Source organism: Leifsonia sp. TF02-11, from assembly GCF_017565305.1.
GTDB lineage: Bacteria > Actinomycetota > Actinomycetes > Actinomycetales > Microbacteriaceae > Leifsonia.
Window position 1 is genome coordinate 230687 of sequence record NZ_JAGEKP010000004.1, and the last position, 57671, is coordinate 288357.

At 70.7% G+C, this 57671-nt stretch carries 50 protein-coding genes and 1 tRNA gene (2 of these 51 running past the window's edge); 10 read left to right on the top strand and 41 right to left on the bottom strand.

Annotated features, from left to right (window positions below):
* Both JNB50_RS06915 and polA read right to left on the bottom strand, forming a co-directional pair.
* Positions 1-287, bottom strand: the 5' portion of a protein-coding gene (locus JNB50_RS06915) for a hypothetical protein (protein WP_208039381.1). Its footprint begins 169 nt before the window's first position; the window shows 287 of its 456 coding nt (coding positions 1-287); its start codon is at positions 285-287; its stop codon lies off the left edge, out of view.
* A gap of 32 nt (positions 288-319) precedes the next feature.
* Entirely contained in the window at positions 320-2992 is a 2673-nt protein-coding gene (polA, locus tag JNB50_RS06920; protein WP_208039382.1) for a DNA polymerase I, read from the bottom strand.
* Positions 2993-3070: 78 nt separating this feature from the next.
* On the opposite strand from polA, the gene JNB50_RS06925 reads away from it, so the two are divergent.
* Positions 3071-3475: a hotdog fold thioesterase gene (locus tag JNB50_RS06925; protein ID WP_208039383.1), complete on the top strand. Its 405-nt coding sequence runs from the start codon at positions 3071-3073 to the stop codon at positions 3473-3475.
* An 82-nt stretch (positions 3476-3557) separates the two neighbouring features.
* Here the strand turns inward: JNB50_RS06925 and JNB50_RS06930 are convergent, their stop codons facing one another.
* Entirely contained in the window at positions 3558-4163 is a 606-nt protein-coding gene (locus tag JNB50_RS06930) for an ANTAR domain-containing response regulator (protein WP_179605811.1), read from the bottom strand.
* Between the two features lie 38 nt (positions 4164-4201).
* On the opposite strand from JNB50_RS06930, the gene JNB50_RS06935 reads away from it, so the two are divergent.
* A tRNA-Leu gene (locus JNB50_RS06935) sits at positions 4202-4284 on the top strand.
* A 24-nt stretch (positions 4285-4308) separates the two neighbouring features.
* Here the strand turns inward: JNB50_RS06935 and JNB50_RS06940 are convergent.
* Positions 4309-4809: an FBP domain-containing protein gene (locus JNB50_RS06940; RefSeq protein ID WP_208039384.1), complete on the bottom strand. Its 501-nt coding sequence runs from the start codon at positions 4807-4809 to the stop codon at positions 4309-4311.
* A gap of 72 nt (positions 4810-4881) precedes the next feature.
* On the opposite strand from JNB50_RS06940, the gene JNB50_RS06945 reads away from it, so the two are divergent.
* Positions 4882-5208 (top strand): co-chaperone YbbN, encoded by a 327-nt coding sequence (locus JNB50_RS06945; RefSeq protein WP_208039385.1) that lies wholly within the window; start codon positions 4882-4884, stop codon positions 5206-5208.
* 18 nt (positions 5209-5226) lie between these two features.
* On the opposite strand, the gene JNB50_RS06950 is transcribed toward JNB50_RS06945, so the two are convergent.
* The gene (locus JNB50_RS06950; RefSeq protein ID WP_208039386.1) at positions 5227-6051 is read right to left on the bottom strand and encodes a hydrolase; all 825 of its coding nucleotides are present in this window, start codon (positions 6049-6051) and stop codon (positions 5227-5229) included.
* A 65-nt stretch (positions 6052-6116) separates the two neighbouring features.
* On the opposite strand from JNB50_RS06950, the gene JNB50_RS06955 reads away from it, so the two are divergent.
* The 3 genes from JNB50_RS06955 to JNB50_RS06965 all read left to right on the top strand — a co-directional run bounded on the left by JNB50_RS06955 (position 6117) and on the right by JNB50_RS06965 (position 9061).
* Positions 6117-6917: an alpha/beta hydrolase gene (locus JNB50_RS06955; RefSeq protein ID WP_208039387.1), complete on the top strand. Its 801-nt coding sequence runs from the start codon at positions 6117-6119 to the stop codon at positions 6915-6917.
* A gap of 55 nt (positions 6918-6972) precedes the next feature.
* Positions 6973-7995, top strand: a complete 1023-nt coding sequence (locus tag JNB50_RS06960; RefSeq protein ID WP_208039670.1) for an LLM class flavin-dependent oxidoreductase — start codon at positions 6973-6975, stop codon at positions 7993-7995.
* A 127-nt stretch (positions 7996-8122) separates the two neighbouring features.
* Complete coding sequence (locus JNB50_RS06965) at positions 8123-9061, top strand: hypothetical protein (RefSeq protein ID WP_243768126.1); 939 nt, start codon at positions 8123-8125, stop codon at positions 9059-9061.
* A 7-nt stretch (positions 9062-9068) separates the two neighbouring features.
* Here the strand turns inward: JNB50_RS06965 and JNB50_RS06970 are convergent, their stop codons facing one another.
* A complete protein-coding gene (locus JNB50_RS06970) occupies positions 9069-9533 on the bottom strand; it encodes a VOC family protein (protein ID WP_208039388.1) in 465 nt (154 codons plus the stop codon).
* Between the two features lie 36 nt (positions 9534-9569).
* Here JNB50_RS06970 and JNB50_RS06975 point away from each other — a divergent pair, with 36 nt between their 5' ends.
* Positions 9570-10349, top strand: coding sequence for an SGNH/GDSL hydrolase family protein (locus JNB50_RS06975; protein ID WP_208039389.1), 780 nt, complete (start codon positions 9570-9572; stop codon positions 10347-10349).
* A 12-nt stretch (positions 10350-10361) separates the two neighbouring features.
* Here the strand turns inward: JNB50_RS06975 and JNB50_RS06980 are convergent, their stop codons facing one another.
* On the bottom strand, positions 10362-12794 hold the full coding sequence (locus tag JNB50_RS06980) for a phosphoketolase (protein ID WP_208039390.1): 2433 nt from the start codon (positions 12792-12794) through the stop codon (positions 10362-10364).
* Between the two features lie 115 nt (positions 12795-12909).
* Between JNB50_RS06980 and JNB50_RS06985 the strand changes: the two genes are divergently transcribed.
* Both JNB50_RS06985 and JNB50_RS06990 read left to right on the top strand, forming a co-directional pair.
* Positions 12910-13488 (top strand): GNAT family N-acetyltransferase, encoded by a 579-nt coding sequence (locus JNB50_RS06985; protein WP_208039391.1) that lies wholly within the window; start codon positions 12910-12912, stop codon positions 13486-13488.
* A gap of 52 nt (positions 13489-13540) precedes the next feature.
* Positions 13541-14428 carry a DMT family transporter gene (locus JNB50_RS06990; RefSeq protein WP_208039392.1) on the top strand — a complete coding sequence of 296 codons (888 nt, stop codon included), beginning with the start codon at positions 13541-13543 and terminating at the stop codon, positions 14426-14428.
* 76 nt (positions 14429-14504) lie between these two features.
* On the opposite strand, the gene JNB50_RS06995 is transcribed toward JNB50_RS06990, so the two are convergent.
* The 17 genes from JNB50_RS06995 to JNB50_RS07075 form a co-directional block, all read right to left on the bottom strand.
* Positions 14505-15401, bottom strand: a complete 897-nt coding sequence (locus JNB50_RS06995; protein ID WP_208039393.1) for an ABC transporter permease — start codon at positions 15399-15401, stop codon at positions 14505-14507.
* Positions 15388-16323, bottom strand: a complete 936-nt coding sequence (locus tag JNB50_RS07000; protein ID WP_208039394.1) for an ABC transporter ATP-binding protein — start codon at positions 16321-16323, stop codon at positions 15388-15390. The genes JNB50_RS06995 and JNB50_RS07000 overlap by 14 nt, the downstream gene beginning before the upstream one ends.
* 10 nt (positions 16324-16333) lie before the next feature.
* A complete protein-coding gene (locus tag JNB50_RS07005) occupies positions 16334-17398 on the bottom strand; it encodes a DUF2092 domain-containing protein (protein WP_208039395.1) in 1065 nt (354 codons plus the stop codon).
* Positions 17399-17556: 158 nt separating this feature from the next.
* Complete coding sequence (gene pyk / locus JNB50_RS07010) at positions 17557-18972, bottom strand: pyruvate kinase (RefSeq protein ID WP_208039396.1); 1416 nt, start codon at positions 18970-18972, stop codon at positions 17557-17559.
* A 61-nt stretch (positions 18973-19033) separates the two neighbouring features.
* On the bottom strand, positions 19034-20491 hold the full coding sequence (locus JNB50_RS07015; RefSeq protein ID WP_208039397.1) for a glutamate synthase subunit beta: 1458 nt from the start codon (positions 20489-20491) through the stop codon (positions 19034-19036).
* The gene (gene gltB, locus JNB50_RS07020; protein ID WP_208039398.1) at positions 20484-25079 is read right to left on the bottom strand and encodes a glutamate synthase large subunit; all 4596 of its coding nucleotides are present in this window, start codon (positions 25077-25079) and stop codon (positions 20484-20486) included. Before gltB ends, JNB50_RS07015 begins: the two co-directional genes overlap by 8 nt.
* 209 nt (positions 25080-25288) lie before the next feature.
* Complete coding sequence (gene lgt, locus JNB50_RS07025) at positions 25289-26290, bottom strand: prolipoprotein diacylglyceryl transferase (RefSeq protein ID WP_208039672.1); 1002 nt, start codon at positions 26288-26290, stop codon at positions 25289-25291.
* Positions 26291-26413: 123 nt separating this feature from the next.
* Positions 26414-27211 carry a tryptophan synthase subunit alpha gene (gene trpA / locus JNB50_RS07030; protein WP_208039399.1) on the bottom strand — a complete coding sequence of 266 codons (798 nt, stop codon included), beginning with the start codon at positions 27209-27211 and terminating at the stop codon, positions 26414-26416.
* Positions 27208-28419: a tryptophan synthase subunit beta gene (gene trpB, locus JNB50_RS07035; RefSeq protein ID WP_208039400.1), complete on the bottom strand. Its 1212-nt coding sequence runs from the start codon at positions 28417-28419 to the stop codon at positions 27208-27210. The genes trpA and trpB overlap by 4 nt, the downstream gene beginning before the upstream one ends.
* On the bottom strand, positions 28419-29189 hold the full coding sequence (gene trpC / locus JNB50_RS07040) for an indole-3-glycerol phosphate synthase TrpC (RefSeq protein ID WP_208039401.1): 771 nt from the start codon (positions 29187-29189) through the stop codon (positions 28419-28421). Before trpC ends, trpB begins: the two co-directional genes overlap by 1 nt.
* Before the next feature lie 3 nt (positions 29190-29192).
* The gene (locus JNB50_RS07045) at positions 29193-29423 is read right to left on the bottom strand and encodes a DUF6704 family protein (RefSeq protein ID WP_208039402.1); all 231 of its coding nucleotides are present in this window, start codon (positions 29421-29423) and stop codon (positions 29193-29195) included.
* An 87-nt stretch (positions 29424-29510) separates the two neighbouring features.
* Entirely contained in the window at positions 29511-30248 is a 738-nt protein-coding gene (locus JNB50_RS07050; RefSeq protein ID WP_208039403.1) for a Trp biosynthesis-associated membrane protein, read from the bottom strand.
* On the bottom strand, positions 30238-31779 hold the full coding sequence (locus JNB50_RS07055; RefSeq protein ID WP_208039404.1) for an anthranilate synthase component I: 1542 nt from the start codon (positions 31777-31779) through the stop codon (positions 30238-30240). The genes JNB50_RS07050 and JNB50_RS07055 overlap by 11 nt, the downstream gene beginning before the upstream one ends.
* Positions 31776-32168, bottom strand: a complete 393-nt coding sequence (gene hisI / locus JNB50_RS07060) for a phosphoribosyl-AMP cyclohydrolase (protein ID WP_208039405.1) — start codon at positions 32166-32168, stop codon at positions 31776-31778. The genes JNB50_RS07055 and hisI overlap by 4 nt, the downstream gene beginning before the upstream one ends.
* Positions 32165-32929, bottom strand: coding sequence for an imidazole glycerol phosphate synthase subunit HisF (gene hisF / locus JNB50_RS07065; protein WP_208039406.1), 765 nt, complete (start codon positions 32927-32929; stop codon positions 32165-32167). The genes hisI and hisF overlap by 4 nt, the downstream gene beginning before the upstream one ends.
* Positions 32929-33768, bottom strand: a complete 840-nt coding sequence (hisG, locus tag JNB50_RS07070) for an ATP phosphoribosyltransferase (protein ID WP_208039407.1) — start codon at positions 33766-33768, stop codon at positions 32929-32931. The genes hisF and hisG overlap by 1 nt, the downstream gene beginning before the upstream one ends.
* Before the next feature lie 60 nt (positions 33769-33828).
* The gene (locus JNB50_RS07075; protein WP_208039408.1) at positions 33829-34092 is read right to left on the bottom strand and encodes a phosphoribosyl-ATP diphosphatase; all 264 of its coding nucleotides are present in this window, start codon (positions 34090-34092) and stop codon (positions 33829-33831) included.
* A 129-nt stretch (positions 34093-34221) separates the two neighbouring features.
* Between JNB50_RS07075 and JNB50_RS07080 the strand changes: the two genes are divergently transcribed.
* On the top strand, positions 34222-35427 hold the full coding sequence (locus JNB50_RS07080; RefSeq protein ID WP_208039409.1) for an aromatic acid/H+ symport family MFS transporter: 1206 nt from the start codon (positions 34222-34224) through the stop codon (positions 35425-35427).
* A 30-nt stretch (positions 35428-35457) separates the two neighbouring features.
* On the opposite strand, the gene rpe is transcribed toward JNB50_RS07080, so the two are convergent.
* The 17 genes from rpe to JNB50_RS07165 all read right to left on the bottom strand — a co-directional run.
* Positions 35458-36117 carry a ribulose-phosphate 3-epimerase gene (gene rpe / locus JNB50_RS07085; RefSeq protein WP_208039410.1) on the bottom strand — a complete coding sequence of 220 codons (660 nt, stop codon included), beginning with the start codon at positions 36115-36117 and terminating at the stop codon, positions 35458-35460.
* Between the two features lie 42 nt (positions 36118-36159).
* On the bottom strand, positions 36160-37536 hold the full coding sequence (locus tag JNB50_RS07090) for a transcription antitermination factor NusB (RefSeq protein ID WP_307794634.1): 1377 nt from the start codon (positions 37534-37536) through the stop codon (positions 36160-36162).
* On the bottom strand, positions 37533-38441 hold the full coding sequence (gene fmt, locus JNB50_RS07095; protein WP_208039411.1) for a methionyl-tRNA formyltransferase: 909 nt from the start codon (positions 38439-38441) through the stop codon (positions 37533-37535). Before fmt ends, JNB50_RS07090 begins: the two co-directional genes overlap by 4 nt.
* A gap of 128 nt (positions 38442-38569) precedes the next feature.
* The gene (locus tag JNB50_RS07100) at positions 38570-40591 is read right to left on the bottom strand and encodes a primosomal protein N' (RefSeq protein ID WP_208039412.1); all 2022 of its coding nucleotides are present in this window, start codon (positions 40589-40591) and stop codon (positions 38570-38572) included.
* A gap of 1 nt (position 40592) precedes the next feature.
* On the bottom strand, positions 40593-41786 hold the full coding sequence (gene metK, locus JNB50_RS07105; RefSeq protein ID WP_208039413.1) for a methionine adenosyltransferase: 1194 nt from the start codon (positions 41784-41786) through the stop codon (positions 40593-40595).
* 56 nt (positions 41787-41842) lie between these two features.
* Complete coding sequence (locus JNB50_RS07110; protein WP_208039674.1) at positions 41843-43126, bottom strand: phosphopantothenate--cysteine ligase family flavoprotein; 1284 nt, start codon at positions 43124-43126, stop codon at positions 41843-41845.
* Between the two features lie 144 nt (positions 43127-43270).
* Positions 43271-43531, bottom strand: coding sequence for a DNA-directed RNA polymerase subunit omega (rpoZ, locus tag JNB50_RS07115; RefSeq protein ID WP_055915880.1), 261 nt, complete (start codon positions 43529-43531; stop codon positions 43271-43273).
* A gap of 105 nt (positions 43532-43636) precedes the next feature.
* On the bottom strand, positions 43637-44584 hold the full coding sequence (gene gmk, locus JNB50_RS07120; RefSeq protein ID WP_208039414.1) for a guanylate kinase: 948 nt from the start codon (positions 44582-44584) through the stop codon (positions 43637-43639).
* A complete protein-coding gene (pyrF, locus tag JNB50_RS07125) occupies positions 44577-45458 on the bottom strand; it encodes an orotidine-5'-phosphate decarboxylase (RefSeq protein ID WP_208039415.1) in 882 nt (293 codons plus the stop codon). Before pyrF ends, gmk begins: the two co-directional genes overlap by 8 nt.
* Positions 45455-48736: a carbamoyl-phosphate synthase large subunit gene (gene carB, locus JNB50_RS07130; protein ID WP_208039416.1), complete on the bottom strand. Its 3282-nt coding sequence runs from the start codon at positions 48734-48736 to the stop codon at positions 45455-45457. Before carB ends, pyrF begins: the two co-directional genes overlap by 4 nt.
* Complete coding sequence (gene carA / locus JNB50_RS07135) at positions 48736-49911, bottom strand: glutamine-hydrolyzing carbamoyl-phosphate synthase small subunit (protein WP_208039417.1); 1176 nt, start codon at positions 49909-49911, stop codon at positions 48736-48738. The genes carB and carA overlap by 1 nt, the downstream gene beginning before the upstream one ends.
* A 1-nt stretch (position 49912) precedes the next feature.
* A complete protein-coding gene (locus JNB50_RS07140; RefSeq protein ID WP_208039418.1) occupies positions 49913-50440 on the bottom strand; it encodes a hypothetical protein in 528 nt (175 codons plus the stop codon).
* Positions 50433-51746 carry a dihydroorotase gene (locus tag JNB50_RS07145; protein ID WP_208039419.1) on the bottom strand — a complete coding sequence of 438 codons (1314 nt, stop codon included), beginning with the start codon at positions 51744-51746 and terminating at the stop codon, positions 50433-50435. Before JNB50_RS07145 ends, JNB50_RS07140 begins: the two co-directional genes overlap by 8 nt.
* A gap of 26 nt (positions 51747-51772) precedes the next feature.
* Positions 51773-52783, bottom strand: a complete 1011-nt coding sequence (locus JNB50_RS07150; RefSeq protein ID WP_243768128.1) for an aspartate carbamoyltransferase catalytic subunit — start codon at positions 52781-52783, stop codon at positions 51773-51775.
* Positions 52780-53370: a bifunctional pyr operon transcriptional regulator/uracil phosphoribosyltransferase PyrR gene (gene pyrR, locus JNB50_RS07155; protein ID WP_208039420.1), complete on the bottom strand. Its 591-nt coding sequence runs from the start codon at positions 53368-53370 to the stop codon at positions 52780-52782. The genes JNB50_RS07150 and pyrR overlap by 4 nt, the downstream gene beginning before the upstream one ends.
* A gap of 93 nt (positions 53371-53463) precedes the next feature.
* The gene (locus JNB50_RS07160; RefSeq protein ID WP_208039421.1) at positions 53464-53943 is read right to left on the bottom strand and encodes a hypothetical protein; all 480 of its coding nucleotides are present in this window, start codon (positions 53941-53943) and stop codon (positions 53464-53466) included.
* Positions 53940-57671, bottom strand: the 3' portion of a protein-coding gene (locus tag JNB50_RS07165) for a DUF11 domain-containing protein (RefSeq protein ID WP_208039422.1). Its footprint extends 2898 nt past the window's final position; only the last 3732 of its 6630 coding nucleotides appear in the window; the start codon falls outside the window, past its right edge — the gene reads right to left on this strand; the stop codon is at positions 53940-53942. Before JNB50_RS07165 ends, JNB50_RS07160 begins: the two co-directional genes overlap by 4 nt.

Here is a 57671-nt window from a genome sequence, read left to right on the forward strand (position 1 = left end):
TCGCCCCGGCGCTGCGTGAACAGGAACGTCTCCGCCCCCTGCACCCTCCCGATCGCGTCGAACTCGATGCGCGTGTGCGTGGCGTCCACGGGGACGAACCGTAATTTCGGCTGGAAGAACACCCATCCCGACGCGACCTGCCCGAACGGGTCGAGGATGCTCGTGCCCTGCAGCGCGTCCCGCACGAAATCAGGGACCTCGGCGAGAGGAACCGGCACCACCTCGCTCGGGATCCGGCGAGGGACGACGGCCTTCTTCTCGTGCCTCCGCGGCTCCAGCTCGCCCACGAGTGAAGCGTAGCCCCGCCGGCCTGCGAGCGTCAGTGCGCGGCGGCGTCCCAGTTGGCCCCGCGGCCGATCTGCACGTCGAGCGGCACGCGGAGGTCGGCGGCGCCGGCCATCCGGGTGCGCACGATCGCCTCGAGTGCGTCCCACTCTCCGGGGGCGACCTCGAAGATGAGCTCGTCGTGCACCTGTAGCAGCATCCGGGACTGCAGACCGCCGTCGATCAGATCGCCGGCGATCCCGAGCATCGCGATCTTCATGATGTCGGCCGCAGAGCCCTGGATCGGCGCGTTGAGGGCCTGGCGCTCGGCGTTCTCGCGCAGCACCCGGTTGGTGCTCGTCAGGTCGGCGAAGGGACGGCGGCGGCCGAAGATCGTCTCGGTGTAGCCGTCGACCCGGGCGATCTCCACGACGCTGCGCAGGTAGTCGCGCACCGCGCCGAAACGCTCGAAGTAGCCGGCCATCAGGTCCCGTGCCTCCTTCGTCTCGATGCGGAGCTGCTTCGAGAGGCCGAACGGGCTCAGTCCGTACGCGAGACCGTACGACATCGCCTTGACCTTGGTGCGCATCAGCGGGGTGACGTCTTCCGGAGCGACGCCGAAGACACGCGCTCCCACGAACCGGTGGAGGTCCTCCCCCGCGTTGAACGCCTCGATGAGGCCGGGGTCTTCGGAGAGGTGCGCCATGATCCGCATCTCGATCTGCGAGTAGTCAGCGGTCAGCAGCGTCTCGTAGTCGTCGGCGCTGCGGAAGGCGGAGCGGATCTCGCGGCCTTCCTCGGTGCGGATCGGGATGTTCTGGAGGTTCGGGTCGTTCGACGAGATGCGGCCCGTGCTCGTGCCGGTCTGGTCGTAGGTGGTGTGGATGCGGTCGTCGGAGGTGACCGAGCGCTCCAGCGTCTCGACGATCTGCTTGAGCTTCGTCGCGTCGCGGTGCTGCAGCAGCAGGTCGAGGAACGGGTGCGGGTTGCTCTCCTGGAGGTCGGCGAGCGACTGCGCATCGGTCGAATAGCCCGTCTTGGTGGACCGGGTCTTCGGCATGCCGAGCTCGTCGAAGAGCACCTGCTGGAGCTGCTTGGGCGACCCGAGGTTGAGCTCGTGGCCGACCTCGGCGTAGGCGCGTGCAGCGTAGTCGTTGGCCTTGTCGGTGAGCTCCCCGCGGAGGCGGCTGAGCACGGCGGTGTCGATCGACACCCCGGTGAGCTCCATCTCGGCCAGCACGGCGACCAGGGGCAGCTCGATGTCGTCGAGCACGCGACGGGTGCCCTCGTCGAGCGCGATCATCTGGCCCTCGGCGACGCGGCGGATGTACCACGCCTCGGTCGCCGGGCTCACCGCGTCGTTGATGGGCACCAGCTGGTTGGGGTCGGAGACCGGCAGCGTCTCGCCCAGGACCTCGTAGACCTGCTCGGCGAGCGACTGCGGCGCGGCTCCCGGCTTGACGAGCCAGGAGGCGATGCGCGTGTCGAACGCCAGGCCGTCGACCACGAAGCCGGCGCGGCTCAGCGCCTTGAACTGCGGCTTGGCGTGGAAGAAGTACTTGGGCGCGCTGCTCGCGATCCACTCTTCGAGCGCCTCGTAGTCGCGGCGGCCTGCCGCCCACGGCACGTAGACCGTGTCGTCGGCGGCGGCCAGGCCGAAGCCGGTGATCCCTGCCGGGCCGGTCTCCAGCTGCACCGCGACGGCCTGGCCGTCGGCCGAGGCCTTGGCCAGCCAGTTGGCGAGCTCCTCGTCGACCAGGGTGCGCACGACCGGCGCGCTCACGGCGCCGGCGTTGCCATGCTCGACGTCCGCGGCGGCGCCGTCGAGCAAACCCTCCTCGGCCGCGGCCTTCATCAACCGGTCGAGCAGCGTCTTGAACTGGAGTCGCGCGAAGATGTCGCGCACCGCGTTCTCGTTGAGCGGCTTGCGCTCGAGGTCGGCGGGCGTGACGTCGAGCTCGACGTCGTCGAGGAGCTTGTTGAGCCGCCGGTTGCGGAGCGCGTTCTCTTTCTGGTCGCGCAGGTTCTGACCCACGACGCCCTTGATCTCGTCGGCGTGCGCGACGATGTTCTCGACCGTGCCGTACTGCTGCACCCACTTGACGGCGGTCTTCTCTCCGACCTTGTCGATGCCGATGAGATTGTCGCTGGTCTCGCCGACCAGCGCGGCGATCTCCGGGTACTGGTGCGGCTCGACGCCATAGCGCTCGCGGACCGCGGCCGGGTCGTAGATCTTGAGCTCGGAGACGCCGCGGACGTTCGGGTAGAGCAGCGTCACGTCGTCGTTGACGAGCTGCAGGGTGTCGCGGTCTCCGGAGACGAGCAGCACACGGTAGCCCTGCTCCGCACCCTGGCGGGCGAGGGTGGCGAGGATGTCGTCGGCCTCGAAGTCTTCTTTGGCGATGGTGGTGATGTTCATCGCGTGCAGGGCCTCCTGCAGCAGCGGGATCTGTCCGACGAACTCGGACGGGGTCTCACTGCGGGTGCCCTTGTACTCGGGATATTCGCGCGTGCGGAAGGAGTAGCGCGAGATGTCGAAGGCGACGGCGATGTGCGTCGGACGCTGCTGCTGGAGCAGGTTGATCAGCATCGCGATGAAGCCGTGGATGCCGTTCGTGTGCTGGCCCTCGCGGTTGACGAAGCTGTCGACGGGCAACGCGTAGAAGGCCCGGAATGCCAGCGAATGGCCGTCGATGACGAGAAGGGTAGGCTTTTCGGAGTCTGACACCAGGCAAGCCTACAAGGGGCCGGTGACACTCTCAGACGACCGCTCACCACCACACCGACGACCCGGGAGAGGCCGCAGATGACCGAGGACGCGCTGGCGTACGTGAAGCAGCGGGGCCTCGGCGCCCTGGCCGACAAGATGGGCATCGAGATCGTCGAGTTCAGCATCGAGCGCTCGGTCGCGCGCATGCCCGTACTCGGCAACACGCAGCCGGCCGACCTCCTGCACGGCGGCGCGTACGTGGTTCTCGGCGAGTCGCTCGGATCGATGTCGGCGAACCTCTACGCCGGCGAGGGCCGCCTCGCGGTGGGTATCGAGATCAACGCCTCGCACACGCGCTCGGCGACCGAAGGCTACGTGACCGGCGTCTGCACGCCCATCCACCTCGGCCGCACCCTCACGACGCACGAGATCGCCGTCACCGACGACCGGGGCCGCCGCTGCTCGACCATCCGCATCACGAACCTGATCAAAGACCTGTAGCCCGCAATCGCCTCCTCACTTTCTCCCGCCCGCGCACGGCGTGTTGCGGGAGAAACTGAGGAACGGATAGCTGCTCGGGAGGCTACTTCTTGGGGGCGAGCTGCTCGATGATCGCCTGGGCGACGTCGTGCATGGTGAGGCGGCGGTCCATCGACGCCTTCTGGATCCAGCGGAAGGCGTCCGGCTCGCTGAGGCCCATCTTCTCGTTGAGGAGGCCCTTGGCGCGATCGACGAGCTTGCGCGTCTCGAAGCGCTGCACCATGTCGGAGACCTCGGCCTCCAGCGCGATGATCTGCTGGTAGCGGGCGAGCGCGATCTCGATCGCCGGAAGGAGGTCGTTGGGGGTGAAGGGCTTGACCACGTAGGCCAGGGCGCCGGCCTCTGTCGCGCGCTCGACGAGCTCCTTCTGGCTGAACGCGGTCAGCAGCACGACGGGGGCGATGTGGTTCTTGGAGAGACGCTCGGCCGCCGAGATGCCGTCGAGCTGAGGCATCTTGACGTCCATCACGACCAGGTCGGGCCGCAGCTCGGTGGCGAGCGCGACGGCGGTCTCACCGTCTCCGGCCTCGCCGACGACCTCGAAACCGTTGTCGCGCAGAGTCTCGACGATGTCGAGCCGGATGAGCGACTCATCCTCTGCGACGACGACTCGGCGGGGTGCGGTGGGGGTGGTCTCCTGGTCAGTCACGGGTAAAAGCCTACGGTATTCTTCAGGTGTTGTTGTGCGCCGCTGTGGCGGAATGGCAGACGCGGAGCACTCAAAATGCTTTGTCCGGAAGGGCGTGTGGGTTCGAGTCCCACCAGCGGCACAACCTCCAGGCGACCCGATCGCGCTAGATGCGGGCGCCGACCACGGCGTGCGCGAAGCGGCGGACCCGCTCGCCGAGACCCGTGATCTGGTCGTCGACGACGCGATCGGCGTCGAAGCCGACGTAGTGCGCCGGAGGCGTGCGGCGCACGTTCTCCGTGCACTCGAACGAACCGCAGACGAGTGCTCCGACGGTGTCGCCCTTGCGGCCGGCCTCGCCCGCACGCCGCGCGGACCAGAAGTAGACGTCGCGGACCAGGTGCACGTCCTGGCACCACCCGCACATCGTCGGCTGGTGCGAGCGCATGGAGGCCTCGGACGCGCGCAGCACGATCCCCACCGCGCCGCTCTCCGTCGGGATGACGACGTAGCCGCGCTGCGGGAGGCGCGGGTCGCGCCAGCCGAGGTACTCTCGGCGCGACCAGTCGACCTCGTGCAGACCGGGCGGAAGCGGAAGCTCCGCAGCGTCGGCGCGCGAGCAGTTCACGAACGACTCGCGGATCTCCTGCGGGGTCAGGCTGTCCATGGGCACCTCCTGCGTCCCATGCTCGCACAGGTGCTTGACCTTGACCCCGGGGGCACGGCTTAGCCTCGCGGCATGAGCACACTCGCCAGCGTCACCGACGCCTCCTTCGCCTCCGACGTCCTCGACGCGGAGGGCACCACCCTCGTCGAGTTCTGGGCGCCCTGGTGCGGCCCGTGCCGCGCGGTCACGCCGATCCTCGAGCGCATCGCGGACGAGCACCCCGACCGCATCCGCATCGTGCGGATCAACGCCGACGAGAACCCGAGATCGTCCGCGGAGTATCACGCGCTGTCGCTGCCGATGATGAAGGTCTTCCGGAACGGGGAGGTCGTCAAGACGCTCGTGGGCGCCAAGCCCAAGCCCGCCATGGAGTTCGAGCTCGCCGCCTTCCTTGGCTGACGCCCGGGTGCGAGCCGTTCAGGTGAGGTGGTCGAACGCCCCGCTGACCCAGCCGATGTAGCGCTCGGCCGAACGCAGCACGGCCTCCCGCGCGTCCACGGGCACGACGTTGCCGAGGTTGCCGTACATCCGGTCGAACGGCCGGTCGCACACCAGGTCGGCGACGCGGCGCACCACCGCGGCCGACAGCGGGATGTCGTTCGGGAAGCTGCGCTGGAAGGTCACCCACTTCTGCGACGGCCCGGGGAAGACCGTGTCGCCGCTCAGGACGACGCCGCGGTCCCAGTGCACGACCGCACTGCCGGGGAAATGACCGCCGATCGTGCGCAGGAGGACGCCTGGCAGCACCTCCTCCTCGCCGCTCCAGGTCTGGATGGCCGGATCCTCCCGCTGCACCCAGTGCCGGTCCGCCGCGTTCACGAGCACGGGAACGCCGCCGAGCATGCGTGACCAGGACGTCTGGGCCCCGAACATGTGCGGGTGGCTGGTGGCGATCACGGCAGCGCCGCCGAGGTCCTGCACGGCCGCTGCCGCCGCCTCGTCGGCGTACCCGGTGGGATCCCAGAGCAGATTGCCGTCGGGGGTGCACAGCAGTATTGCCCGCTGGCCGATGCCGACCTTCGGCTCGCTGCTGAGCCCGTAGAGGTCGGGCTCGAGCTGCGTGACGACGACGCGCTCGCCCTCCCGCTGCAGGCGTTGCAGGGTCGTCCACTGCTGCCCGGCCGGCGGGACGTACTGACGCTCGTCCTCGCAGATCGGGCAGGACGGCGGGGGTTCTTCGCCCGTCGCCGTCGCGATCGGTGTCGTCTCCACGGCGCACGTCGCGCACAACCAGTCGGCCATGCGCGTCACGCTACCCTCCGTCGGTGTCTAGCCGCACGGCCTCCCGGAGCATTACGGTGTGGGCCATGGCGAATCAACCCGTGCTCTTCATCCACGGCCTCTGGCTCCACGCCAGCAGCTGGCAGCCCTGGATCGACCTCTTCACGGCGGAGGGCTACGCTCCCGTCGCTCCCCTGTGGCCCGGCGAGAAGGACACCGTGGCCGACACCAGAGCGCACCCGGACGACGTCGCGAACGTCGGGATCGACGAGGTGACCGCGCACTTCGCGGAGATCATCGAGGCGATGGACACGCCTCCGGTGATCATCGGGCACTCGTTCGGCGGCCTCGTCACCGAGAAGCTGATCGGGCAGGGCTACGGGAACGCGGGTGTCGCGATCGACCCCGCCCAGATCAAGGGTGTGCTGCCGCTGCCGTTCCGTCAGTTGAAGTCGTCGTTCCCGGTGCTCGGCAATCCGGCCAACATCCACAAGCCGATCGCGTTGACCCTGGAGCAGTTCACGTTCGGTTTCGCGAACCAGCTGCCAGAAGACGAGGCGAAGGAGCTGTTCGACCGCTGGACCGTCCCGTCGACCGTGCGGCCGATCTTCCAGGCGGCCGCGGCCAACTTCAGCGTGCACTCGCAGGCCGCCGTGGACACGAAGAACGAGGACCGCGGACCGCTGCTCCTCATCGCGGGCGGCGAGGACAACACGGTCCCGGAGGTCACGACCGACGCCACGCTCAAGCTCTACCGCGACTCGAACGCGGTGACGGAGCTGATCACGTTCAAGGATCGCGGGCACTCGCTCGTCATCGACCACGGCTGGCGCGACGTCGCGACCGAGGTCCTGGTGTGGCTCGGGCAGCAGGGACTCCAGGACTGACCGGCACCGGAGCGCCCGGACGGGGAATACCGGGCGCCGGCGACACCTTGCCTCCATCGTGAAACGCATCGGCTTCCTCAGCTTCGGCCACTACCAGGCCGTCCCCGGTTCGGTCGTCCGGACGGCCGGCGACGCCCTCCTGCAGACGGTGGAGCTCGCCGTCGCGGCCGAGGAGGTGGGAGCGGACGGCGCGTACGTGCGCGTGCACCACTTCGCGCCGCAGCTGGCGTCTCCGTTCCCGCTCCTGGCAGCGATCGGCGCGCGCACGTCGCGGATCGAGATCGGCACCGGCGTCATCGACATGCGGTACCAGAATCCGCTGTACACCGCAGAGGAGGCCGCGTCGGCCGACCTGATCAGCGGAGAGCGCCTCCAGCTCGGCGTGAGCCGTGGGTCGCCCGAGACCGCGCTCGCCGGGTACGAGTCGTTCGGGTACGTGCCGGGCGAGGGCGAGTCGGACGCCGATCTCGCGCGCCGTCACACCGCGATCTTCCGGGCTGCGATCGCGGGCGAGGCCATGGCGAACGCCGACCCGCGCATGACCGGGAGCTCCGGAGGCCTGTCCATCCAACCGCTGTCCCCCACGCTGCCCGACCGGATCTGGTGGGGCGCCGGCACGCGCGCGACCGCGGAGTGGACGGCCGAGCAGGGCATGAACCTGATGTCGTCGACGCTGCTCACCGAGGACACCGGCGTCCCGTTCGACCAGCTGCAGGCGGAGCAGATCCAGCGCTTCCGCGACACCTGGGCCGAGATGGGCTGGGAGCGCGAGCCCCGGGTGAGCGTGAGCCGCAGCATCATCCCGATCACCGACGAGGCCTCGTACCGGTACTTCGGCGCCCGCGCACAGGTGGAGGGCCGCGACCAGGTCGGCCACTTCGACGGCGGCCTCGCCCGCTTCGGCCGCTCCTACATCGGCGAGCCGGAGAAGCTCGTCGCCGAGCTGGCCGCCGACGAAGCACTCCGGATGGCGGACACCGTGCTCGTGACGGTGCCGAACCAGCTCGGCGTCAAGTTCAACGCACGCCTGCTGGAGGGCGTCGTCGCGGTCGGGCGGGAGCTCGGCTGGCGGGACTGAGCAGCCGTGTACCCCGAACGCGGCTCTGTCCCCCACCGCTGGATATGAGAATATTGCTTCGCGGTACACCCGAATTCCGCAGCACAGGCCGTGACGAAACCGTCCGGTCCCATGGAAGGGGTGTGCTTTGCGAATTCGACGATCGGGTACGGGGATCCTCGCGGCCGGGATGGCGCTTCTGTTCGGGGTCGCCGGTCTCGCCGCGACAGCAGCTCCGGCGAGCGCTGTGACCCTCACCGGAGGCTCCACGCCCTCTGCCATCACCGGGATGTGGGCCTGGGGCAATCCCATCGACCCGGCTGTCGACGCCCGCGGCGACGGCCAGCCGGCGTTCGAGCCGAAAGCGCTGGCCGCGTTCGCGTCGGCCCACAAGCTGCGCACGGTCTACCTCTCGGTGCCGTGGGCCGCCGACCAGGGGCCGTTCTCGCCGTGGCTGCGCTCGGCCGTCAAGGCCCTGCACGGCGCGGGCGTCACGACCGTCGCCGCACTCGGGGGCGATCCCGCGTGGTCGCAGCAGCCCGACCTCGCCGCCACCTGGACCACTGCGGCCCTGAAAGCCGCGCCGTTCGACGCGATCCAGTTCGACGTCGAGCCCTGGGTGGGCGCGACCGACGACCAGCTTCCGGGCATCGTCGCCCAGCTCGCCACGATGTACGACACGGCGGCGACCGCGGCCGGCTCCGTCCCCGTCGGCGCCGACCTGCCGTGGTGGCTCGCGGCCAAGCCCGCAGGCGACGACTCGACGCTTTTCGACACGCTGCTCCCCCACCTGCGCTCCGTCGCGATCGTCGCGTTCTCCGACCACGCGGCCGGCGACGACGGCATCATCGCTCTCGCCCGGCCCGCCGCGACCGCGGCGGCCACGGCACGCGTGCCGTTCAGCATCGGAGTGGAGACCGACGACCCCCAGGTCGCCGGCGGGCCCGGCGCCACCTTCGGCGACGACACCGCCGCGGCGCTCGAGGCGCAGACCGCGCTGGTGCGCTCCGCGTTCAGCGGCTTCGCGGGCTACAAAGGCGTCACCGTCGAGCACCTGCTGTCGTGGCAGGCGCTCATCGCGCGCTGAGCCGCGGTCAGTCTGTCGCGTCGGCGGCGGCGTACAGCGCGGCGATGTCGAGCTTGCCCATGGTCAACATGGCCGCGTTCGCCCGCGCCGCACGTGCGCGATCGGGGTCCTGCTGGAGTTCGAGAAGCGCGCGCGGCACGACCTGCCAACTCAAGCCCCAGCGGTCTTTGCACCACCCGCACGGGCCCGGCTCTCCGCCATCGGAGATGAGACCGTCCCAGAGCCGGTCGACCTCCGCCTGGTCCTCGCACAGCACCATGATCGAGGCCGCCTCCGTGAAGCTGTAGAGCGGGCCGCCGTCGAGCGCGAGGTATTCGATCCCACCGAGCTCGAACGTCACGAGCACCGTCGCGCCGTCCTCACCCAGTCGCTCGACGCTGAGGATGCGGGAGTCGGGCACCAGCGAGACGTAATGATTCGCCGCAGCTTCGGCCTGGCCGTCGTACCAGAGGAATGTCCTGACCTTCTGCATGCCGGTCATGGTACGCGGCGGCGGTAGCGTAGCGGGATGGTGTTCACGAGTTTCATCGCCATCGGCGACAGCTTCACCGAGGGCGTCGGCGACGACCTCCCCGACGGCCGGCAGCGCGGCTGGGCCGACTTCGTGGCCCTGGGGCTCGCACAGGCCGCCACGGAGCCCGTCCGCTACGCGAACCTCGCGATCCGCGGCCGCAAGCTGGCGCCGATCCTCACCGAGCAGCTCGATCCGGCCATCGCCCAGCACCCGCAGCTGATCAGCCTCAACGGCGGAGGGAACGACATCATGCGCCCGCGCGTGACCATCGAATCGGTGGCCCGCCAGCTGATCGACGCGGCCGACCGGGTGGTGGCCTCCGGAAGCAGGATGCTGCTGCTCAGCGGCGCGAATCCCAGCAGGCACCTGCCGATGGGCGGACTGCTGCGCAAGCGCGGCGACGAGCTCGCGGTCGCCGTGCGCGACCTGCTGCCGCGCGACGGAGTGCTCTTCGTCGACAACTGGGCGGACGAGTCGCTGGAGGACCTCCGCTACTGGTCGGCCGACCGCCTGCACCTGAACGCCCTCGGCCACGCGCGCGTCGCGAGCAACGTGCTGACGGCGCTCGACGTGCCGGTCCCCGCCGAGTGGGGTGTCGACGATGTGGAGGCCGCCCCGGGCGGCGAGGCCTCCCGCCGCACCGCGGACTACTACCGACGCTACGTGCTCCCGTGGATCGGCCGCCGGCTCACCGGCCGGTCGTCCGGCGACGGCCGCACGGCCAAGATCGCCGAGCTCACGATCGTCGACCCCGCCTCCGCACAGCCGCTCTGAGGCCGCGGGCCGTCAGTCGTTGTCGCCTCCGGTGGTGTCGATGCGCGTGGTCCGCGTGCCTCCGCCCCAGCGCCACTCCGCGACCTCCGGGATGTCCTCGCCGTGCTCGCGGGTGTACTCGCGGGCGCGCAGGCGCGCATCCGCCATCTCCTGACGGAAGCCCGCCTCCTTCGCCGCCAGGCCCGGCACGCGGTCGAGGACGTCCATCACCAGGTGGTACCTGTCCAGGTCGTTGAGCATGACCATGTCGAAGGGCGTCGTGGTCGTGCCCTCCTCCTTGTAGCCGCGCACGTGCAGGTTATCGTGGCCGGCCCGCCGGTAGGTCAGCCGATGGATGAGCCACGGGTAACCGTGGTAGGCGAAGATGACGGGCTTGTCGACCGTGAACAGCGCGTCGTACTCGCGGTCGCTCAGCCCGTGCGGGTGCTCGCCCTCGCTCTGCAGCCGCATCAGATCGACGACGTTCACCACGCGGACGGCGAGGTGCGGGAGCCGCTGACGCAGGATGTCGGCGGCGGCCAGCACCTCCAGCGTCGGGACATCGCCGGCGCAGCCGAGCACGACGTCCGGCTCTTCGCCGTCGCGCTCGGTGCCCGCCCACTCGAAGATCCCGATGCCGCGCGTGCAGTGGGCGATGGCGTCGGCCATGCTCAGCCAGTTGGGCGCCGGCTGCTTGCCCGCCACGACGACGTTGACGTAGTCGACGGAGCGCAGGCAGTGGTCGTAGGTCGACAGCAGGGTGTTCGCGTCGAACGGCAGGTAGACCCGCACGATGTCGGCCTTCTTGTTCACGACGTGGTCGATGAACCCGGGGTCCTGGTGCGACGCACCGTTGTGGTCCTGCCGCCAGACGTGCGAGCTGAGCAGGTAGTTCAGCGAGGCGATCGGGCGGCGCCACGCGATCGCGCGGGAGCTCTTGAGCCATTTGGCGTGCTGGTTGAACATCGAGTCGACGATGTGGATGAACGCCTCGTACGAGGTCAGTACGCCGTGCCGGCCGGTCAGCAGGTAGCCTTCGAGCCAGCCCTGGCACTGGTGCTCGCTCAGCACCTCCATCACGCGCCCGCTCGGCACCAGGTGGTTGTCGGAGTCGATCGGCCAGTACTCGGCGTTCCACTGCTTGCCGGTGACCTCGTAGACATCCTGCAGCCGGTTGGAGGCCGTCTCGTCGGGCGCGAACAGCCGGAAGTCGTCGGGGTTCGCCGCCATGACGTCGCGCAGCCAGCCGCCGAGCACCCTGGTCGCCTCTGCGACGGTCTCCCCCGGAGCCGGCACGTCGACGGCGTAGTCGCGGAAGTCGGGCAGGCGCAGGTCACGGCGCAGCAGCCCACCATTGGCCGCAGGGTTGGCGCTCATTCTGCGTGCGCCCTCCGGCGCGAGACCGGCGATGAGATCGACGGGGGCGCCGGACTCGTCGAACAGCTCCTCCGGCCGGTACGACTGCAGCCAGCCCTCCAGCAGCCGGGTGTGCGCCTCGGTGTCGCGCGCGTCGGCGAGCGGCACCTGGTGGGAGCGCCAGTTGTTCTCCGCGGGATGGCCGTCGATCTCGGGCGGGCAGGTCCAGCCCTTCGGCGTGCGCAGGATGAGCATCGGCCACGCCGGGCGGTCGACGAGGTCTCCTGCCGCGGCAGCGGCCTTGATCTCCGCGATCCGATCGAGGATCTCGTCGAGCGTCGCCGCCATCCGCTTGTGCACCTCGCGCGGGTCTTCGCCGTCGAAACCGCCGGAGACCAGGTACGGGGTGTAGCCGTAGCCGCGCATCAGCTCGAACAGCTCGCTCTCCGGGATGCGCGCGAGCACCGTCGGGTTGGCGATCTTGTACCCGTTGAGGTGCAGGATCGGCAGCACGACGCCGTCGGTCTTCGGGTTCAGGAACTTGTTGGAGTGCCACGCCGTCGCCAGCGGGCCGGTCTCCGCCTCCCCGTCGCCGACGACGGCGGCCACCAGGAGGCCGGGGTTGTCGAACGCGGCACCGTAGGCGTGCGACAGCGCGTAGCCGAGCTCGCCGCCCTCGTGGATGCTGCCGGGGGTTTCCGGCGCGGCGTGCGACGGGATCCCGCCCGGGAACGAGAACTGCCGGAACAGGCGGCGAAGGCCGTCCTCGCTGCGGTCGATCGCGCTGTAGACCTCGCTGTAAGTGCCGTCGAGGTAGGCGCCGGCGACGACACCGGGGCCGCCGTGGCCGGGACCTGCGACGAACAGCGTGTCCAGGTCGCGCTGCCGGATCGCACGGTTGAGGTGCGCGTAGACGAAGTTGAGGCCGGGAGTCGTGCCCCAGTGTCCGAGCAGCCGCGGCTTGATGTCGTCGCGGGAGAGCGGGCGGCGCAGCAGCGGATTGTCGAGGAGGTAGATCTGCCCGACGGAGAGGTAGTTGGCGGCGCGCCACCAGGCGTCGAGCTGGTCGAGTTCGCCGGCGGACAGAGGGTCTGGAGAGAGGTCGCTCACTCGGGCATCCTACGAGCACGATGCCGTGCCGTCGAGGGGCACGTCATCGCCCTTATCCGAGCGTTTATGGGGCGTTTACGTGCCCCTCGGCGTCGACGCGCGATACGTTCGAGGGATGACGGACGAAGTGGTCACAGAATCGGTGGATGCGTCGACCTGGAGCGAGCTGCAGACGGTTTTCGGCACGAAAGGCGATGCGTCGAGCTGCTGGTGCCAGTGGTTCAAGCTGAGCCGCGCCGACTGGGACGCCGCCACGCGCGAGCAGACCGAGGCGCTGCTGCACGAGCAGGTGCAGGAGGGGTCGCCCGGGGTGATCGCCCGCATCGGCGGCGAGCCGGTCGGCTGGGCGGCGATCGAGCCGTTCTCCGCCTACCCGGCGCTCGGGCGGTCGCCGATCACCCGGCGCAGGGAGGGCGACCCCGACGATGTCTGGGCGGTGACCTGTTTCGTGGTGCGGCCGGAGTACCGCAAGCGCGGCATCGCACGTGCCCTCCTCGCCGGAGCGCTCGAGCACGCCCGCGAGCGGGGCGCGACCGTCGTCGAGGGCTACCCCGTCGACCCCGAGGCCCGGCCCTCGCTGTCCGCCGCCGAGCGCTACCACGGCACCGTGTCGCTGTTCAGCGACGGCGGCTTCGAGGTCGTGCGCCGGCCGAGCGCGACGCGCGCGGTCATGCGGCGCGAGTTGCACGCCTGACGCCCCGGTCGCACGGCCCGGCGTGCGGGCCGCGAGGCTCTAAGCTCGACCAGTGAGCTCCCAGCGCAACCGGGTCGTCGTCGGGGCCGGCACCCAGGTCGCCACCGAGGTCAGCATCAACTTCGGCTCGTCCGTTGCCGGGCTCCTCATCCCCGTCGTCGGCTCCCTCGTCGTGGTGGCCGTGCGCCAGGTCGTGACGGCCGTCTGCGTTCTGCCGTTCTACCGACCGAAGCGCGCGGAGCTCACCTGGCGCCGGCTCTGGCCGGCGCTCGCGCTCGGCGTCGTGCTCGCCGCGATGAACCTGAGCTTCTACGAGGCAGTGGGGAGGCTCGGCCTCGGGATCGCCGCCACCATCGAGTTCCTCGGGCCGTTCGCGCTCGCGCTGGCCGGATCGCGTCGGCTGCTCGACGCAGCGTGCGCGGTGGCCGCAGCCGGCGGGGTCGTGCTGCTCACCGCGACCGAGGGCGCCATCGACCCCATCGGCGTCGTGCTCGCGCTGACGGCCGCGGCGTCGTGGGCGGCCTACATCCTGCTGACGCGGCGGGTGGCGACGCGACTGCCGGGCTTGGAGGGGCTGAGCGTCGCGAGCGTCGTCGCGACGGTTCTCACGGTCCCGCTCGCCCTGATCGTCGTCGACTACTCCCGCATCGACTGGCGCGTCGCCGGCCTGCTGCTGACCGCAGGGATCTTGTCGTCGGCCGTGCCGTACAGTCTGGACACCTTCATCCTGCGCCGGATCACACCGCGGCTCTACGCGGTCATCACCGCGTTCGGTCCGGTGATCGCGACCCTCTTCGGGGTCCTGGTCCTCGGCGAGCACTTCGCGCTCGTGCAGCTCGTGGGCATCGTCGTGGTCTGTGTGGCGGCGGGCGTCAGCATCGCGACCCAGCGCGAGCATCCCCGCTCCGACCTCGAGGCGACGGCCGAGACCATCCCCTAGGCCGCCCTCGGAGATTCGTCACGAATGTCGACATTCGTGGCACGAATGTCGACATTCGTGACGAGTCTCAGCGCCGTCAGGACAGGATGTCCTTGCTGAGGAAGCGGCCGACCGCCAGCGCCCCGAACACCGCGACGTAGCCGGCCTGCAGCCAGGTGTTCGAGACGAACGAGTCCCACACCAGCGGTGCGCGCAGGAAGTCCGCGAAGCCCAGCCAGTAGTGGCTGAACAGCCAGGGGTGGATGGCGTCGAGCTGCGGGAGCTGGTCCAGCACCTGCGACACCACGGCCAGCACCGCGGTCGCCGCCATCGCCCCGACCGGCACATCCGTCAGTGTGGACAGGAACAGCCCGATCGCGCACATCCCGAGGAGCGACACCACGATGTACAGCGCGATCAACAGCAGACGCACCGCCGCGTCGCCCACGCTCACCACACTCCCCGAGAGCAGCGTCACCGGGCCGATCGGGAAGAGGATCGCGCCGATCAGCGCCCCGGCTACCGCGACCGTGAGTGCCGCCGCCACGCAGAACGCTGCGCAGCCCGCGTACTTGACCGCGAGCAGCCGCAGGCGCCCGGCCGGTGCGATCACCAGATAGCGGAGAGTGCCGTGGCTCGCCTCGCCGGCGATGGTGTCACCGGCGACGACCCCGATCGTGAGCGGCAGGAACAGCGGCACGCAGACGACGAGCGCGGTGAACGCGACGAACAGGCCGTTGCTCGTGATCTGGTCGAGGAAGGCCGGCCCACGTCCCCGTCCGGTCACCCGCACGGCGACCGCGATCAGGATGGGGACGGCCGCCAGCGCTGCGAGCATCGCCCAGGTCCGCCAGCGGCGGAACATCACCGAGAGCTCGGAACCCAGCAACGCCCAGCCGGCCGACGGGCGTGCGCGCCGCGCGCCGACCGACGTGACCGGACGCTCGGCTGTCGTCGCAGCGGCCTCCACCGGCACCGCCTCACTGCTCGACATCGAAGCCCTCTCCCGTCAGCTCAACGAAGCGCTCCTCCAGGCTGGACGACCGGACGGCGAAGCCGCGCAGGCGCACGCCGGCGCCGACCAGGCTCGCGGCGAGGTCCTCGACGGCCGGCGATCCCTCGGTGAGCGCCGCCTCCACGCCGTCTCCGCCGGTCTCCGGCGCGAGCCCGAACCGGGCGAGCACGTCGGCGGCCGTTGCCCGATCGGGCGTCGTCACGCTCACCCGAGGCCCGGAGGCGCTGCGCAGCTCGTCGAGCGAGCCCTGCGCGACGAGGCGGCCGGTGCGCATGATCGCCGCGTGCGTGCAGATCTGCTCGATCTCCGCGAGCAGATGGCTGGAGACGAAGACCGTCGTGCCCTCATCGGCGAGCGACCGGACGAGGTTGCGCACCTCGCGGGTGCCCTGCGGGTCGAGCCCGTTGGTCGGCTCGTCCAGCACCAGGAGGTCGCGGTCGGTGAGCAGTGCGCCGGCGATGCCGAGGCGCTGCTTCATGCCGAGCGAGTAGGTGCGCACGTGCTTGCCCGCCGCGTGCGTGAGGCCGACGCGTTCGAGCGCAGCGCCCACGCGCTGCGAGCGGGTCGCGCCCGGCGCATACCGGTCGGCGGTGTCGCGTCGGACGAGGTTCGCGGATCCGGACAGGTAGGGCGCGAACGCCGGTCCCTCCACCAGCGCGCCGACGCGCGGCAGCACGGTCGCGCCGCGGTCGGGCATGGCCTCGCCGAGCAGATCGATCGATCCGGCGGAGGGCGAAATCAGCCCCAGAAGCATCCGGATGGTCGTCGTCTTGCCCGAGCCGTTCGGGCCGAGGAAGCCGAAGACCGAGCCGCGCGGCACCTCCAGGCTGAGCCCGTCGACGACAGCGTGTCCGCGGAAGCGCTTGGTCAGGCCGCTCGTCAAGATGGCGGCGTCGCTCACCGGCGGTCGCTCACTGAGCGGCGGCCTGGAGGGCGGAGACCGGGACGGCGCCCGCGAGCAGCCGTCCGTCCGCCGTCACCAGGACGGACACCAGCGAGGTCGACAGCGCGCGGCCTCCCCCGACCGACTGGGTCAGCTGCGCCACCAGCGGGTCGGACAGTGTCTGCGCCGGGACCGTGCCGGCCGGGAGGCTGACGATCGTCGCCCAGCCGGTGCCGGTGACCGTCGGCTTCGGCCGGTTCGCTTCTGCGCTGTTGAGCTCGCCCGTCTTCGGCGCCTGCTCGGTGACCTTCGCGCCCTTCGGCGGGGTGAACGAGAACACGCTCGCGTCGGGCGCGCTCGGAGTGAAGTCCTTGAACCAGGCCTGGAACGACGGCGAGGAGGCCCCGCGCGCCGTCACCTGGACCTCCAGCGGCAGGCCGGTCTGGCCGTCCACCGCGATGGCCACCGAGCCCACGAGGGTGGCGTCGGTGCGCGGCGTGAGCACCAGGTCGTAAGCGTTCCGGTTTGCGACCTTCGTGTTCGGGCCGAGGGTCACCTTCGTGGACGGGTCGACCGCGGCGAGGAATTTCTCGGCCAGCGCCTGAGGCGTGGTCGCGGTCGCGTCGGGCGTCGCCGTCGGAGCCGGCGTCGCGCCGGCCTTCTCATGCGCCGGGACGGTCGCGTGGGTGACCGACTGGTCGCTCGACTGGTACAGCCAGAGATCCGACCCGTTCCGGATGACGTCGCGCTCGGCGAGCTGGTCGAGGAGCTGCACGCGCACCTTGGTCGGGCCGTCGACGTACACCTTGGCGGAGTGGTCGCCCATCAGCAGCGAGAGCGTGCTCGCGACCGAGCTGTCGGCGCTGGAGCCTCCGCCCGTCTTCGGCAGGCTCGGCAGCCCCAGGTCGGAACTCTGCTCCACGGTGCCGGAGAACGCCTTCGTGTTGCTCGACGCGACCAGCCGCAGCACGTCGGCCGGCGACTTCACGGGAAGGTCGGCGGCTCCGGCGGCGAGCGGGATCGCGATGGCTCCCGCAGCGATGGCGACGGGGACGACGACGGCGGGCAGCCAGCGGACCAGGCGGTGCTTCATAGTGCCGAGGATACGCTCGGGACCCGCGCGCCGACCCTCCGGATTCCATGGGAGAACGCGAAATCATCCCCTGGTATGACCTCAGCTGGGAGCCACCGGGACGAACCCTCCGACACACGCAGAAGGCCCCGCCGGAGCGGGGCCTTCCTCATCCGTCGCTACAGGACGTCGCCGACCTTGTGGACGCGGATGTCGTTCGTGGTTCCGGGGATCCCGGGAGGGGAACCGGAGATGATGATGACCTTGTCGCCGTCGACGGCACGGCCGGTGGACTTGAGCGCCTCGTCCACCTGCGCGACCATCTGGTCGGTGTGGGTGACACGGCCGACCACGAAGGACTCGACGCCCCAGAACAGCGACATGCGCCGCCGGACCGACTCCTCCGGGGTGAAGGCGAGGATCGGGATCTTGTTGCGCAGCCGCGCCATCCGGCGGGCCGACTCGCCCGACTCGGTGAAGACGCAGAGGAACTTCGCCTCGACGAAGTCCGCGACCTCCACGGCGGCCAGCGTGATCGCACCCGACTGGGTGCGGGGACGCGTGCCGAGCGGCTGGATGCGGTCGAGGCCGTGCTCCTCGGTGGAGGTCACGATGCGCGCCATGGTCGCGACCGTGATCGCCGGGTACTCGCCGACGCTGGTCTCGCCGGAGAGCATCACCGCGTCGGCGCCGTCGAGGACGGCGTTCGCGACGTCGGAGGTCTCTGCGCGGGTCGGGACCGGGCTGGAGATCATCGACTCGAGCATCTGCGTCGCCACGATGACGGGCTTCGCGGCGCGACGGGCCAGCTCCACCGCGCGCTTCTGCACGATCGGCACGGCCTCCAGCGGCAGCTCGACGCCCAGGTCGCCGCGGGCGACCATGATGGCGTCGAACGCCTCGATGATCTCCTCCAGCGCCTCGACGGCCTGCGGCTTCTCGATCTTGGCGACGACGGGGACCCGGCGGCCCTCCTCCGCCATGATCTCGTGCACGCGCTCGATGTCTTTGGCGTTGCGCACGAACGAGAGGGCGATGATGTCGGCGCCGAGCTTGAGGCCCCAGCGCAGGTCCGCCTCGTCCTTCTCGGACAGGGCGGGCACGTTGACCGCGACGCCCGGGAGGTTGATGCCCTTGTTGTTCGACACCGGGCCGGCGACGACGACCTCGGTGGTCACGACGTTGCCCTCGACCTCGACCACGCGCACACGCACCTTGCCGTCGTCGATCAGCAGGAAGTCGCCCGGCTTCACGTCGTTGGGCAGGCCCTTGAACGTGGTGGAGGAGATCTCCTTGGTCCCGATGATGTCATCGGTGGTGATCTTGAAGATGTCGCCCTGGGCGAGATCGTACGGGCCGGCCTCGAACTTGCCGAGGCGGATCTTGGGACCCTGGAGGTCGACCAGGACCGCGACCGGCTTCCCCGCGTCCTCGGCGGCCTTGCGCACGTTGGCGTAGACCCCCTCGTGCACGTCGTAGCTGCCGTGGCTCAGATTCATCCTCGCCACGTCCACACCCGCGTCGATGATCGCGCGGATGTTGTCGTAGCTGGAGGTCGCCGGACCGAGGGTCGCGACGATTTTCGCCCTTCTCATGGGTTTCTCAGTGCTCCGTGATTCTCGCACCCCTGACGGCGCGTTCTCGTGGTGGAGGGGATCAGACGAGGATGCCCCGGTCGGTGGGACGGACCGGCGACGGCAACTGCGTCTCCCCTTCAAGATACCGGTCGACGGCGGCTGCCGCTGCCCGGCCCTCTGCGATGGCCCAGACGATGAGCGACTGGCCGCGGCCTGCGTCACCTGCGACGAACACGCCTGCCTCGCTGGTCTGGTAGTCGCCGTCGCGGGCCACGTTGCCTCGATCGTCGAACGGGAGGCCGAGCTGTCCGCTCAGCCCGTCCTGCTCCGGGCCGGTGAAACCGAGGGCGAGGAGGACGAGGTCGGCGGGGATCTCGCGCTCCGTTCCGGCCTTCGGCACCCGGCGGCCGTCGAGGTACTCGGTCTCCGCGACGCGCAGCGCCCTGACCTCGCCGAACTCGTTCGCGAGGAACTCGACGGTCGACGCGAGGTACTCGCGGGCACCGCCCTCCTCGTGCGCGCTCTGCACCTCGAAGAGGGTCGGGGTCGTCGGCCACGGCTGGTGAGCTGGACGCTCCGCCGGCGGCTGCTTGCCGATCGCCAGGTTGGTCACACTCGCCGCGCCCTGCCGGTGCGCCGTCCCGATGCAGTCCGCCCCCGTGTCTCCGCCACCGAGGACGATGACGTGCTTGCCGTCCGCGGTGATCTGGTCGGCGATCTGGTCGCCGGCGCCCGCCTTGTTCTGCTGGACGAGGTACTCCATCGCGAAGTGCACCCCGGCCAGGTCGCGGCCCGGGATCGGGAGGTCGCGCGGAACCATCGCGCCCGTCGCGACGACGACGGCGTCGTAGCGGGCCCGCAGGTCGTCCCAGGCGATGTCGACGCCGATGTTCACACCGGCGCGGAACCGGGTGCCTTCGGCCATCATCTGGTTCAGCCGCGCCTCGAGGTGCTTCTTCTCCATCTTGAAGTCCGGGATGCCGTAGCGCAGCAGGCCGCCGATGCGGTCGTCGCGCTCGTACACGGCGACCGTGTGGCCGGCGCGGGTCAGCTGCTGAGCGGCCGCGAGACCGGCCGGGCCGGAGCCGACGACCGCGACGGTCTTGCCGGTGAGGCGCTCCGGCGGGTGCGGCTGCACCCAGCCGTTCTGCCAGGCCTGGTCGATGATCGACACCTCGACCTGCTTGATGGTCACGGCGGGCTGGTTGATGCCGAGCACGCACGACGACTCGCAGGGAGCGGGGCAGAGGCGACCGGTGAACTCCGGGAAGTTGTTGGTCGCGTGCAGGCGCTCGATGGCCTGGCGGCCCTCCCCGCGCCACATGAGATCGTTCCATTCGGGGATCAGGTTGCCCAGCGGGCAGCCCTGGTGGCAGAACGGCACGCCGCAGTCCATGCAGCGGCCGGCCTGCCTGCGCAGCTGCGCGGGGTCGCCCGCCTCGTAGACCTCTTTCCAGTCCATGAGCCGGACGGAGACCGGCCGCCGCTTGGGGAGCTCGCGCTCCGTCGTCTTCAAGAAACCTTTAGGGTCAGCCACCGGTCACCTCCAGAATCCGATTCCACACAATGTCGCCGTCAGGGTCGAGCCCTTCGTCGACGGCCTCCTGGCGCATCTGCAGCACGGCCGCGTAGTCGCGCGGCAGCACCTTGACGAACTTCGCGACGGTCGCGTCGAAGTCCGCGAGCATCCGCTCGGCCAGCGCCGACCCGGTCTCGGTGCGGTGCTGCTCCAGAAGATCCCGCACGATCTCGATGTCCGCACTGCCGAGCGGCAGCAGCTCCAGCTCACCGCTGGCGAGCGCCTCGCGGTTGACGCGCTCGGTCTTCAGGTCGTAGACGTATGCCGTGCCGCCGGACATCCCCGCGCCCAGGTTGCGTCCGGTGCCGCCGAGGATGACCGCGAGGCCACCCGTCATGTATTCGAGCGCGTGGTCGCCCACGCCCTCCACGACCGCCGTCGCTCCGGAGTTGCGGACCAGGAACCGCTCGCCCACGATGCCGCGGATGAACATGCTGCCCTGCGTCGCGCCGTAGCCGATGACGTTGCCCGCGATCACGTTCCGCTCGGCGGGGAACACCGTGCCCTGCGGGGGCCGGACGATGATCTGGCCGCCCGAGAGCCCCTTGCCGACGTAGTCGTTGGAGTCGCCCTCCAGGCGCAGCGTGATGCCGGCAGGGAGGAACGCGCCGAGCGACTGACCGGCCGAACCCGTGAGCGTGATGTCGATGGTGCCGGTCGGGAGGCCGTTCTCGCCGTGGCGGACGGTCACCTCGTGCCCGAGCATCGTGCCGACGGCGCGTTCGGTGTTGCGGATCGGCAGGCTGAGCGACAGCGTCGCGCCGTCCGCGCCGGGGCGCTCCGCGGCGAGCACGTCGTGCGCCGCCTGGATGAGCTGGTTGTCGAAGTGCTCGTCGAGCTCGTGGTCCTGCGCGCGGCCGTTCTTGCGCGGCGCGCTCTCCGGGAACTCCGGTCCGCGCAGGATCGGGGTCAGGTCCATGCCCGACGCCTTCCAGTGCTCGATGGCACGGTCGGCGTCGAGCAGCTCGGCGTGGCCGATGGCCTCGTCGAGGCTGCGGAAGCCGAGCTCCGCGAGGTACTCGCGCACTTCCTGGGCGATGAACTCGAAGAAGTTCACCACGAACTCGGGCTTGCCCGAGAACCGGGAGCGCAGCTCCGGGTTCTGCGTGGCGACGCCGACCGGGCAGGTGTCGAGGTGGCAGACGCGCATCATGATGCAGCCGGAGACGACGAGCGGCGCTGTCGCGAAACCGAACTCCTCCGCGCCGAGCAGAGCGCCGACGATGACGTCGCGGCCGGTCTTGAGCTGCCCGTCGACCTGCACCACCACGCGCTCGCGCATGCCGTTGAGCATGAGCGTCTGCTGGGTCTCGGCCAGACCGAGCTCCCACGGCGTGCCCGCGTGCTTGAGCGAGTTGACCGGAGACGCTCCGGTGCCGCCGTCGTGGCCGGACACCAGGATGACGTCCGCGAGAGCCTTCGCCGTTCCGGCCGCGACCGCGCCGATGCCGGACTCGCTCACCAGCTTCACGTGCACCCGCGCCTGCGGGTTCGCACGCTTCAGGTCGAAGATCAGCTGCTTGAGGTCCTCGATCGAGTAGATGTCGTGGTGCGGGGGCGGCGAGATCAGTCCGACGCCGGCGGTCGCGTGCCGCGTACGGGCGACCCACGGGTACACCTTCGTCGGCGGCAGCTGGCCGCCCTCGCCGGGCTTCGCGCCCTGGGCGAGCTTGATCTGGATGTCGTCGGCGTGCGTCAGGTACATCGACGTGACGCCGAACCGGCCGGAGGCCACCTGCTTGATCGCGCTGCGGCGCTCCGGGTCGAGGAGACGGTCGAGGTCTTCGCCGCCCTCTCCGGTGTTGGACTTGGCGCCCAGCCGGTTCATCGCGATGGCGAGGGTCTCGTGGGCCTCCTTGGAGATCGAGCCGTAGCTCATCGCTCCGGTGGAGAACCTCTTGACGATCGACTCGACCGGCTCGACCTCGTCGATCGGGACAGCCGGACGGGTACCGGTCTTGAGCGCGAACATGCCGCGCAGCGTCATCAGCGACTCGGCCTGGTCGTCCACGAGCTTGGTGTACTCGCGGAAGATGTCGTACCGGCGGGTGCGCGTCGAGTGCTGGAGACGGAACACCGTCTCCGGGTTGAACAGGTGCGGTGCGCCGTCGCGGCGCCACTGGTACTCGCCGCCGGTGGCCAGCCGCTCGTGGGCGAGGATGGCGCCTTCCGCCGGGTAGGCACTCGTGTGGCGCGACAGGTTCTCGGCCGCGATCACGTCGATTCCGATGCCGCCGAGCTTGCTCGTGGTGCCGGTGAAGTACTCGTCCACGAACTCCTGGCTGAGGCCCACGGCCTCGAACGCCTGCGCGCCCGCGTAGGACGACACGGTCGAGATGCCCATCTTCGACATGATCTTGAGAACGCCCTTGCCGAGCGCCTTGATCACGTTCTTGACGGCCTTCTCGGGCGAGACCGTGGTGATCATCCCGCTGCGCACCAGCTCCTCGCAGGTCTCCATCGCGAGGTAGGGGTTGATCGCCGACGCTCCGTAGCCGATGAGCAGCGCGATGTGGTGCACCTCGCGCACGTCGCCGGCCTCCACGATGAGTCCCACCTTCATGCGGTTCTCCGCACGGATCAGGTGGTGGTGCACCGCGGCGAGCATCAGCAGCGACGGGATGGGCGCCAGGTCTTTGGTGGAGTCGCGGTCGCTCAGCACGATGAACTGGGCACCGGCCTCGATGGCCTCGTCGACCTCCTGGCACATCTCGGCCAGCCGGCGCTGCATGGCGTCGGGGCCGGCGTCGAAGCGGTAGAGACCGCGGACCGTGGTCGTGAGCCGGCTGCCCGGCCTCGGGTCGATGTGCTGGATCTTCGCGAGTTCGTCGTTGTCGATGACCGGGAAGTCCAGGACGACCTGACGCGCGTGCTCCGGGCCGGCCGTGAGCAGGTTGCGCTCCGGGCCGAGGCCCAGCTTCATCGTCGTGACGACCTCTTCGCGGATCGAGTCCAGCGGCGGGTTGGTCACCTGCGCGAACTGCTGCGTGAAGTAGTCGAACAGCAGCCGGGGACGCTCGGAGAGCACGGCCACCGGCGTGTCGGACCCCATCGCGCCGAGCGGCTCCGCGCCCGTGGTCGCCATCGGCTTCAGGAGGATGCGGACCTCCTCCTCGGTGTAGCCGAAGGTGCGCTGGCGGCGTGTGATCGACGCGGGCGTGTGCACGATGTGCTCGCGCTCCGGCAGGTCCTTGAGGTTGATGCGGCCCTCGTCGAGCCATTCGCCGTACGGCGCGCCGGCGGCGAGCTCCGACTTGATCTCGTCGTCCTCGATCAGGCGGCCGGCGACGGTGTCCACCAGGAACATGCGACCGGGACGCAGCCGGCCCTTGCGCACGATCCGGCTGGGCTCGATGTCGAGCACGCCGATCTCGGACGCGAGCACCACGAGGCCGTCGTTGGTCACGACGTAGCGGCCGGGGCGCAGACCGTTGCGGTCCAGCGTCGCGCCGACGAGCGAGCCGTCGGTGAACACGATCGCGGCCGGGCCGTCCCACGGCTCCATGAGCATCGAGTGGTACTCGTAGAAGTCGCGGCGGACCGGGTCGATCTCGGTCTGGTTCTCCCACGCCTCCGGGACCATCATCATCACGGCGTGCGGCAGCGAGCGACCGGTGAGCGAGAGGAGCTCCACGACCTCGTCGAACGAGGCGGAGTCGGACGCCCCGGGGGTCACGATCGGAAGGACCGGCGACAGGTCGCCGAGCAGCTCGCTCTCGAGCTGCGACTGACGGGCGCGCATCCAGTTGCGGTTGCCCTGGACCGTGTTGATCTCGCCGTTGTGGGCGATCATCCGGAACGGCTGCGCGAGCGGCCACGACGGGAACGTGTTGGTCGAGTAACGCGAGTGCACCAGGGCGAGCTTGGAGGCGAACCGCTGATCGGAGAGGTCGGGGTAGAACGGCTCCAGCTGGAGGGTCGTCACCATGCCCTTGTAGACCATGGTGCGGCTCGACAGCGACGAGAAGTACAGGTCGAGCTCGCGCTCCGCCCGCTTGCGCAGGAAGAACGTGAGGCGGTCGAGTGCGATCCCGCCGAGCGGCTCTCCGCGCTCGTCGGTACGCGTGCTCGCGACGAAGAGCTGCTCGATGACCGGCATCGCCGCGCGTGCCAGGTTGCCGAGCTCGTCCGGCCGGACCGGCACCGGACGCCAGCCCAGGACGGTCAGGTCGTGCTCCGCCGCGATCTCCGCGACGGCGGCCTTGATCCGCTCGCGGTCGTCGGCCTCCGTGGGGAGGAACGCGTTGCCGACCGCGAACCGGCCGGCGCCAGGCAGGTCGAAGCCGGAGACGGCGCGCAGGAACGCGTCGGGCACCTGCGTGATGATGCCGGCGCCGTCGCCCGTTCCTGCGTCGGAGCCGACCGCGCCGCGGTGCTCCAGGTGCCGCAGCGCTTCGAGCGCCGCGTCGATGATGTCGTGCCCCGCGGTTCCGCGCAGGGTCGCGACCATGGCGAGACCACACGCATCCTTCTCGGCGGCAGGGTCGTAGAGACCCTGCTTGCCGGGAACCATGCTGAACCGGGAATGGGGAGGCGTGAGCGCCATGTGTCGACCGTCCTCACAGTGTCGTGGATGTGGGGATTGGAGTGCGGGGACGCCTTCGGCCCGTTGCTGGGAGGGTTCCGCCGCTGTTGCGCCGGGCTTGTGTGCGGCCCGGGTCGTCCGTGCGGTCAGATGATGGTTACGGGATCGCCTCGACGGGTGTGTGCCTTGACGAGTAGCGATAGTGCCGGGTTGTCATGAGCCGACGGAGATCATCCGTTCGACGGGCTTGTGGCCTTGGCTCCTGCGGACGCGGTGGGCTCCCCGTCGCCATCGACGAAGTCCTCGTCGTCCGAGTCCGTGTCGTCCGAGTCTACCTCAGCATCGGGGCGAACCCATTCACGACCCGTGTGGTAGACACTCGGCTCGAGTCCGGGATGACGTCGGGACTGCACGACGAAGATCACGACACCGAGCACGACAGCGGCGAACGCCGCCCACACGTTGCTCGGAATGCCGAGGAACGTGAACTCGCTCGGGTCGATGCGGATCGACTCCAGGTAGGAGCGCCCGAGGCCGTACCAGATGAGGTAGACGGCCAGCGTCTTGCCCCACTGCAGACGGAACTTGCGCTCCAGGTAGACGATCACGAAGACGCCGATGACGTTCCAGATGATCTCGTAGAGGAACAGCGGCTGGAACAGCGTGCCGTCGGGAAGACCGACCGGGATCGCCTTGTTGCCCGCGTCGATCTGCAGGCCCCACGGCAGGTTGGTCGGCAGGCCGAAGAGCTCCTGGTTGAAGTAGTTGCCGATGCGGCCGATGGCCTGCGCCAGCAGCAGCGCGGGAGCGAGCGCGTCGGCGACGCTCCAGAACCGGAGGCCGCTGATGCGGCAGGCGATCCAGACGCCGACGGCACCGCCGATCAGGGAGCCGAAGATGGCGTTGCCGCCCTCCCAGATCGCCCAGACGCTGCCGGGCTGGAACGGGTTCCACGTGTTGTGGCCCGCCGCGAAGTAGTCGGAAGGGTGCGTGAGCACGTGGTAGATGCGAGCGCCCACGATGCCGAGCACGACGGCCCACAGCAGGATGTCGAGGATGACACCGGGCTCCGCGCCGCGCTTCGTCAGGCGCCGCGACGTCCAGGCTGCGGCGATGATGATGCCGACGAGGATGACGAGGGCGTAGACCTGGATGCGATAGGGCCAGAACGGCAGCGGAATCTCTTGCCACTCGGGCCCCGGGCTCGGGATGCTGGCGACCCAGCTGCTCATCGTCGCGACCACGCGAAGACTACCTTTCGTGTCCTAGGGAGTCCGGCGCCGAATGGCGCACGGCCTCCAGTCTAAATGCAGCTCTGCGATGCCGCCGACCCGCCGGGGCGGGAGACGCCGCCCTCAGGCCGACGCACCCTGCCGCGCGGTGCCCTGGGCGAGCTCGGCCGCCACGCGGCCGGCTGCTGCCACGCCACCGTCGGCGAGAGCCTTGACCAGTGCGGAGCCGACGATCGCGCCGTCCGCGTACTCGAGGACCTCGGCCACCTGGGCGGCGTTGGAGATCCCGAGGCCGACGCAGGTGCTCGTCGCGCCGGCGTCGCGCAGGCGGGCGACGAGCGTCCGCGCCGCGGAGTCGACGTCGCTGCGCGCCCCGGTGATTCCCATGGTCGAGACGGCGTAGACGAATCCGCGGCTGCTCTCGACGGTGGTGCGCAGGCGCTCGTCGGTGGAGGACGGCGCGGCGAGGAACACCCGGTCGAGCCCGGTGCGCTCGGAGGCCTCCAGCCACGACGCGCCCTCGTCGGGGATGAGGTCGGGCGTGATGAGCCCAGCCCCTCCCGCCGCGACGAGGTCGTCGGCGAAGCGGTCGACGCCGTACTGCAACACCGGGTTCCAGTAGGTCATGACGAGCACGGGGACATCGACGCGCTGCGTGATCTCGCGCACGGCGGTGAAGCCGTCGCGCAGCCGGAAGCCGTTCGACAGCGCCTGCTGGGTGGCGGCCTGGATGACGGTGCCGTCCATGACCGGGTCGGAGTAGGGCAGGCCGAGCTCGATGACGTCGACGCCGTTCTCGGCCAGGGCCACGGCGGCGTCGATGCTGGTCTGCAGGTCGGGAAATCCCGCCGGCAGGTAGCCGATGAGAGCGCCGCCCGCCTCGGCGTTGCGGCGCGCGATGGTGTCTGCCACGCGGCTCACGACTGCACGGCTCCTTCGTCGATCAGGCCGAAGTAGCGTCCGGCAGTCTCCATGTCTTTGTCGCCGCGACCGCTGAGGTTCACGAGCACGATGCCGTCGGGGCCGACCTGCCTGCCCAGCTCGAGCGCGCCGGCGAGGGCGTGCGCGGACTCGATGGCCGGAATGATGCCCTCGGTGCGGCTGAGCAGCTTGAGCGCCTCCATGGCGTCCGCGTCGGACACCGGCCGATACTCGGCCCGGCCGATCTTCGCGAGCCACGCATGCTCCGGGCCGACGCCCGGGTAGTCGAGACCGGCCGAGATCGAGTGCGACTCGATGGTCTGGCCGTCCTCGTCCTGCAGCAGCATGCTGCGGGCACCGTGCAGGACGCCGGGGCGGCCCTTGGTGATGGTCGCCGCGTGGCGCGGGGTGTCCGCACCCTCTCCCCCCGCCTCGAAGCCGACGAGGCGCACGTCCTCGTCGTCGAGGAAGGCGTGGAAGATGCCCATGGCGTTGGAGCCGCCGCCGACACACGCCGCCACGGCGTCGGGCAGGCGCCCGGTCAGTGCCAGGACCTGTTCGCGGGCCTCCTCGCCGATGATCTTCTGGAGGTCGCGCACCATCTCGGGGAACGGGTGCGGACCGGCGACCGTTCCGAAGATGTAGTTGGTGTTCTCGACGTTGGTGACCCAGTCGCGCATCGCGTCGTTGATGGCGTCCTTCAGGGTGCGCGAGCCGGTCGTGACCGCGATGACCTCTGCGCCGAGCAGCCGCATGCGGGCGACGTTCAGCGCCTGGCGCTCGGTGTCGACCTCGCCCATGTAGATGGTGCAGTCGAGGCCGAACAGCGCCGCGGCGGTGGCCGTCGCCACCCCGTGCTGGCCCGCTCCGGTCTCCGCGATCACTCGGGTCTTGCCGATCCGCTTGGTGAGGATGGCCTGGCCGAGCACGTTGTTGATCTTGTGCGAGCCGGTGTGGTTGAGGTCTTCGCGCTTGAGGATGATGCGCGCGCCCCCGGCGTGGCGCGCGAACCGCGGCACCTCCGTGATGATGCTCGGTCGGCCGGTGTAGCTGCGGTGCAGTTCGTCGAGCTCGGCGTGGAACGCCGGGTCGGCCTTGGCCTCCTCCCACGCGATCGTCAGCTCGTCGAGCGCGGCGACGAGCGACTCGGGCACGAAGCGCCCGCCGAACTCGCCGAAGTAGGGTCCGTGTTCAGAACGAAGGGACATCAGGCTCCCAGGAACTCGCCGAGCGTGGCGACGGGGTCGCTCGTGACGAGCGCCTCGCCGACGAGCACGACATCCGCGCCCGCCGCCCGGTAGTGCGCGACGTCGGCTGCCGATTTCACGGCAGACTCCGCCACGCGGATGACGCCGGCCGGGTACCGGTCGGCCAGACGGCCGAACAGGTCCCGATCCAGCTCGAACGTCGAGAGGTTGCGCGCGTTCACGCCCACCAGCGTGGCACCGGTGTCGAACGCGCGGCTCAGCTCCTCCTCGGTGTGCGCCTCGACCAGGGCGGTCATGCCCAGGTCGGAGATCAGACCGTGCAGCTCGACCAGGCGAGGCTGGTCGAGCGCGGCGACGATCAGCAGCACCAGGTCGGCGCCCGCTGCGCGGGCCTCGAACACCTGGTACGGATCGGCGACGAACTCCTTGCGCAGCACGGGCAGCGAGACGGCGGCTCGAACGGCCTCGAGATCGGCGAGCGATCCCTTGAACCGGCGCTCCTCGGTGAGGACGCTGATCGCGCTCGCACCGCCCGTCTCGTAGAGGGCCGCGAGGGCGGCGGGATCCGGGATCTCGGCGAGGTCGCCGCGCGACGGGCTGGCGCGCTTGACCTCCGCGATGACCTTCACCCGATCGGCGGGAGCGAGGGCGGCCAGCGCGTCGATGGCGGGCTCACGGGCGGCGGCTGCCGCCTCGACCACGGCGAGCGGGCGCTCGGCCCGTCGCCGCTCGGCATCCTCCAGCGCGCCGGCGACGAGGTCGGCGAGCACGGGCTAGTGGCCCTTCGGCTGGTACTTGGAGCCGCCCACTCCGTAGCCTGCGCGCTTCATGATCCAGCCGACGATGAGTCCGATCACGGCGAGCCCCGCGGATGCCCACACCACGATCGGAGCGTCGAAGAAGAACGCGACGGCTCCGATGGTGAAGGCGATCAGCATGATGATCACGGCCGTCCACGCCGCCGGCGAATGACCGTGGCCTGGATCGACTGACTCGCTGCTCATGGGACTCCTGCACGTCGGGTGCACCGCTCCTGGCCCGTCAGGCACAGGGAAGCGCACGATTGGTGGATCGGGAAACAGTCTAGTGGCTCAGCGCGTGGGATCGTCGCCGCGGCTCAGCTCGTCCCAGCTGTCGATCGCGGTGTCGCGGTCGAGCGCCGTGGGGGTGTCGGGCGTGTCGCCCTCGGCCGCGGCGCGGGCCTCCGCGTCGTCGCCGCTGTCGGGCGCGGGTGCCGCGTCGTCGCGCTCGGCGGGGTCGTCGCCCGCGAGCTCGGCGACGGCCGCTTCGGCCGAGCGGCCGTCCTCCCCGGCGAACCGGGCCTGGTAGCGGCGGGACGGGCCGGGCCACGCGCGAACGAAGACGATGGCCGCAATGCCCGCGAAAGCGACGAGCACGCCGCCGATGACCGCGAGCCACGGCCAGAACTCGATCGTCGTGCTGTCCACGAGCTTGCGCAGCGAGTTCTCCCCCGCGACTCCGGTCGCCGCCGTGATCGCCCCGCCGGCGGCCCGCAGCGGGTCGCCCAGCACCGAGACGGCCGAGTAGACGATCGAGACGCCGAGCAGCATTCCGAGGATCGAGAGCACCACGCGGAACGCCGGTCCGGCGATCGCGAGAGCCGCCGTCAACGCGAGCCCGGCCAGCGAGAGCGCGGTGAGCGCGGGAGCCGCTGCCGAGCCGGCGACGGTGACCGTGCCGGCGTGGGAGGCGACATCGGTCACGCCGATGACGAACCAGGTCTGGGTCGCCGAGAGCAGCCCCAGACCGCTCCCCACCACCAGCGCGAGGAGCGTCAGGTACTTGACACGGCGGTTCTCAGCGCGCACCCTGCACCCGTCTCATGCCGTTCGCGACCGCGACCGCGCGGAGGGGCGCCGCCGCCTTGTTCTGCGACTCCTGGAACTCCAGGATCGGCACGGAGTCGGCGACCAGGCCGCCTCCCGCCTGCACTCGGGCGACGCCGTCCATGATCGTGGCCGTGCGGATCGCGATGGCGAGGTCGGCGTCGCCTGCGAAGTCGAAGTAGCCGATCACTCCCCCGTACACGCCGCGCTGAGCCGGCTCGAGCTCGTCGATGATCCGCAGAGCCATCGGCTTCGGCGCGCCGGAGAGCGTGCCGGCCGGGAAGGTTGCGCGGAAGACGTCGATGGCACCGGACTTCGGCAGCAGGTCGCCCTCCACCGACGAGACGATGTGCATGATGTGGCTGAAGCGCTCGACGCGCATGAACTCCGTCACCTCGACGCTGCCCGCCGCGCACACCTTGAGCAGGTCGTTGCGGGCGAGGTCGACCAGCATCAGGTGCTCCGCGCGCTCCTTGTCGTCCGCGAGCAGCGAGGTCTCGAGGTCGAGGTCCTCCTCCGGCGTCGCACCCCGCGGGCGCGAACCCGCGATGGGATGCGTGAAGGCGCGGCCCTCCTGCACCTTGACCAGCGCCTCCGGCGAGGAGCCGACGATCTGATAGGGCTCGCCGCCCGGGCGCTCCAGCGACAGCAGGTACATGTACGGGCTCGGGTTGAGCGACCGCAGCACGCGGTAGACGTCGAGGGCGGAGGCCGTGCACTCGAGCTCGAAGCGCTGGGAGATCACCACCTGGAAGATGTCGCCGTCGACGATCCGCTCCTTGGCGGTCTCGACGGACGCGAGGAAGTCCTCTTCGCGGGTCCGCGACACGGGGTCGCCGACGGCGGCGAGGTCGACGTCGGCCAGCCAGGCCTCCGACGGGCGGGCGAGCTCGGTCTGCATGCGGTCGAGGCGCTGCTGCGCGTCGTTCCACAGCTCGTCGACGCCGTGCTCACCGTCGGCCAGCGCGTTGGCGATCAGCTTGACCGTTCCCGAGCGGTGGTCGATCACGACCAGGTCGGCCACGAACGCCATCGCCTGCCCGGGGATGTCGTAGTCGGCGGGCGGACGCTGCGGCAGCCGCTCGAGCTGGCGCACGGCCTCCCAGCCGATGAACCCGACCAGGCCGCCGGTCAGCGGCGGCAGGCCGGGGATGCGCGGGGTGCTCCAGCGCTCATGCAGCGCCGCGAGCGCGTCGAGCGGGCGACCGGAGGCCTCCGCGCCGAGCGCGCGCTGAACCGAGAGCCCGTAATCGAGCCAGCGGACTTCGTCGCCGTCCTGCGTCAGCATGCCGAACGACGCGGCGCCGACGAACGAGAACCGCGACCAGATGCCGCCCTGCTCCGCCGACTCGAGCAGGAAGGTGCCGGGGCGCCCTGCCGCGAGCTTGCGGTAGATGCCGACCGGCGTCTCACCGTCGGCGAACAGTTCGCGGACCACCGGAACGACGCGGTGCTCCGCGGCCAGCTCGGCGAACTCCTCGCGCCCGGTCGTCCCGCCCGCTGTGGCGATCACAGGTCCGATCCCATCTCGGCGGCGAGCCGCGCGCTCTCGGCGTCGGCGACGACCGGTTCCAGCACGTCGGCGTCGAAGCAGGTGCGAGTGCCGGTGTGACAGGCCGCGCCGACCTGGTCGACGGTCACGAGCAGCGTGTCGCCGTCGCAGTCCAGCGCCGCCCCTTTGACGTACTGCACGTGCCCGGAGGTGTCGCCTTTGCGCCAGTACTCCTGGCGCGAGCGGGACCAGAAGGTCACCCGCCCCTCGCCGAGCGTGCGGCGCACCGCCTCGGCGTCCATCCAGCCCATCATCAGCACCTCGCGGGAGTCCCACTGCTGGATGACGGCGGGGACCAGCCCCGCATCGTTGAACCGGATCCGGCCGATCACGTCGTCGGTCGCGGTCATGAGCGCACCTCCAGGCCTGCTCGTCGAAGCTCGTCCTTCACATCGCCGATGGTCATCTCGCCCGAGTGGAACACGCTCGCCGCCAGCACGGCGTCGGCGCCCGCGTCGATCGCGGGGACGAAGTGCGAGACGGCACCCGCCCCTCCCGAGGCGACGACGGGAACGCTGCTGATCGCGCGGATCTCACGGATGAGCTCCAGATCGAAGCCCTCCTTCGTCCCGTCGGCGTCGATGGAGTTCACCAGCAGCTCCCCCGCGCCGAGCCCGATCGCGCGCTCGGCCCAGTCCAGGGCGTCGATCCCGGTCTCGGTGCGACCGCCGTGGGTCGTCACCACGAACCCGGAGGCGGTGGCCGCCGACCGCTTGACGTCGAGCGAGAGCACGAGGACCTGAGCGCCGAAGCGCTCGGCGATCTCGGCGACGAGCTCGGGCCGCGCGATGGCCGCGGAGTTCACGCCCACCTTGTCCGCCCCGCTGCCCAGCAGCTTCGCGACGTCCTCCGTGCTGCGCACTCCCCCGCCGACCGTCAGCGGGATGAAGACCTGCTCCGCCGTGGCGCGCACCACGTCGTACGTGGTCGACCGGTCGTCGACCGTCGCCGTCACATCGAGGAACGTCAGTTCGTCGGCGCCCTGCTCGAAGTACCGGCGGGCGAGCTCGACGGGATCGCCCTGGTCGCGGAGGTTCTGGAAGTTGACGCCCTTGACGACGCGTCCGGCGGCCACGTCGAGACACGGGATGACCCGCACCGCGACGCTCATCAGATCCGCGCCGCGTGGATCGAGGTGACCAGGATGGCGCGCGCCCCGAGCTCGTAGAGGTCGTCCATCACCTGGTTCGTGCTGTCGCTCTTGATCATGACCCGCACCGCGACCCAGTCGGGTTCGCCGAGCGGCGACACGGTGGGCGACTCGACGCCCGGCGTGAGGGCGACGGCCTGCTCCAGCAGCGCGACGGGGAGGTTGTAGTCGACCAACACGTACTGACGGGCGACCATCACGCCCTGAAGGCGACGCAGGAGGGTGTCGACGCCGGCCGCGGGCGCCGGCGACGAGACGAGCACGGCCTCCGACTCGAGGATCACCGGGCCGAAGATCTCCAGGCCCTGCTTGCGCAGCGTCGAGCCGGTCTCGACCACGTCGGCCACGGCGTCCGCGACGCCGAGCCGGACGGCGGACTCCACGGCTCCGTCGAGCTTGATCAGCGAGGCGTCCACTCCGCTGTCGGCGAGGAACTGGCCGACCAGGCCCGGGTAGCTCGTCGCGACGCGCTTGCCGTCGAGGTCGGCGAGGTCGGTGTACGACCCCGCCGGCCCGGCGAAGCGGAACGTGGATGCGGCGAAATCGAGGGCGGCGATCTCGGCGGCCGGCGAGCCGGAGTCGATCAGGAGGTCGCGGCCGGTGATGCCGACGTCGAGCGCGCCGGAGCCGACGTAGGTCGCGATGTCGCGCGGGCGGAGATAGAAGAACTCCACGCCGTTGCGCGGATCGGCGACGATGAGCTCCTTGGGGTCGCGGCGGCCGTGGTAGCCGGCCTCGTGGAGCATCTGCGCCGCAGTCTCGGAGAGGGAGCCCTTGTTGGGGACGGCGATCTTCAGCATGTGTTGTGACTTTCGTGACGTGACGGACGGAGGCACGGATCTACAGACCGGGGGCGGTCGTCACAGATGTCGGTACACGTCGGCCGGAGTGAGGCCTTTGGCGATCAGCAGCACCTGCAGGTGGTACAGCAACTGCGAGATCTCTTCGGCGGTGGCCTCGTCGGATTCGTACTCCGCGGCCATCCAGACCTCTGCGGCCTCCTCCACGATCTTCTTTCCGATGGCGTGCACGCCCGCGTCCAGCTCGCGAACCGTCCCGGAGCCTTCCGGGCGGGTCTCGGCCTTCTCGCTGAGCTCGGCGAAGAGGTCGTCGAAGGTTTTCACCGTTACAGCGTACTAGTCGCGGAGCAGGGCCCGCGTCCGCGTGACGGGCGCGCGCCGCTCCGACGGGAGGCCGTGTGCTAATGTCGGCAGGTCTCATCTGACATATTCCATTCGACAAGGAGGTCCGCGATGGAGCCGACGACCCGCTCCCGATTCTGGCCACTGGTGCTCTGCTGGGTGATCGTGGCCCTCGACGGCTTCGACCTGGTGGTACTCGGCACCGTGATCCCCACTCTCCTGAGCACACGCGAGCTCGGCTTCGACGCTCCGGCGGCGACAGCCGTTGCGACCGCCGGCCTCGTCGGCGTCGGCATCGGAGCCCTCACGGTCGGACCCCTCGCGGACCGCTACGGCCGACGGCTCTGCCTGCTGCTGTGCGTCTCCGTGTTCTCGGTGCTGACGCTGGCCATCGTGATCGCGCCGGACGTCTTCGTGTTCGGCCTCCTGCGCGTGCTCGCCGGGATCGCGCTCGGCGCCTGCCTCCCGGTCGTCATCGCCTACGTCACCGACCTGATGCCACGCGAGCGCGCGGGCAAGGCGACGACGCTGACGATGACCGGCTACCACGCCGGCGCCGTGCTCACGGCGCTCCTCGCCCTCGCGGTCATCCCCGACTGGCGCGTATTGTTCGCCATCGGCGGGATCGCGGGGCTCGTCACGGTCCCGCTCATCCGGATCACGCTCCCGGAGGAGCGCAGCGAACGGCAGGCCGGCCGACGGCCGACCGTGCGGCGGCTGGTCGAACGCCCCTATCGGACGGTCAGCATCGGAGTCTGGGCGGCGTCGTTCATGGGACTCCTGCTCGTCTACGGCCTCAACACGTGGCTCCCGCAGCTCATGCGCGACGCCGGCTACGGCTCCACCGACTCGCTCGGCCTGCTCCTGGTCCTGAACGCCGGCGCCGTCACCGGACTGATCCTCGCCGGCATCGTCGCCGACCGTTCCGGCACCAAACGGGTCGCGATGGCGTGGTTCGCGCTGTCCGGGCTCCTGCTCGCGTTCCTCAGCATCCGGCTCGAGGACGTCACGATGCTCTATGTCGCCGTCTTCGTCACCGGCGTCTTCGTGTTCTCGGCCCAGGTGCTCGTCTACGCGTTCGTCACCCAGCTCTATCCGCCGGAGATCCGGGGCACCGCACTCGGCTTCGCCGCCGGAATCGGGCGGCTCGGCGCGATCATGGGCCCGGCGATCACCGGACTGCTCGTGTCGGAGGGCCTCGCATATCCCGGCGGGTTCTATGTGTTCGCCGCCAGCGCCCTCCTGGCGGTGGGCGCGCTCGCGATCATCCCGGCGCGAGCGCGCGTCGCGGCGGAACCGGTGGCGGCGCCGAAGTAGGCCGAGGGTGCGGCCTGCGGACGCTGGTCGTCAGTGCGCGTGGGCCGCGACCGCGGCCCGCAGCCCGGCGATCCGCTCTGCCGGTTCGCCGCGGAACACGCTGGAGCCCGCGACGAAGGTGTCCGCACCGTTCTCGGCGGCCGTGACGATGGTCTCCTCGGTGATCCCGCCGTCGACCTGCAGCCACACGTCGAGGCCCCGCGCTTCGACGGCCTCCCGGAGCGAGCGCAGTTTCGGCATCGTCTCGACCATGAACGACTGGCCACCGAAGCCCGGTTCGACGGTCATCACGAGCACCTGGTCGAACTCCCCCAGCAGGTCGAGGTAGCCGTCGACCGGCGTTCCGGGCTTGAGGGCGATGCCCGCCCGGGCGCCGATGGCCCGTAACCGCCGCGCGAGAGCAACCGGGTCGGCCGCGGCCTCGGCGTGGAAGGTCACCGAGAAGGCGCCCAGCTCCGCATAGCCGGGAGCCCAGCGGTCGGGGTCGTCGATCATCAGGTGCACGTCGAGCGGGATCGGGCTGACGTCCTGGATGCGGCCCACCATCTGCGGACCGAACGTGAGGTTGGGGACGAAGTGATTGTCCATCACGTCCACATGCACCAGGTCTGCGATGGCGATGCTCCCGAGATCGCGCTCCAGGTTCACGAAGTCGGCCGCCAGGATGCTCGGATTGATACGCGTCACCATGAGCACCAGCCTATTGGGCGGCCGCGCCTCGCAGCGCGGTCCCTACGCGGCGACCTTCTCGAGCACGGCGATGAACATGGCGTCGGTCAGGTGGCGGTGCGGCCAGAGCTGGACCAGCTGCGGGTCGCCCGCCAGGTCGAGCCGTTCGCTCGCGACCGACTGCACGATCTCCGCGCTCTCGCCGACTCTGAGCACTCCGCGATGACGGTCGAGGGCGTCCGCGACCACCGAGCGCGTCTCGGCCACGTGCGGCGAGCAGGTCACGTAGACGAGCAGGCCACCCGGCTTCAGCGCCTCGACGGCGGAGTCGAGCAGGCGCGCCTGCAGCGCGGTCAGCTCGGCGACGTCCCTGGGCGTCTTGCGCCAGCGCGCTTCCGGGCGCCTGCGCAACGCGCCGAGTCCGGTGCACGGCGCGTCGAGCAGGATGCGGTCGAAAGCCTCCGGCTCGCCACGTCCGATCTCGACGCCGTCGCGCTCCCACACCGGCACATCGAGCGGCACGGCAGCCAGCGCCCTGCGAACCAGTTCGGCACGCGCCGGCACCAGCTCGTTCGCAACCAGGGTCGCACCGCCGGCGAGCGCCTCCGCCGCGAGCAGCGCGGCCTTGCCTCCCGGCCCGGCGCAGAGGTCGAGCCAGCGCTCTCCCTCCTCGATGGGCCGAGCGCGGGACAGCGCGAGGGCCGCGAGCTGCGATCCCTCGTCCTGCACCCGCAACCGGCCCTCCGCCTCGGTCACAAGACCCTGCGGATCTCCCCCGCCCGCGGTGAAGCCGACGGGCGAGAAACGGTCGGGTCGGGCACCGCTCGGCGGTTCGGCGAGGCCGGGCAACGCCACCAGGTTCACGCGCGGTGCGGTGTTGTCGGCCTCCAGCAGCGCCTCCAGCTCCTCCCCGCGCCCCTCGGCCTCCAGGGAACGGTGGAAGGCGCGGACGATCCACGCCGGGTGGGAGGTGATGGCGGCGAAGCGCTCGTCCTCGTTCTTCGCGTCCGCCAGCACCCGCTCGCGCCACTCCTCGGGAGTGGAACGACCGATCTCGCGGAGCACGCCGTTGACGAAGCCCGTCCCCGAGCGACTGCCCACCTGCCGGGCCAGGGCGACCGATTCGTTGACCGCCGCGTGCGACGGCACGCGCGTCGACAGCAGCTGGTGGGCGCCGAGGCGCAGCACATCGAGCAGCGGAGGGTCGATCTTGTCGACGGTGCGGCCCGCCGCCCGGGCGATGACCCGGTCGTAGTAGCCCTGCATCCGCAGCGTGCCGTAGGTCAGCTCCGTCGCGAGGGCGGCGTCCGCCGGCGAGAGCCCGGCCCGCGCGATGCGGCCCGGCAACAGGAGGTTGGCGTACGCGTCGGACTCCCGCACAGCGGAGAGCACGTCGTACGCGACTCGCCGGGACGGCTGGACTCTGGTGCGGTCGTTCACGAGAGCACCGCCGATCCTCCGGCGCCGCGCCACCAGTCGGCAGCCGCCATGGCCCGCTTGCCCGCCGGTTGGACCGTCACCAGCTCGAGCGGCGTGGTGCCGGTTCCCACCTCGATTCGACCGTCGGCCTCGGCGACCACGCCGGGCGGCAGCGACAGGCCGCCGGTGGGGCGCGCCGAGTGGACCTTGAACCGCTCGCCGTCGAGCAGCAGCCACGCGCCGGGCTCCGGCGTGACGCCGCGCAGCCGCGCGTAGACCTCGTCGACGGAGCGGGTCAGGTCGAGCCGGGCGTCGTCGATGGTCAGCTTCGGCGCGAGGACCGGCTCTCCGCTCTGCGGTACCGCGACGGCCGTCCCGTCGGCGATCGCCGACACGGTGTCGGCGAGCAGCTCGGCGCCCTCGTCCCCCAGAGCGTCGAGGAGCTCCCCCGCTGTGGCATCGGCCGGGATCGGGCGCCGCAGCTGTGCGAAGACATCGCCCGCGTCGAGACCGGGGACCAGCTGGAAGACGGCAGCCCCGGTCTCGGCGTCGCCGGCCATCACGGCCCGCTGCACGGGGGCGGCGCCCCGCCACCGCGGGAGCAGCGAGAAGTGCAGATTGACCCAGCCGAGCCGGGGGGTCGAGAGCAGGGGTTCGCGCACCAGTCCGCCGTAGGCGACGATGACGCCGAGGTCCGGACGCAGGCGTTCGACCTGCTCGGTGACATCCTCCCCCAACCGGTTCGCCTTGATGACGGGGAGGTCGAGGGCGGCTGCGGCCTCCGCGACCGGCGACGGAGTGAGCACCCGTTTGCGGCCGAGCGGGGCGTCGTCGCGCGTGATGACGGCGGCGAGCTCGAAGCGCTCCGCGAGGATGGTCAGTGAGGGGACGGCGACGGCGGGCGTGCCGGCGAAGACGAGTCGCATAGCAAGGTTCTTTCGGTCTGGTCAGCGACCGAGTCTACCCGTGCTCGCCGCTCCCGCTCCCACCGAGGGGCACGTCGTTGTCCCCTTCGGAGCGCGAAAGGGACAACGACGCGCCCCTCGCGGATGGGTCAGAGGATCTCGGGGTCGTCGAAGCGCACACGGAGGCTGGGAGCAGGGCGGTAGCCGGGCCGGCCTCCCGGCGCCCTGCGCCGCTGCGTCGCGTTGCGCACCACCGCGGCGCGCACGGCCGCGGCGACGTCGGCCCCGCGGGCGTACTCGAACCGGAGGATGGCGCGCACCGACTTCTCGTCCACCTCCACCGGGCCGAGGACATCGATCAGCAGGTCGGGGTCCACGGCCTCGAGCACCGTGCGGACCGCGCTCTCCGCGCCGGTGACGGAGGCGAGCCGCACGGCCGGCGGGAAACGCAGCTGACGGCGGTCGGCCAGCTCCTCGCGGGCGAAATCGACCAGGCGATCGGTCGCGAAGTCCCGCGCGAGGTCGCCGGACACGCCCACGAGCAGGGTGGGCGCGCCGGCTGCGGCCAGCACCGAAGCGCTGGTCCACCAGCGCAGGCAGTCCTCTGCAACGTGCAGGGTCTCCCGTGCGAGCATGCGCTCGCCGTCCAGCAGGAGAACGGCCTGGTAGCCGCCCTCGGCGATCGGCTCGGCACCGCGGGTGGCGACGACGAGTGCGGGCGCCGACCCGACGCGCAGCACGGGGTGGTCGCCGTCGGCGAGGATCACCCGCGTCCCTGGAAACGCGCGTCCCAGCTCCTCAGCCGTTCGGCCGGAGCCGGGCGTCACCATGCGCAGCTTCGTGTGCTCGCAGCGTGTGCAGCTCCACTCGGTCGCCAGCGCGCCGCACCATCCGCACGACGGCGTCGCACCCGCCCGCCGCTGGCCGAGCGGCCCGGAGCACCGCGCGCACCGCGCGGCCTGGCCGCAGTGCGCGCACGAGAGCACCGGCAGGTAGCCGGGGCGGGCGACCTGCACCAGCACGGGACCCCGCGGCCTGCCGCTCTCACCGCTCAGGGCCTCCCGGGCCGCCCGCCACGCGGACGACGGGATGCGCGCGGCACGCGCGGCCGGCTCCGACGCACTCTGATTCGCGGTCAGCACGACCTTCGGCGAGAAGGCGCGCTCGGGGCCGGCATCGCGCAGCCAGCCGAGTTCGACCAGCCGCTGCACCTCCACGCTGCGCACGAGGCCGCTCACCACGAGAGCGCAGCCTTCGAGCTCCTGGCGGACCAGCGCGGCGTCCCTGGCGTGCACATACGGGCTCAGCGGCTCCGCCAGCAGCGGGTCGCTGTCCTCCCAGACCACCAGCAGACCCAGCCGGGAAGCCGGCGCGTAGACCACCGACCGGTTCCCGATGACGATCCGCGGGCCGGACAGGGCCGCGAGGAAGGCCTTGTAGCGGTCGGGGTTCGATTGCGAGGCGTCCGCGCGCACCACTGCGCCCACGGGCGCGATCGCCGCCAGCGCAGCCGCCAGCTGCTCCAGGTCGCGGTGGTCCGGGACGGCCACGATCGCCGTCGCGCCGCGGCGCCAGGTCGCAGTGGCGAGGGCCGCCAGGGTGACGGCCCACTCGCCCACCCAGGTGCCGTCCGGGAGGCGGCTGAGCCGAGGGATCGGCCGGAGCGCGAGGCGCTCCCCCGCCGCGACCGCCGCCTCCAGAACGCCGCCGGCGTAGCCGCGCACCGGGAAGGGCACCGGCTCGGTCGGCGACTCCCGGGCCGCCTGCGGGGCGCTGGAGGCGTCATCGGCCTGCTCCCGCGCGGCGAGCCAGGCCTTCTCGACTCGCACCATACGCGCCGGCACCGCGAGTCGCAGGATGTCGCTCGCCGTGCCAGCGCTCCGATCGGCGAGCCGGCGGGCGAGCCGCCACACCGGCCCCGTCAGGACGGGCACCGGCGAGACGACCGCCTCGATCGGGCTCAGAGTGCCGGAGAACGCCGCATCCGGCTCCGCGAGCTCCACGACGAACCCGTCGGCGACACGTCCGGCCGACCGCAGAGGAACGCGCACGCGGACGCCCGGTCGCACCTGCCCGGCGAGTTCCGCGGGAACGCTGTAGTCGAACAGGTGGTCGAGCTGCGGGAGCGGCGAGTCGAGGACGACGCGAGCGACCGTCGCGGCCGCCTCCACGCTAGAGCCCTGCGGCGGAGCGCAGGTCGTCGACGCGGTCCAGCCGCTCCCAGGTGAAGTCGGGGAGTTCGCGCCCGAAGTGGCCGTAGGTCGCCGTCTGCGCGTAGATCGGCCGCAGCAGGTCGAGGTCGCGCACGATGGCGGCGGGGCGCAGGTCGAACACTTCGCGGATCGCGCGGATGATCCGCTCGTCGGGGACCGTTCCCGTGCCGAAGGTCTCCACGTACAGGCCGACAGGTGCCGCCTTGCCGATCGCGTACGCCACCTGGACCTCGAGTCGGTCGGCGAGGCCGGCCGCGACGGCGTTCTTGGCCACCCAGCGCATCGCGTACGCCGCCGAGCGGTCGACCTTCGACGGGTCCTTGCCGGAGAACGCCCCACCGCCGTGACGGCTGGCACCGCCGTAGGTGTCGACGATGATCTTGCGGCCGGTGAGGCCGGCGTCGCCCTTGGGGCCGCCGATCTCGAACCGGCCGGTCGGGTTGATGAGCGTGCGGATGTGTGCGGTGTCGAGCCCGGCGGCATGCATGACCGGCGCGATGACCTCCTCGACGACCTCCGCCTGCAGCTGCTCGCTGGAGACGTGGGGCGCGTGCTGGGTGGAGAGCACGACGGTCTCGACCGAACGCGGCGTGTAGCCCTCGTAGCCGATCGTCACCTGGGTCTTGCCGTCGGGCCGCAGGTAGTCGAGCGTGCCGTCTTTGCGCACGGCGGCGAGGCGTTCGGCCAGCCGATGGGCCAGCCAGATCGGCAGCGGCATGTACTGCGGCGTCTCGGTGGTGGCGAAACCGAACATGATGCCCTGGTCGCCGGCCCCCTGCCGGTCGAGGTCGTCGATGCTCTGCTCCGCTCGCGACTCCAGCGCGTTGTCGACGCCCTGCGCGATGTCGGGCGACTGCGCGCCGATGGAGACGGAGACACCGCACTGGGTGCCGTCGAAGCTGACGTCGGAGGAGTCGTAGCCGATCTCGACGATCTTCTCGCGCACCAGGGCGGGGATCTCGACGTAGCCCTTGGTCGTCACCTCGCCCGCGATGTGTACCAGCCCCGTGGTCACCAGTGTCTCGACGGCGACCCGGCTCTGCGGGTCCACCGCGATCAACGCATCGAGGATGCTGTCGGAGATCTGGTCGCAGATCTTGTCCGGGTGCCCCTCGGTGACCGACTCGGACGTGAAGAGACGCAGATCTGTCATTGTGCTCCTTGATCGCGGCGCGGAGAAAGTCCGGGATGCCGTGGCTCGGTCGTCGATTACACGACGACGTCGAGGATACGGTCGGCCACCGACAGCTTGCTCCCCGAGGCCTCCATCACTATATCGCCGCCCTTGCGGAGCACCACGACTTCGTTGCTCTCCGTTGCGAAGCCCTGGTCCCAGCCCACCTGGTTGAGCACGAGGAAGTCGCTGCCCTTGGCGGCGAGCTTCGTGCGGCCCAGCTCGATCAGGGTCGACGGGTCCGGCTCGGTCTCCGCGGCGAACCCCACGACGACCTGGCCGTCGCGGCGGGTGGCCGAGAGCCCCGCGAGGATGTCGGGGTTGGCGACGAGCTCGATGCTCAGCGTGTCGCCGGCCTCGGACTTCTTGATCTTGGAGTCGCGCATCACCGCCGGCCGGTAGTCGGCGACGGCCGCCGTCATCACGACGATGTCGGCCGAGCGTGCGGCCTCTGTCACCGCCTCCTGCAGTTCGAGCGCGGTCTGAACCTCGACCAGTTCCACACCCTCCGGAGGGTCGACCTCCAGGTGCGCGGCGATGAGCACGACGTCGGCGCCGCGCGCCTGAGCCGCTGCGGCGACGGCGACGCCCTGGCGTCCGCTCGAACGATTGCCGAGGAACCGCACCGGGTCGAGCGGCTCCCTGGTTCCCCCCGCCGTCACGACGATGCGCTTGCCCGCGAGGTCAACGCCGCCGCGGGGCAGCCGGGAGGCCTCGTTGGCGCGCCGCCGCTCGGAGAGCACGACGACGTCGGCGACCGGCTCGGGGACGGCGGAGACGGCGAGTCGCGGCGAGATCCCGGCCGCACGCAACGCGGCACGCACGATGACGTCGGGCTCCTCCAGGCGGCCGGGACCGGAGTCGGCTCCGGTGAGCTGCCCGGAGGCCGGCCCGACGACGGTGACGCCGCGGCTGCGGAGTGTGGCGACGTTGGCGACGGTCGCGGGGTTGCGCCACATCTCGGTGTGCATCGCCGGCGCGACGACCAGAGGCGCCGTCGAGGCCAGGACGGTGTTGCCGAGCAGGTCGTCGGCGATGCCGGCCGCCAGCTTGGCGAGCGTGTTGGCGGTCGCCGGCGCGATCACGATCAGGTCGGCCGACTGGCCGATGGCGACATGTCGCACCTCGGCCACGCCCTCGTAGAGGTCGGTCGCCACCGGGTTTCGACTGATCGCCTCGAGCGTCGGGCGGCCGACGAACCGCAGCGCGGCCTCCGTCGCGACGACGTGGACCGAGTGCCCTTCGAGGACGAGAGCGCGGATGACGCCGACGGCCTTGTACGCGGCGATGCCGCCGGTCACTCCGACGACGATGGTCAATCGTGGGCTCACGGCGGCATCTCCCCCTATCGGCTGCCGGGTGTCCGGCTGCGATCGTACGGCTGCACTGGGCGCGCCGGTCTCGGCGCTGGTTCTGAAGCGCTGGTTCAGCGGCTCACAGTCTGCGGGACTCGGTGAGTCGGGTCACTCCGCGGCGAGCGGCTTGATGACGAGCTTGTCCTCGTTGATCTCGTGCAGCGCCACCGACAGCGGCTTGTCGTCGACCGAGGAGTCGACCAGCGGCCCGACGTTGTCGAACAGGCTGCCCTCGTGGAGGTCGGCGTAGTAGTCGTTGATCTGACGCGCACGCTTGGAGGCGAAGATGACGAGCGCGTACTTGGACTCGACACGGGCCAGGAGGTCGTCGATCGGCGGGTCGATGATGCCGTTGTTGCTGGTTGCCATGCGGAAACCCTCTCTGTTCGTGCTTCCGGCTCGTGAGTGCGGAGCGCGGAGAACCTGTGGACGGCGCCGGATGCGGCGCGCACTGTATTTCTGAGACTCGGTGGCCTACGGGCGCGACGGCGCCGCGCGGACATTCATCAAGTCTACGACCTCGCGAGCGGCGTCGGCGACCGTGTGGTTGACGACCCGGTAGTCGAACTCGTCCTGGGCGGCCAGCTCGACCTTCGCGGTCTCCAGCCGGCGCTGCTGTTCCGCGGCGTCCTCCGTGCCGCGCCCGATGAGCCGGCGCACCAGTTCGTCCCAGGTGGGAGGGAGCAGGAAGATGAGCCTGGCCTCCGGCATCGACTCGCGCACCTGGCGAGCGCCCTGGAGGTCGATCTCGAGCAGCACGCTCCTGCCCTGCTCCAGCGCCCTCTCGATCGGAGCGCGCGGCGTGCCGTAGCGGTAGGCGTTGTGGACGGTGGCGTGCTCCAACAGCTCGCCCTCGGCGATCATGCGGTCGAACTCGGCGTCGTCGACGAAGTAGTAGTTGACGCCGTCGACCTCGCCGGGTCGCGGTGCCCGCGTGGTCGCCGACACCGACAGGAGGACGTCGGGGTAGTTCTCGCGGATGTAGGTCGACACCGTGCCCTTGCCGACGGCGGTCGGGCCGGCGAGGACGACCAGCTGATTGCGGCGACGTCCGACCTTGCTCTCGCGTTCGATCAGGAACTCGCGCAGCTTGAGACGCTGATGGCGGCCGAGGCCGCCGAGGCGCTTCGCCGGCGAGATCGACAGCTTCTGCAGGGCTTCCTGCATCTTCGTCGTTCCGATGGCCGGGACGCTGAGCAGGAACTCGGTGACGCGGAGGCGCCCCTCGACGCCGTCGGGCGCGGCGGTCGCGTGGTCGAGGACGACCAGCGGGGACACCTCACGCGCGGCGATCGCGTTCTTCACGGCCGCGCGTGCGCGTCGGGCGGCGATCGCGGCGGCCGACGCCGCCGCGCGGTCGACCTCGGGCGGCGCGGGCCGGGACGACGGGGTCCGAACCGGCTCGGACTGGGGCTCAGCCATGGCTGGCGCGCACCTCCCCCGCGCGACGCGAGACGGCCTCGGCGAGCCGGCCGGGGCCGGCGCTCAGCAGGCCCCGGGATTCGCTCACGATCACGCCGGGCGCGAACGCGCCGAAGAGACGTCGGACGTCCTCGACCTTCGCGCCCTGGTGCCCGAAGCCGGGCGCGAGCACCGGGAAGGCCGGGTCGACGGCGACGGCGGTGTCGATGCCGTAGTCGCCGAGCGCGACCGTGGCACCGAGGACCAGGCCGACGGTGCCGAACGGATGCGGAGGCTGAGCCTGGTTGAACGCATGCACGTCTTCGATGATCGCACGAGCCACGGTCCTCCCGGCACGGGGTCCGTCCGCGACGACCGCCTGCTGCACGGTCGCCGCCTCCGGGTTGGAGGTCGCGGCGAGCACGAACAGCCCCTTCCCCGTCTGCTCCGCAAACCGCATCGGGTCGTCGAGAGAGCCGACGCCCTGGAACGCGGCGACCGTCAGCGCGTCGGCCTCCAGCGGAGAACCCGGGGTGAGCCAGGCCTCCGCGTAGGCGGCGACGCTCGTTCCGATGTCGCCGCGCTTGGCGTCGGCGATCACGAGCAGGCCGGCCGCGCGCGCCGCGCGGAGCACGTCCTCCAGCGCCGCATAGCCCGCCGACCCGTAGCGCTCGAAGAACGCCACCTGCGGCTTGACGATTCCGGCACGGCCGGCCACGGCCTCCACCGCGCGGAGTCCGAATTCCCGCACTCCGGCGGCGGACGCGTCCAGCCCCCAGTCCGCCAGCAGGTGCGCGTGCGGGTCGATGCCGACGCACAGGCGCCCGTGTTCGGCGAACACGCCGGCCAGGCGGTCGCCGAAGGAGGCGGCTGCGGAGTTCGCGGCGTCCGTCACGCGCGCGCGGCCCTCTGCAGCGCGTACTCCTGCAGCGACGTCACCTCGAAGCCCTCGCGGACCGCGTCGAGCGACGCCACGGCGGCGCTGAGCTCGGCGATCGTGGTGAAGAGGGGCTTGTCGCCCGCCACCGCCGCCGCGCGGATCTCGTAGCCGTCTGCGCGGGCCGAGCGACCGCTCGGCGTGTTGATGACGACGTCCACCTCGTTGCGGGTGATCAGGCCGACCACCGACTCCTCCTCCGGCGCCTCGCTGAACTTGCGGACGACGCGGGCGGCGATGCCGTTGCGGTTGAGCACCTCGGCGGTGCCCTCGGTGGCGACGATGTCGTAGCCGAGCTGCTGCAGCCGGAGCACGGGGAGGACGATCGCGCGCTTGTCGCGGTCGGAGACCGAGACGAACACGGTGCCCTCCAGCGGCATGCCGCCGTAGGCCGCGGCCTGGCTCTTGGCGAACGCCGTCGGGAAGTCGCGGTCGATGCCCATGACCTCACCGGTCGAGCGCATCTCCGGGCCGAGCACGGAGTCGACGATCTTGCCCTCGCGGGTGCGGAACCGCTTGAACGGGAGCACAGCCTCCTTGACGGCGACCGGCGAGTCCATCGGGATGACGGAGCCGTCGGTCTCGGGCAGGAGCCCTTCGGCGATCAGTCCGGAGACCGTGTCGCCGACCATGATCCGCGAGGCGGCCTTGGCGAGCGGGATGCCCAGCGCCTTCGAGACGAACGGGACGGTGCGCGACGCGCGCGGGTTGGCCTCCAGCACGTAGAGCACGCCGGCGCCGATCGCGAACTGCACGTTGAGCAGGCCGCGGACGCCGATGCCCTCGGCGATCTTCAGCGTCGCCTCGCGCACCCGGTCGATCTCGCGGCGGCCGAGCGTGATCGGCGGCAGGGTGCAGCTCGAGTCGCCGGAGTGGATGCCGGCCTCCTCGATGTGCTCCATCACACCGCCGATGTAGAGCCGCTCGCCGTCGAAGAGCGCGTCGACGTCGATCTCGATCGCGTCGTCGAGGAAGCGGTCGACCAGCAGCGGGTGCGCGGGTCCGACGATGCCCTGACCGGCCACGCGCTCGAAGTAGTCCGCGAGCGAGGCGGTGTCGTAGACGATCTCCATGCCGCGACCGCCGAGCACGAAGCTCGGGCGCACCAACACAGGGTAGCCGATCTGCTCGGCCGCGTGCGCCGCACTGGGGAAGTCGACAGCGGTGCCGTTGCGCGGAGCGAGCAGGCCGGCGTTCTCGAGGATCTCGGCGAACAGGCCGCGCTCCTCCGCCAGGTCGATCGCCTCTGGAGTCGTGCCGAGGATCGGGACGCCCGCGGCCTCCAGGCCCTTCGCGAGCCCCAGAGCGGTCTGGCCGCCCAGCTGCACGACGACACCGACGAGCTCGCCGGACTGCGACTCGGCGTGGATGACCTCCAGCACGTCCTCGAGCGTCAGCGGCTCGAAGTACAGCCGGTCGGAGGTGTCGTAGTCGGTCGATACGGTCTCCGGGTTGCAGTTGATCATGATCGTCTCGAACCCGGCGTCGTGCAGGGCGAACGACGCGTGCACGCACGAGTAGTCGAACTCGACGCCCTGGCCGATGCGGTTCGGGCCGGAGCCCAGGATGACGACCTTGCGGGAGTCGCTGGGCGCGACCTCCGTCTCCTCGTCGTAGCTGGAGTAGTGGTACGGCGTGAGCGCCGGGAACTCGCCTGCGCAGGTGTCGACCGTCTTGTAGACCGGTCGCACACCCAGGATGTGCCGCACCTCGCGCACGTCCGCCTCGCCGAAGCCGCGCAGCTCGCCGATCTGGGCGTCGGAGAAGCCGTGGTCCTTCGCGTAGCGGAGCGTGTCGGTGTCGAGGGTCTGGGCGTCGCGGATCTGCTCGGCGACCTCGTTGACGAGGACGATCTGGTCGATGAACCAGGGGTCGATCTTGGTGGCCTCGAACACCTGCTCGGGCGTCGCCCCCAGGCGGAGCGCCTGCTGGACGTCGACGATCCTGCCGTCGGTCGGCGTCACGATCGACTCCAGCAGCTCCTCGACGGTGCGCGACTCGGCGCCCCAGTGGAACGACGAGCCCCGCTTCTCCAGTGAGCGCAGCGCCTTCTGCAACGCGCTCGTGAAGCTGCGGCCGATGGCCATCGCCTCACCGACCGACTTCATGGTCGTGGTGAGCGTCGGGTCGGCCGCGGGGAACTTCTCGAACGCGAACCGCGGCACCTTGACCACGACGTAGTCGAGCGTCGGCTCGAAGCTCGCCGGGGTGACCCGCGTGATGTCGTTGGGGATCTCGTCGAGGCGGTAGCCGATCGCGAGCTTGGCCGCGATCTTGGCGATCGGGAAGCCGGTCGCCTTGGAGGCCAGCGCCGACGAGCGGGAGACGCGCGGGTTCATCTCGATGACGATGATGCGACCGTTCTCCGGGTTGACCGCGAACTGGATGTTGCAGCCTCCGGTGTCGACGCCGACCGCACGGATGATGTCGATGCCGATGTCGCGCAGCTTCTGGTACTCGCGGTCGGTGAGGGTGAGCGCCGGCGCGACCGTGATCGAGTCGCCGGTGTGCACGCCGACAGGGTCGACGTTCTCGATCGAGCAGACGACCACCGTGTTGTCTGAGGTGTCGCGCATCAGCTCGAGCTCGTACTCCTTCCAGCCGAGGATCGACTCCTCGAGCAGGACCTCGCTGGTCGGGCTCTGGTGGATGCCGTCGCCGGCGATCCTGCGCAGCTCGTCCGGCGTGTAGGCGAAGCCGGAGCCGAGGCCGCCCATCGTGAACGACGGGCGCACGACCAGCGGGTAGCCCAGGTCTTCCGCGTACTCGAGCGCCTCCTCGACGGTGTGGGCGATGTGCGAGCGCGCGACCTCGGCGCCCGCCTCGACCACGAGGTCCTTGAAGATCTGGCGGTCCTCGCCCTTTTGGATGGCCTCGAACTTCGCGCCGATCAGCTCGACGCCGTACTTCTCGAGCACCCCGTGCTCGTGGAGCTGCATCGCGGCGTTGAGCGCGGTCTGGCCGCCCAGGGTCGGCAGGATGGCGTCCGGCTTCTCCTTGGCGATGATGGTCTCGATGACCTCCCAGGTGATCGGTTCGACGTACGTGGCGTCGGCGAAGTCGGGGTCGGTCATGATCGTGGCCGGGTTGGAGTTGACCAGGATGACGCGCACGCCCTCCTGCTTGAGCACCCGGCACGCCTGGGTGCCCGAGTAGTCGAACTCGCAGGCCTGGCCGATGACGATCGGGCCGGACCCGATGACCAGGACGGAGTGGATGTCGTCGCGCTTGGGCATCAGTCGTTCTCCTGGGTGGTGGTGTCGTTCGGGACCTCTCTCGCGGACTCCACCGCGCGAATCATGTCCAGGAACCGGTCGAACAGGTAGTTGGCGTCGTGCGGGCCGGCCGCAGCCTCCGGGTGGTACTGCACGCTGAACGCATTGATGTCGAGGCAGTTGAGGCCCTCGACCACGTTGTCGTTGAGGCTGAAGTGGCTGACCTCCACCGTGCCGAAGCCGGCGGGCGAATCGAAGGTCGCATCGATCGGCGCCTTGACCGCGAACCCGTGGTTCTGCGCCGTGATCTCGACGCGTCCCGTGCGCTTGTCGAGCACCGGCTGGTTGATGCCGCGGTGTCCGAACGGGAGCTTGTAGGTGGTGAGGCCGAGCGCGCGGCCGAGGAGCTGGTTGCCGAAGCAGATGCCGAAGTAGGGCACGCCGGCGCGCAGCGTCTCCTGGAGGAGCGCGACGTGCTTGTCGGAGGCCTGCGGGTCGCCCGGGCCGTTCGAGAAGAATAGGGCGGACGGCTTCAGGCTCAGCACGTGCTCGGCGGTGACCTGCTGTGGGAGGACGTGCACGTCGAGCCCGCGGGCTGCGAGGTTCTCGAGGGTGGACTTCTTCACGCCCAGGTCGAGGACTGCGACGGAGCCGACGCGCTCGCCGACCGCCTGGACCGTGTACGGCTCGACGGTGGAGACCTCCGCCGACAGGTTGCGGCCGGACATCTTCGCGCCGGAGAGCACGAGCTCCAGCTGCTCCGAGTCGCTCAGGCCGAAGTCGTCGCCGGAGAAGATCCCGGCGCGCATGGCGCCCGCCGACCGGATGTGCCGCGTGACAGCGCGGGTGTCGATGCCGCTGATGCCCACGACGCCCTGCTCGACGAGGTCGTCGTCGAGGCTGCGCTGCGCGCGGAAATTGGAGACGACGCGGCTGGGCTCGCGGACGACGAAGCCGTCCACCCAGATCCGCCGGGACTCCATGTCCTCGTCGTTGGTGCCGGTGTTGCCGATGTGCGGCGCCGTCATCAGGACGATCTGGCCCGCGTAGGACGGGTCGGTGAGGGTCTCCTGGTAGCCGGTCATGCCGGTGGCGAAGACCGCCTCGCCGAGCGTGCGGCCACGGGCGCCGTAGGCCCGGCCCACATAGCGCTTCCCGTCTTCGAGGACGAGGACGGCGGGTTCTGCTGCGGCCACGTCACACCTCCCTTTCGGTGCTGTCGCCCGGCGTGCTGTCCGCCGGGATGATGTCTTCGACGGCCGAGGTCAACCGACCCCGGCCGGCCGGGTCCACGACCCGGAAGTAGCTGTCGGCGGCCGCGCCGCCGCTGGTCGTCCAGCCGAGGCGGACGAGGCCGTCCCGCTCCACGACGCGGTCGATCGCGACGGTCGACGCGCCGATGCCGGTCAGGGCGGCGGCGGGGATGAACACGGGCTGCTCGCCCGTCACACGCAGCTGCACGCCGTCGACCGATACCTCGACGGTGCCCCTGCCGCGGTACGAGAGTCCGGGCAGGGCGAGGCGCTCCAGCGGCTCCCCCGACGCGGTCGTCGCGACGTAGAGCACCTCCGCGGAGGCGGTCACCGCCGGCACCGACTCGGGAGCCGGGTAGCCGCCGCCGGCGGGCGCGTCGCGGCGGACGCGCCGACGCCAGCCGACGATCGCGAGGACGAGCACGACGATGACGACGAGCAGGATGCCGATCGTCGGCAGGAGCTTATCCACGGGCCGCCTCCAGCTCGTCGACGACCGTGCCGTCGAGCACGGTCGCGTAGCCGCGGTGGAAGGTGGCGACGACGCGGCCGGGGAGCGTCATGGACAGGTACGGCGAGTTGACGCCCTTTCCGGCGAGGTCGGCCGTCGAGAACGCACGCGTCGCGGTCGGGTCGTACAGGAACAGCTCGGCGGGCGCCCCGGCCTCGAGCGGGAGGCCGTGGCCCTGCAGGCGTCCGATCCGCGCCGGGGTCGACGAGAGCACGCGCGCGATGTCGGCCCAGTCGAGCAGTCCGTTGTCGACCACGGACGCCTGGACGACCGACAGGGCCGACTCCAGACCGACCATGCCGAACGCGGCGGCGTCCCACTCGCAGTCCTTCGCCTCCACCGGGTGCGGGGCGTGGTCGGTCGCGACGATGTCGATGGTGCCGTCGGCGAGGCCGGCACGCAACGCCTCCACATCCTCCGCGCTGCGCAGCGGAGGGTTGACCTTGTACCTGGCGTCGTAGCCGGAGGCCAGCTCCTCGGTCAGCAGCAGGTGGTGCGGTGTCACCTCGGCCGTCACGTCCACCCCGCGGGCCTTGGCCCAGCGGATGACGTCGACCGATCCCGCCGTCGACACGTGGCAGACGTGCAGGCGCGAGCCGACGTGCTCGGCGAGGAGCACATCGCGCGCGATGATCGACTCCTCCGCCACCGCCGGCCAGCCGGTGAGCCCCAGCTCGCCGGACAGCGCCCCCTCGTTCATCTGCGCGCCCTCGGTGAGTCGGGGCTCCTGCGCGTGCTGGGCGATGACGCCGCCGAACGCCTTGACGTACTCGAGCGCGCGGCGCATCAGCAGCGGGTCGGAGACGCACTTGCCGTCGTCGGAGAACACCCGCACCCGCGCCCGGGAGTCGGCCATCGCGCCGAGCTCGGCGAGCCGCTCCCCCGCAAGTCCGACGGTCACGGCGCCGATGGGCTGCACGGTCGCGTAACCGGCCGCCTCGCCGAGGCTGAGCACCTGCTCCACCACGCCTGCGGTGTCGGCGACAGGAGAGGTGTTCGCCATCGGGAAGACCGCCGTGAACCCTCCCGCCGCGGCCGCGCGCGTGCCGGTGAGCACCGTCTCGCTCTGCTCGTAGCCGGGCTCGCGCAGATGGGTGTGGAGGTCGACGAGCCCGGGAAGGGCGATCAGGCCGTCCGCGTCGATCACGGTGGCACCGGCCGCCGACGCCTCGGCGCCGGTCGCGGCGATCCGCCCCCCGGCGAGGAGGAGGTCGGTGCGGGTGCCGTCGGCCAGCGAGGCGCCCCTGATCAGGTACTGCTGGCTCACCTTGTCACTCCTGTACACACCGTCATTCATCGCGCACCGCCGTCCACCGGGGGCTCTTCTCTCGTCTGCCGCTCTTCCTGGGTCCTGCGGCCGTCCCGATCGCCGCCGGACAGCAGCAGGTACAGCGCCGCCATCCGCACGGACACACCGTTGGCGACCTGCTCCCGCACCGTCGACCGCGGCGAGTCGGCGGCTGCCGCCGAGATCTCCAGCCCGCGGTTCATCGGTCCGGGGTGCATCACAATGCTATCCGCCCCGAGCCGCGCCAGTCGCTCCTCGTCGAGTCCCCAGCGCCTGGCGTACTCGCGCTCGGTCGGGAAGAAGGCGGCGTGCATGCGCTCGCCCTGGATGCGGAGCATCATCACCACGTCCGGCCCCGCGTCGATCGCGCTGTCCAGGTCGTAGCCGATGGCGGCCGGCCAGCTCGACACGTCGACAGGGAGCAGCGTGGGCGGGGCGACCAGCGTCACGTCAGCCCCGAGGGTCTGCAGCAGCCACACATTCGACCTCGCGACCCGGGAGTGCAGGATGTCGCCGACGATCGTGACACGCACCCCGTCGAGGTCCCGGCCCCTGGAGCCGCGGCCGTGCAGCCTGCGACGCATCGTGAAGGCGTCGAGCAGTGCCTGCGTGGGGTGCTCGTGCATTCCGTCGCCCGCGTTCAGCACGCCGGCGTCGATCCAGCCGCTGGTCGCCAGCGTCTGCGGCGCCCCGGAGGCGCTGTGCCGCACGACGACGGCGTCGGCGCCCATCGCGGCGAGCGTCTGGGCGGTGTCCTTCAGGCTCTCGCCCTTGGAGACGCTCGACCCCTTGGCCGAGAAGTTGATCACGTCGGCGGAGAGCCGCTTGGCCGCTGCCTCGAACGAGATGCGCGTGCGGGTCGAGTCCTCGAAGAACAGATTCACGACCGTCTTGCCGCGCAGCGTCGGGAGCTTCTTGACCTCGCGGTCCTGCACGTCGGCCATGTCTTCGGCGACGTCGAGCAGAGTGATGGCGTCGTCGCGCGACAGCGTCTTGGTGCTGAGCAGGTGCCTCATGCGCGGCCTCCCCCGTCCGTGGTGCCCGCTGCGTCGATCGTGCCAGGTTCGTCGATCGTCACCGACTCCTCGCCGTCGATCTCGTCCAGCCGCACGAAGATGCGCTCGGAGGCCGCCGACGGGAGGTTCTTGCCGACGAAGTCCGCACGGATGGGGAGCTCGCGGTGCCCGCGGTCCACCAGCACGGCCAGCCGCACGGCGCGCGGTCGACCGAGGTCGCTGAGCGCGTCGAGGGCCGCGCGGATCGTCCGGCCGGAGAACAGCACGTCGTCGACCAGCACGACCGTGCGCCCGTCGATCGGTCCGGGCAGCGAGGTCGGCTGCGGAGCCCGGGTGGGGTTCCGGGAGAGGTCGTCGCGGTACATGGTCACGTCGAGCGCGCCGACGATGTCGTCGGGCGAGGCCACGGCCTGCGGCTCGATGCGCTGGATGTTCTCGGCGATCCGTCGGGCGAGCACGACGCCGCGCGTCGGGATGCCCAGGATCACCAGATCGTCGGTTCCCCGGTTGGACTCCAGGATCTCGTGCGAGATCCGAGTCAACGCCCGGGCGATGTCAGCCTGTTGCAGCACAGTACGCGCTGTCATGCCGACCTCCTTCCCCGCCTCACAGGACGGCTGTTAAAGGATGTCAATTGGGTCGAGCCTAGCAGGGGCGCGACCCGAGCGCGTCCGTCGAACTCAGCTGTGTCTTTCCACGCGCAGGATGCAGGTGGCCCCCGGCTTGCCGGCGGGAAGGGTTCCCGACCACTTCTGGGTGGCGTGACCCGACACTCCACGGACATCGACTTCGTGGACGCCGATGGTCGAACCCGCGGCCTGGAGGGAGACGTAGATCCGGTAACTCTGCTCGGTCGACGTCGGATTGGTGACCGTCCCGTCGAAACGCGCGGGGGACGCATCGGCCGAGCAGGTACCGAGCTTCACGTCCTTCAGCGCCCCCACGTAGCCCGTCTGCGTCCCCGGTCTGTGCGTGATCTGAGTGACCGCGCCGTCATGGGAGGCGGCCGCCGCGGCAGTCGGGGTGGTCGGATGATGAGGCGCCGATGCCGTGCAGCCGGCCACGCCCATCACCACCAACACCGCCAGGGGAAGGGTCATGACAGCGGCGCGAGCCGCTCTGCCCAGGATGCTGCTGGTCATCAGGATGCTGCTGGTCATTCGGAGGCCTTTCTGCGACGGATGGTGATCAGTGCGGACGAGAGGGTCAGACCGGCGAGGATCGAGAGGATCGCCAGCCCGGCCGCGAAAGCGGGGAACGAGGTCGCGCCGGTGGCGGCCAGGACTCCGAGCGGGATCACCACGCGGTTGCTCGTCGCTGTCACCGGCTTGCCGCCCGGGTCGGCGCCGGTCGCGGTCGCCGTGTTCGCGACGGAGCCGGCGCCCAGGTCGGTCCTGGTGAGCGCGTAGGTCGCGGTCGCGGTCACGGACTGGCCGGGGGTCAGCGTTCCCGGGGTCGCCGGCCAGCTGTAGCGGATCGCGGACAGGCCGGGCAGCGGGTCGGCGATCGTGATCCCCGTCAGCACGACGTTGCCGGTGTTCGTCGCCAGGAACGTGTAGGTGACGGTTTCGCCGGGGGCTCCCGTACCTCCGGACGTCAGCCGGCCCGACTTCACGAGCGACAGACCGGGTTCGGGGTGCAGCGGAACCGTGGTCGAATCCCGCCCGGTGACCGTCGTGCCGCGTGGATCGGTTCCCGTGGCTGTCGCGGTGTTCACGACCCGCCCTGCGTCGACATCGGCCTGGGTGAGCACGAAGGTCGCCGTGGCGGTCACGGACTGGCCGGCGTTCAGGGTCCCGACGGCGCCGGGCCAGGCGTAGGTCAGCGGAGACAGCCCGGGCAGCGGGTCGCTGATCGCCACACCGGTCAACGTGACGTTGCCCGTGTTGGTGGCCGTGAAGGCGAACCGGACGGTGTCGCCGACCGCACCGGTCGCGCCGGCGTCGAGGCCGCCCGTCTTCACGAGGGTGATCGCCGGTGCCGCCGTGATGGACACCGTGGTCGTGTCGTCGCCGGTCACGGGATCCCCGCCGGGGTCGGTGCCCGTGGCGGTGGCGGAGTTGACCACAGCGCCGGCATCCACATCCGCCGCCGTCAGCACGTACGTCGCCGTGGCGGTGACGGACTCCCCTGGCACCAGCGTCCCCGGGGTTCCCGGCCACCGGTACGTCAATGCCGACAGACCGGGCAGCGGATCCGCGATCGTGACACCGGTGAGCGGCACGTTCCCCGTGTTGGTCGCCGAGAAGGTGTAGTCCACCCTGTCACCGACGGCGCCCGCGGCACCGGCGGCCAGACCGCCGGTCTTCACCAGCGCGATCCGCGGAGCGGGATCCACGGGGACCGTGGTCGTGTCGTCGCCGGTCACCGGATCCCCACCGGGGTCGGTGGCCGTCGCCGTCGCCGTGTTCACCACGGACCCCGCAGTGGTGTCCGCCTGCGTGAGCGCATACCTCGCCGTCGCAGACACGGACTGACCAGGCGTCAGCGTTCCCGGGGTTCCCGGCCAGGCGAAGGTCAGTGCGGAGAGGCCGGGGAGCGGGTCCGTGATCGTGACACCGGTCAGAGTCACGTTCCCGGTGTTCGTGGCGGTGAACGTGTAGTCGACCAGGTCGCCGACGGCGCCCGTCGCGCCCGCGGCGAGCGCGCCCGTCTTGAGCAGGGTGATCCCCGGCGTCTGCGGCACCTGGACCGTCACCGTGTCGTCACCGGTCACCGGATCCCCGCCCGGGTCGGTGCCCGTCGCGGTGGCGGTGTTCAGCACAGAGCCGGCATCGACATCCGCCTGGGTGAGCGTGTATGCGGCGGTCGCGGATACGGCTTGACCCGACAGGAGCGTCCCCGGCGTGCCCGGCCAGGTGAACGTCAACGGTGACAGACCCGGCATCGGGTCGGCGATCGTGACTCCCGTGAGCGTCACGTTCCCGGTGTTCGTCGCGGTGAACGTGTAGTTCACCGTCTCGCCGACGGCACCCGGCGCACCCGCGGCGAGGCCTCCCGTCTTGACCAGGGCGATTCCCGGAGCGGGCGTGATGGAGACGGTCGTCGTGTCGTCACCGGTCACCGGGTCGCCGCCCGGGTCGGTGCCCGTGGCGGTGGCGGTGTTGACCACCGCGCCGGCGTTCACGTCCGCGGCGGTCAGCGTGTATGTCGCCACGGCGGTCACCGACTGGCCGGGGGCCAGCGTCCCAGGGGTTCCGGGCCAGCTGAACGTCAGCCCGGACAGCCCGGGAAGCGGGTCGGTGATCGTGACACCGGTCAGGGTCACGTTCCCGATGTTCGTCGTGGAGAACGTGTAGTCGACCACGTCACCGGGGGCGCCCGTCGCGCCGGCGGCCAAGCCGCCGCTCTTGACCAGGTCGATCGCCGGCGTCTGCGGCACCTGGACCGTCGCCGTGTCGTCACCGGTCACCGTGGCGCCACCGGGATCCGCTCCCGTCGCCGTTGCGGTGTTCACCACCGAACCGGCGTCCACATCGGCCTGCGTGAGCGCGTAGGTCGCGGTCGCGGTGGCCGACTGTCCCGGCGTCAGCGTTCCGGGGGTGCCCGGCCAGCTGAACGTCAATGCCGAGAGCCCCGCCAGCGGGTCGGTGATGGTGACACCGGTGAGCGTCACGTTCCCGGTGTTGGTCGCCGTGAACGTGTAGTCGATCGTGTCCCCGACCGCACCGGTCGCACCCGCGGCCAAGTCGCCGGTCTTCACCAGGCTGATCGCCGGCGACTGCGGCACCGCGACCGTCGCGGTGTCGTCACCGGTCACCGTGGCGCCACCGGGATCCGCTCCCGTCGCCGTTGCGGTGTTCACCACCGACCCGGCGTCCACATCGGCCTGCGTCAGCACATACGTCGCCGTCGCCGTGGCGGTCTGGCCCGGAGTCAACGTCCCCGACGCGCCCGGCCAGGTGAAGGTCAGCGGCGACAGCCCCGGCAGCGGGTCCACGATCGTGACTCCGGTCAGCACGGCGGTTCCCGTGTTGGTCACCGTGAACGTGTAGTCCACCGTGTCGCCGACCGCGCCGGTCGCTCCCGCGGCCAGTGCACCGGTCTTCACCACGCCGATGGCGGGGGTGCGAGCGATCTCGACGGTCGCCGTGTCGTCGCCGGTCACCTGGACCCCGCCGGGGTCCGCTCCCGTCGCCGTTGCGGTGTTCACCACCGAGCCGGCGGCCACGTCGGCCGGGGTGAGCGCATACGTCGCCGTCGCGGTCACGGACTGACCAGGGCTCAGCGTGCCCGGCGTCGCCGGCCACGTGAAGGTCAATGCCGAGAGCCCGGGCATCGGGTCCGCGATCGTGACGGCGGTGAGTGTCACCGTGCCCGAGTTCGTGGCGAGGAAGGTGTAATGGACGATATCGCCTGCGGCACCGGTCGCCCCCGCGGCCAGATTTCCGGTCTTGACCAAGGTGATCGCCGGCGCGGGAGCGATGGAGACGGTGGTCGTGTCGTCACCGGTCACGCTGGCGCCGCCGGGGTCCGTGCCCGTCGCGGTGGCCGTGTTCACCACCGCCCCGGCGTCCACATCGGCCTGGGTCAGGGCATACGTCGCCGTCGCGGTCGCCGATTGGCCGGGTGTCAACGTGCCCGGTGCTCCGGGCCAGGTGAACACAACTGCCGACAAGCCAGGGAGCGGGTCCGTGACGGTGACACCCGTCAGCGTCACGTTGCCCGTGTTCGTCACCCGGAACGAGTAGTCCACTCGGTCACCGGCCGCACCGTTCGCGCCTGCGGCCAGGCCACCCGTCTTCACAAGGGCGATGCCCGGAGCGGGAGTGACCGGGACGGTGGACGCGTCGTCGTTCGTGACCGAGACTCCGCCGGGATCGGTTCCCGTCGCGGTGGCTGTGTTGACCACCGAGCCGGCATCCACATCGGCCTGCGTGAGCGTGTA

What these genes read in the sequence shown, in the direction of transcription:
- JNB50_RS06950 (WP_208039386.1), bottom strand. Translation starts at nt 6,051, where the DNA reads ATGGCCGACTGGTTGTGCGCGACGTGCGCCGTGGAGACGACACCGATC.
- pyrR (WP_208039420.1), bottom strand. Translation starts at nt 53,370, where the DNA reads ATGACAGCGCGTACTGTGCTGCAACAGGCTGACATCGCCCGGGCGTTG.
- JNB50_RS06995 (WP_208039393.1), bottom strand. Translation starts at nt 15,401, where the DNA reads ATGTCGAGCAGTGAGGCGGTGCCGGTGGAGGCCGCTGCGACGACAGCC.
- JNB50_RS06955 (WP_208039387.1), top strand. Translation starts at nt 6,117, where the DNA reads ATGGCGAATCAACCCGTGCTCTTCATCCACGGCCTCTGGCTCCACGCC.
- rpe (WP_208039410.1), bottom strand. Translation starts at nt 36,117, where the DNA reads ATGGTGACGCGTATCAATCCGAGCATCCTGGCGGCCGACTTCGTGAAC.
- hisG (WP_208039407.1), bottom strand. Translation starts at nt 33,768, where the DNA reads ATGCTGAAGATCGCCGTCCCCAACAAGGGCTCCCTCTCCGAGACTGCG.
- rpoZ (WP_055915880.1), bottom strand. Translation starts at nt 43,531, where the DNA reads ATGGCAACCAGCAACAACGGCATCATCGACCCGCCGATCGACGACCTC.
- gltB (WP_208039398.1), bottom strand. Translation starts at nt 25,079, where the DNA reads ATGGCGCTCACGCCTCCCCATTCCCGGTTCAGCATGGTTCCCGGCAAG.
- hisF (WP_208039406.1), bottom strand. Translation starts at nt 32,929, where the DNA reads ATGAGCGTCGCGGTGCGGGTCATCCCGTGTCTCGACGTGGCCGCCGGA.
- lgt (WP_208039672.1), bottom strand. Translation starts at nt 26,290, where the DNA reads ATGAGCAGCTGGGTCGCCAGCATCCCGAGCCCGGGGCCCGAGTGGCAA.
- fmt (WP_208039411.1), bottom strand. Translation starts at nt 38,441, where the DNA reads ATGCGACTCGTCTTCGCCGGCACGCCCGCCGTCGCCGTCCCCTCACTG.
- JNB50_RS07045 (WP_208039402.1), bottom strand. Translation starts at nt 29,423, where the DNA reads ATGAGCAGCGAGTCAGTCGATCCAGGCCACGGTCATTCGCCGGCGGCG.
- JNB50_RS06970 (WP_208039388.1), bottom strand. Translation starts at nt 9,533, where the DNA reads ATGCAGAAGGTCAGGACATTCCTCTGGTACGACGGCCAGGCCGAAGCT.
- JNB50_RS06945 (WP_208039385.1), top strand. Translation starts at nt 4,882, where the DNA reads ATGAGCACACTCGCCAGCGTCACCGACGCCTCCTTCGCCTCCGACGTC.
- trpB (WP_208039400.1), bottom strand. Translation starts at nt 28,419, where the DNA reads ATGTCCCTTCGTTCTGAACACGGACCCTACTTCGGCGAGTTCGGCGGG.
- carB (WP_208039416.1), bottom strand. Translation starts at nt 48,736, where the DNA reads ATGCCCAAGCGCGACGACATCCACTCCGTCCTGGTCATCGGGTCCGGC.
- metK (WP_208039413.1), bottom strand. Translation starts at nt 41,786, where the DNA reads ATGACAGATCTGCGTCTCTTCACGTCCGAGTCGGTCACCGAGGGGCAC.
- JNB50_RS06975 (WP_208039389.1), top strand. Translation starts at nt 9,570, where the DNA reads ATGGTGTTCACGAGTTTCATCGCCATCGGCGACAGCTTCACCGAGGGC.
- JNB50_RS07080 (WP_208039409.1), top strand. Translation starts at nt 34,222, where the DNA reads ATGGAGCCGACGACCCGCTCCCGATTCTGGCCACTGGTGCTCTGCTGG.
- JNB50_RS06925 (WP_208039383.1), top strand. Translation starts at nt 3,071, where the DNA reads ATGACCGAGGACGCGCTGGCGTACGTGAAGCAGCGGGGCCTCGGCGCC.
- JNB50_RS07150 (WP_243768128.1), bottom strand. Translation starts at nt 52,783, where the DNA reads ATGAGGCACCTGCTCAGCACCAAGACGCTGTCGCGCGACGACGCCATC.
- pyk (WP_208039396.1), bottom strand. Translation starts at nt 18,972, where the DNA reads ATGAGAAGGGCGAAAATCGTCGCGACCCTCGGTCCGGCGACCTCCAGC.
- gmk (WP_208039414.1), bottom strand. Translation starts at nt 44,584, where the DNA reads ATGGCTGAGCCCCAGTCCGAGCCGGTTCGGACCCCGTCGTCCCGGCCC.
- hisI (WP_208039405.1), bottom strand. Translation starts at nt 32,168, where the DNA reads ATGACCGCGACCGACGACGTGATCGGCCGGATCCGGTTCAACGATGCG.
- JNB50_RS07160 (WP_208039421.1), bottom strand. Translation starts at nt 53,943, where the DNA reads ATGACCAGCAGCATCCTGATGACCAGCAGCATCCTGGGCAGAGCGGCT.
- JNB50_RS06985 (WP_208039391.1), top strand. Translation starts at nt 12,910, where the DNA reads ATGACGGACGAAGTGGTCACAGAATCGGTGGATGCGTCGACCTGGAGC.
- JNB50_RS06940 (WP_208039384.1), bottom strand. Translation starts at nt 4,809, where the DNA reads ATGGACAGCCTGACCCCGCAGGAGATCCGCGAGTCGTTCGTGAACTGC.
- JNB50_RS07005 (WP_208039395.1), bottom strand. Translation starts at nt 17,398, where the DNA reads ATGAAGCACCGCCTGGTCCGCTGGCTGCCCGCCGTCGTCGTCCCCGTC.